We start from the raw sequence: 57,427 nt of genomic DNA on the forward strand, positions 1-57,427 counted from the left end.
AAGGCACAAGAGGAGCTGAAAGATGAAATCGATTATTAAATTAATTATATGTATGTGTGTGATCCTGTATGGTGTACGGGCATTTTCCGCAGGTAATCCGAAGGTCTACCGGGGAGAGCGCGGTGATGCGTTGCTAATTGACGCCGGTGCAGAAAAAACATTCATGATCGCAGGAGGTGCGCTCGCGCGCGGTTCGGCCACGGCGGGAGATTGTTTTGCCAGAGCAATCTTGAAGTTAAATAAGCCGCCAAATTATTTTGAGGGTGAACTAGAGCCCGTTGAAAACGAAATAATTAATGTTGATATAAAAGATATTATTGGTAGAGGTGTCGGTGTTTATGTGTCGAAAAACAGATTGAAAGTGGGTAATGTTGAAGTTGATGGTATATGCGCAGACGGTATCGATTTTTCTGGTTATTATCGAGAAATCCCTGAGCGGGACGCGAAATACAAGTCGATTTTCCTATATTTCATGCGACTGTCAGAGCAAAATGCGATTCACCTGCGGGAGGCGGGAAACGTGGCGGCGGCAGTAAATGAGTTAAAACCTTTTGTTGATAGTTGCAGAGAAAAATGGTGCTTAATAAAAAAATAGAAATGTGATAGCTATCGCTATGTCCAATAGGCGAGCCAACCATCTTTGGAAATAAATGACGACCAGATTACTGCGCGATGCAATAATGCGTTGGCTATACAGTGCAAGTCTTGGCTGCAGAAGGCACGGTTGGATATTATTGTTAGGCCGTACGCATATACGATCGTGACTGAGGCTGGCAGTGACCACGAACCCTATCTTGGAATGGTCGTCGCCGTCGTAGATGAGGACACGGGCACGGTTCTTGGTAAGATGAATGAAAAACACTTGATGACTGTCGACGCAATTGAGCCTCGCGAAATAGATATTGATACTGCCAACTACAAAGTTAGCGATAACGAATTAGCTTTCGGTATAAGAGTTACCCGACGCAATCAGTCAGGTGTAAATCCATATTCCGAGCAAATTATGAATTTGTATATTTTGACAGTGAACGATCTAAAGGCAATTGCGCGTAGATTGTTGACGGCTTCTTATGGCGGGGAGGGAGATCGTAAGTGTGTATTTACTGGTGTTGCCACCAAAGTATTTATCGATGTGATTGGTTCAAAATCAAACGGATATTCTGAGTTGGTCGCGAGGACAAAGACGACACCTATTAGGTATGTGTCGGCTGGTGAGGTTTGTCACAAGATCGAGAAGAATCCGGTCATGCAGAGTTATGTTTTGAAATTTGACGGCCAGTCTTATCGCATCCCGAAGCCGTTGCAGGCTTCACTGGATTAGTTGAACGGGGCATTGTTGGTCGTCCTTTCTCTGCGGATTTCCAGCCATCCACGCACGAGCCCGAATTGGTAACACAGACGCGGCTCCGCCGATTCGGAGCAATCCAATCGAAGAAAATCGAATATCAGTGATTGAACGATGAAACAACGTTTTGAAATCAGAGACGGCGATATAACTACCGCCAATGGCCGCGTATTCGCAGCATCCCGCGTCGACATGCTGGACGGGCGCGCAATTGCATATGAGGGTGATATCGTTTCGTGTCCCGCCTGCGGCACCCAAGGCCGAATCGTTTGCGACGGGAACGGACCTCGCGAAACGGGGCAGGGCAACAAACGAACTGCTTTAAGCGATGACTTATGTGTTTGCCAATGCGAGCCCTTTCCCCGACTGATCGCTTCGCAACGGCGCAGTTTTTGCCGGTGACCTACCAGCCCGACGCCGAGCGGCGAAAGTGGCAGTCGACGCCACCTTATCAGAGCACCTAACCACCCCCCTTTTTCCTCGTCGTCCCCGGCGCACACCACACGTCGAGATTCTCTTCCGGCCGGTCGACCTGGCATCCCCAATCCAGCGGCTGATCCTGATCGAAACGCTTGCCCAGCTCCCACGCGATTTCGGCGCGCGCCGTCTGCACGCCCATATAGAACGCATGGCCGCCATCGTGTTCGAGCTTCAGATGCGGATACAGCGCGAACGGATCGCCATCGACGAGATGCATCTCGCGGTTGTACACATGAATGCCGTCCGTCGTCACTTGCACGCGGAAATTCGGATCGCGCACCTGCGCGGCGAATGCCGCGATTTCATCGGCATCGTATGGAAAAGGCCGCTTCGCATGCAGCGCAGAGAGAGAAGGGTCGATGCCTTTGGGCAGCACCTGCGCGTCGTGCGCGGCATGCATCACGCGCCGCGCGACATCGGCCTCGCGCACCGCGCGCCGCGCGTGCAGGCTGACGGAAGTTGTCAGCACGGCGGACACGTTCAGCTCGGCCGCGATGCCCAGCAGCACCGCGTTGATCCCGCTCGTGTCGGCCTCGGTCAGCTCGGTGAGATTGCCGACGCCGAGCATGATCGCGATATCCGGATACCGCTCGCGCAGCGCGACGTATCGCGCAATCGACGCAGCGAAACCAAATGGAATCGGATCGAGGATCGGATCGGCGAGAAAGGGCCGGCCGCGTTCGAGCATCGTGTCGATGGCCTGATGCAGCGACGCCGTATCGCGCGGCTCGCGTCCGACGACGATCGGCGTCGCGCTCACTTCGTCGGCTATCCATAGCGTGTCGGCGTTCAGGCTCATCAGGTAGTCGGCGCCCGCGCGGCCGCCGCGCAACAGCTCGTCGGCGACCATCGAATCGACGCTCACGCGATAGCCGCCTGCCTTCAGCATGCGCACGGCGTCTTCGAGATGCGGAAACGGCGTGTCGGGCAGACAGCCCACGTCGATCACATCCGCGCCTTGCTCCGCATACAGCTTCGCGCGCGCCGCGATGCCGTCGAGATCGAGCCGCGGCGCATCGACGATCTCCGCGAAGATCTCCGTCGAGTAGCGCGACAGGTCGAAACTGCGCGCGGCCTGCCCGAAGTGCTGCGGCAAGTCCTTGGCTTCTTCCGGTCCGCGTTCGACGGGCACGCCGAAGTGCTCGCTCAACGCGGCGAGATCGCCACGGCAACGGCCCGGCACGATTATGCGATCGGCGTTCAGCGGCAATGCGACGCGCCGGCGGATCATGTCGGCTGTCATCAGCGCGGCAACCTGCAAGCCGATCTCGCGCACTTCCCACGTGAACGGCGCGTTCGCCATGCCTTCCAGCACCTGCACGACGCTTTTTTCGGCGAGCCTGCCTGTCAGGAAGACGATGTGTTCCATGCGAGCCCGAGATTGGATAGCCGTTCGCTCAATGCCGCGCGCAATTCGTCGAGCGAGCGCGCGACGGTCGTGTGCTCGACGCGCGCAAGCCGTTCGACGTTTTCCAGTTCGAGCGCTCGCGGCCGCACTTCGACCCACTCGTGCGGGCTTTGCGTGATGACGCTCGGCTCGGTGTCGCATGCGAAAACGATGCCCGGCACGCACTGCTTGCCCGCTTGCGCGTAGAGATTGGTCGGCAACGTGTCGGAGATGCCGAGCGCGCATTTGGCGACCGTGTTGCTGGTCGCGGGCGCGATCACGACGGTGTGATAGAAGCCCTCGTACAGCATGCCGACGGGCACGCTGCTCGCGCTGTTGTCGCGCATCACGCGAAAGTGCTCGCGCAGCTTCGGCACGGGCCAGCCGTAGAGCGGCAGCACTTCTTCGCCGGCCGCCGACAGAAACAGATCGACGCCCGGCAGCGCGAGCGCCACGTCGATCGATTCTTCGAGCATATGGCCCGAGCCCGTGATGCACCACGCAAAGCGCGCGTCGGGGCGGAATTCGCCGGGGCGGCGGGCGGGCGACGGTGCATTCATGCGTAATTTACATGCCACTCATACATGCCGCTCATGCGCCGGGCGCAACATCCGTCGGAGACGGCGAGCCGTCGTGCGAAAGCCGGATATGCAACCTGTGCATCTTCCGGTACAACGTGTTGCGGCTGATGCCGAGCGTCTTCGCGACGTTGCTCACGTTCCAGCGATGCTCATCGAGCATCGCAAGCACCGTTTCGCGCTCCTTGATCTGGATTGCGTTGAGCGCGGACAGATCGGTGTCGTCGTCGAACGGCGGCGCGGGCGCGCGTGCAGGTCCACCGAGCGCGGGAGCCCCTGCGCGCGGATACGCGGCGTTGTTGCCGCCGCTGTTACCACTGTTGTTACCGCCGTTGCCGTTGATCTCGCCGACGATCTCCGCCGGCAGATGCGCGCATCGGATCTCCGGCCCGTCGCACAGCGCGATCGCCATTTGCAGCACGTGCCGCAATTGCCGGATGTTGCCGGGCCACGCGTAATTGAGCAGCACGTGGCGCGCTTCGGCGCTGAGTTCGGGCGGATCGTCGGATTCGCTTTCCAGCAGATGATGAACGAGCGGCAGCAAATCGGCGCGCTCGCACAGCGGCGGCAGATTGATTTCGATGCCATTCAGGCGGTAATACAGGTCTTCGCGGAAGAGCCCGCGCTGCACGAGATCGAGCAGATTGCGGTGGCTCGCGCTGATCAGCTGGAAGTCGACCTTGATCGTCGTTTCCGCGCCGAGCGGCGTCACCTCGTGCTCTTCCAGCACGCGCAGCAGACGCGCCTGCAAGGCCATCGGCATGTCGCCGATCTCGTCGAGGAACAGCGTGCCGTTGTTCGCCTGCACGATCTTGCCGCGCCGTCCTTCACGCTGCGCGCCCGTGAACGCGCCCGCGCGATAGCCGAACAGCTCGCTTTCGATCAGTGTTTCCGGCAGCGACGCGCAGTTCACCGCGACGAAGCTGCCCGCCGCGTTCGGGCTGATGCTATGCAGCGCATTCGCGAACACTTCCTTGCCCGTGCCCGTCTGCCCTCTGAGGATGATCGGGATTTTCCGCTGGATCACGCGCGCGGCCAGCTGGCTCTGCGCAGCCATGCGCGGATCGCCGAATTCCAGATGCGACAGCTTGTCGAGTCCCGCTGCGGCGGGTTTCGCGTCGCGTGCGTCGCGCGTGCTCTTCGTGCGCGCACTGCGGTTGATCGACACGTCGCTCCATGGCCCGCGCGCGAGGCTCGTCGTTGTATGATTCGCGCCCGCGAACGTGGTGGCGTCGCGCGGTGTCTGCGCGATCAGGAAGAAGCGGTTGTTCGCATGCGCGCTGTACACGGTAATCGGATGGAACGAGCCGCGTATGCTGCGCGCGATCATGTCTTCGAGCGTCGCGCTGAACGCTTCTTCGATGCGCTTGCCGCACAGCTGATCGGGCGAGCGCAGATCGAGCTGGAACAGCGCGCTGCGATTGGCCGCGAGCACGACGCCTTCGTCGTCGACGGCGAGCTTGCCCGCGTGCAGCGTGCCGACGAACTCGGGACGGCTATGAAAGTGGACCGTGTTCGCGCGGCGGTAGCGCGAGTCGATCAGCCGGTTCTCGATCATCTGCCGCGACATGCCGACGAGAACGAGCGAATGCTGTTGCAGCATCTTCGAGCGGCTCGTCACGTCGAGCACGCCGACTATCGAGCCGCGTTCGTCGAAGATGGGCGCAGCCGAGCAGGTGAGCGACGTGTAGCGCGGATAGAAATGTTCGTGCTGGTAGACGGCGAGGCATTCGCGCTCGGTGAGGCACGTGCCCATGCCGTTCGTGCCCGCCTCGCGCTCGCTCCAGACGGCGCCCGCGCGCAGTCCGTCGGCGGCGACCGTCTCGCCGAACGGCACCGACGAAACCTGATGGACGATCACGCCGTTCGCATCGACGAGGATCACGGCCAGTTCCGGGTCGGCGAGCTGCTGATAGAGCGTCGTCATTTCCAGCTTCGAGCAGGCGATCAGATCGCCCGCTGCTTCGCGGGCCATGCTCAGTTCGTGCTCGGTGAGCACGGGCGGCATCACGAAACGTCCGGGGTCCAGGCCGAATTCGACGAGGCAGCGCGTCCACGACTGCGCCACAGACGGGCTCATCGAACACGTGGCAGGCTTGTTGTTGACGATGTTCAGTACATCCCGGACGTGCGAATCTATGTCAACGAGCGATGACATCAGGGGCGTCTCCGATGCGTCCGGCTCGATATCCGCTTCGACATGTCGAGGCGCGACGGCCGGCGCTGTATGTAAGTGTTTCCCCGTGTACTTCCGATGTGCCGCGCGTCTGTCGCGCGCTTGGATGAACCGCTTGATATGTCGCTTGAATGCGTTCAACAGCACTCAGCAATCACTCTACAACCCGTGTCGCGATACATCAATAAATAGTCGTACCAGTATGCGCCAGTGCGCGTGCTTTTTGCTTGGGATGACCGGCCGGGTTTTCCTGCATCGAAGGTCGATCGGACCCGGCAACGCGCCGCGGCGCTGCGCGCGGCTTCATCAACGACGATGCGCCCACGGTGGAGCACCTACATGGACCGTTTCAATCCAGCCAGCAGTCCCCTGCATTTCACTGTCGTGCTGCCGTCGAGCGCGCGCCCGATGCCCGCACCCGCCGATCGCACGGAGCCGGCCGCCGCGCTGCGCACCGCGCTCGACATCGTGTATATCGAGGGATTCGTCGCGCAGACGGTGATCGGCATCGACACGGACGAACTGCACGAGCCGCAGCCCATACAGCTGGATCTGTCGATCGGCGTGCCGTCGCTGCGCGCGTGCGAGACGGATCAGATCGGCGATACGATCAATTACGCTGCCGTGCGCGCGGAGCTGCACACGCTTCTTGCAACGCACAAAGTCCAGTTGCTCGAAGCGCTGGCCGAGCGGATCGCGCAATTGCTGATCGCCAGATTCGGCGCGCACTGGGTGCGTGTGAAGCTGTGCAAGCCCGCGAAGTTCGACGACGTCGCCGCCGTTGGCGTAATCATCGAACGGCGGCGCGGCGACGGCCACGCATAGCATGCACGCACTGCGCCCGCCGCGGTGTCGTCGGCGGCGGCGGGTTGTCGCCTGCGCAACTGCACGACTGCACGACTGCGCTTCGCCCGTCTCGATGGGCCGATGCGCATCACTGCGCGGGTCTCACCGCGCGTGCATCACTTCGCCGCGGAAGGCGAGGCCTTCGCGAGTCCGCATGCCTGATAGGCCTCTTCCTGCAACGCGCGATACTTTTTGGTCTGCGCGCGCGCACGGTCGACGCGGAACTCGTTGCCGCCTTCGCCGCCGAGCGACGCGTACTTCGAGAACGTCATCTGCTCGACGTATTCGTCATAGGGGAGCGCGGCCGCGATCTTGTCGATCGCGCACGAGCACTTGTAGACGTTGGCGAAGTCGTGGCCGTTGTCGTCCATGCAGCCGAGCACATATTCGACGCGGCCTTGCGTCGGGTAGTCGTAGCCTTTGGCAGGCGCGCCGCTGCCGGCGGAACCGGCCGCCGACGCGAGTGGCGCGATGAGCGAAACACACGCGAGCGCCGCGACCGCGATGCCCGCGCGACAACATGAGGTCATGTCGAAGCCTCTGCTTGAGCGTTCTGCATACATCGATATTAGCGCGCGGCGCGAGGCGCCGCAGAACGTTTCCGCCCTGCGGCGCCTCGCGCGCGCAACACGCCTGTCCCTGCCGGTGTGCGCATCGGCGCCTTAGTTCGGCGCGAACGGGTGCGCGGCGCTCGACTTCTTCGATACGACTTCGGCGGCGTTCGGTTCGCCTGCTACCGCGCGCTGGAGCGCTTCGCGCGTGGCCTTGTAGTTGAACTCCTGGATCTTCTTGTCGTCTTCGGCTTCCCAGTGGATGAAGACGCCGACGCAGATGAACAGGTCATCGGCTTCTTCCTTCGGGATCGTGCCGTCCTCGACGCTATCGGCGACGGCCAGCGCGACGGCGTGCTGCGCCGGGCCGAACATCTGCACGGCCTGCTTGGCGCCCTTGATCGTCACCTTGTTGAACATCACCGTGTTCGGCTTTGCCATCAGGTTCGGCGCGACGACCGCGAGCAGCGAAGTGAAGCCGTCCTTGTTGTTGGTGAGCGCGTGGCAGAAAGCGGATTCGGCGGCAGAGCCTCTCGGCCCGATCAGCAAATCGATGTGGGCCACTTCGTTGCCTTCGCCGATAAGCGACTCGCCTACCATGACGCGGTTGATCTTGGCCATGCTGTTCCTCCAGTGAATTGGGATCTGTCTACGTGGGACGAACTCGCGACGCGTGGAGCCCGCCGCGAGTTGTATGAGGGGGACGCACCGCGTTCTCGTCTAACAGGAAACATGCCAATCGGTGTTTGCTTGCGTTTGGCGCCGTTCGTTTTGGGCTAGCTGCGCCCGCTTGCGAAGCGCAGCGGATCGAGCAACGCGGCGATAAACAGCGTGGCGACAGTCAGATCGGCGCTCGTGCCTGGATTGACGCGTTGCGCCTTAAGTTCGGCATCCCATGCATCGAGTTGCGCGACGCTCTGCGCGTCGTCCGTCGTGCGCCATCGAGCGTGACGCAGGCGTGCCTCATGCGTGACACTTTGCGCCACCGCCGCGCCATGCTTGCGCACTATGTGCGAGTCCGGCCACGCGCCGAGGATCGTGAGGAAGACATCGAGCGTGAGCGCGGCGGGCATCGCGCGATGCGACTTCGCGATCGCGTCGAGGCCCGTGCCGAACACGTCGGCGAAGCCGTTCGCGTATTGACGCGCGATGCTGTCGCGCTCGGCGGCGAGCGCCATCGCCGCGCGCAGATCGACGGTCGGCGGCGCGTGCACTGATTGTTCGGGCGCGTCGCCCAGGCCGCCGGGATTCGCAAGCGCGATCGCGCGATAGGCGGCGCGCGCATCGTCCACCGTGAGCGCCGCGAGCACGCGTTCGACGCAGCGGTGCCATCCGGATGCCTGCAAAGCGACATCCTTCGTGATGCTGGCGAGTTCCAGCGCGGCAGCAAGCGGCGCGATCAGCAGCACGATGCCGAGGTTCGTATTGCAGCCGGCAACCTGCTGCGTGCGCGTCACTGCATCGAGAATGCGCGCGCCAACGCTCGCGCCTCGCGCAAAAAGCGCGGGAGCGGCAGCCTCGGCGCTATCGATGAACTGCGCGGCTTCCATCCCATGCCCCGCGCTGGCGATGCTGACGTTGCCCGGCTTCGCCGTTTCGACGTCGAGACGGCACGCGCGCAGAAACGCGTCGGGCGCGCGCGCGAGCGGATCGTCAGCGGCCTGCATGGAGCGGCAATGCAGCAAGCGCCCCCGCGCGGCTGCCCGCGAGCTTGCGGTCCAGCAGATCGTCGACGAGCGCCGCCGCAATATCGATCGGTGTCACCGATTGCAGCCCGCGCCATGCGGCGACGCCGTTCACTTCGAGCACGAGCGGCACGCCGGTTTCATCGGGCATCGAAGGATCGGGGATCAGATCGACGCCCGCGTAGTCGAGGCCGAGCGCCGCCGTCGCGCGCTCGGCGAGGGCCGCGAGCGTCGGATCGAGTGCGCTGGGTTCGCATTGCGCGCCGCGTGCGACGTTGTGTATCCAGCCGCGGCCGCCGACGCGCCGCATCGCCGCAACCGCGCGGCCGCCGATCACCAGCACGCGCCAGTCGAAGCCCGCGCGGCTTGCGCTACGGGCGCGCCTTGTGCCAGTGCTGCGGCTTGCGCCTGCTGTGCCGACAAACCTCTGCAGATACGCGACCTGCTGATAGCCGCGCAGCGGCGGCAGCGGCTTCAACGTGCCGTCGCGCGCCGCGCTCGCGCCGAGCCGCTGCAGCCCTTTGCCCTGCGAGCCGAACAGCGGCTTGAGCACGACCTGGCGGCGCGCGGCCGTCTCGCGCATCAGCACGCGCTGCGCGAAGGCCGCCGATTCCGTTACCCACGCGGCGGGCGTCGGCACGCCCGCGCGATGCAGCAGAAAACTCGTCATCGATTTGTCGACGCTGCGCTCGATCGCGCGCGCGTCGTTGTAGACGGGGATGCCGCATTCGCGCAGCGCATGCAGGATGCCGAGACGCAGCGTCACCTGTTCGAACGTGCCGCCCGCAATGCCGCGCACGAAGACAGCATCCGGCAGCTCGCGCGCGAAGCCGGGAATTGCAAGGCCATACGGCGACCATGTCGTGTCGATGCGGCACGTGGCGAGATCGACGCAGCGCGCCTCCACGCCGCGCGCGCGAAACGCCTTCTTGAGGCGTCCCGTGTGCCAGCCGGTTTCGTCCGTCATGATCGCGACGCGCAGGCCACCCGCCCGCAGTTCGGCCGATCGCAGATCGCTCATGGCGCCCCCGGCGTGGTGACGCCCGGCGTGCCGGGCCCGGCAGCGTTTTCATCGGAAGGATCGTCGGCGCAAGCGAACGCGTCGCCTTGCCAGAGCGCTTGCAGCAACGCTGCGTCGAGCCGGCCGCCGCGATACGTGGTGCCGCTTTCGAGACTGCTCGTCCACACTTCGGCGGGTGCGAACAGCGACGGATCGATCTGATAGAAGTCGTGGTTGAACGACGCGAAGATGTCGGCGAAGGGCCGCCCATAGTCGCGCGAATTCGACGACGGCAACTCGGCCGCGAGCCGCCGCGCGACGGCATCGCGGGTCACCGTCAGATGCACGCGTCCGCCGTACAGGATCGCGTCGTTCGTGCGGCCCATCGCGGCGAGGCCGTCGGGCGCGGGCGGCGGCAGCGGCGCCGTGCCGCTCGCTTCGACGATCTCGCCGAGCGGCACGCCGAGCACGTGCGTCTTATGCAGCGCGACTTCGACGACGCGCGCGACGACCTGCACCGTCCCGGCGACAGAGTGTGTCGGCGTGACGATTACGGTCAGATGGTCGGGCGCGAGACCGCAATCGTTGACGATTTTCTCCAGCACCGCTTGCGGCGGCGGCTGGCCGACTTCCATCACGAGCACACCCGCATCGTGGCGATCGCGATAGCCGAGCTCGTCGAAGAGCGTCTCCTTGCCCGCCAGCGCGCGCGCCGGACCGGAGCCGAGCGAGAAGAACTTCTTGCCGTTGTTCTGCTCCCTGGTCGCGGACAGGCTCCAGCCCGCGTACTGGCTGCCGAGGCAGGCGAGCATGGGCGACGACGTGTGCACTTCGATCGTCGCGGGCCAGAGCGGCTCGAGTTCGGTGCTCACGCGCGTCTCGATGCGGCCGAGGCCGCCCATGCAGATGCGCGCGATCAGCACGCCCGCTTCGACGCAGCCAGGCGACGTTACACCCGCATCGACGATGGTCGGCCCGAACGCATGACGCGACGACGCAATGCGAAGCCGCGCGGCGTCAGCCAGAAGCTGCGCAACGAGCGGCGCGGCGAACGCGTTGACGCTGGGCGCATCGCTGGCAACAGGAGGCGTGTTGCCGTGGGGTTCAGCCATGTGAGTCGACGGATTCATGGGCAGGCTCGAGGCAGGTTTCGATGTGTTGCAGCAGACGTTGCGTGTGACGTTGGAGCTCGCGTTGCAGCGAGGCGCGCGAATCGCCCGTGACGAGCACGGTGCAGACGGGCTGCCCCGCTTCGATCCGCGTGCCCGCGTTCGGGATGTCGTGGCAGACGGGATCGACGTACAAGGTGTCGCTGAAGCGGCGCGTGACCGTGAACGCTTCGGGCGCGAACACGACCTGTTGTGCGACGCGGCATGACGGCGCACTTATCGGCGCATTCATCGGCGCACTCGTCGGCCCATTCATGCGAGAGCCGGGCAGGCGATCATGCAGGCAGGCGTCGATGTGCGCGGCAAGCAGACCGCGCGGCCACGCGTCGCGCGCTGCGCGTTCGTACAACGCCATCGTCGACGAAGGCCGCGCGTTGACTTCGAGCACGCTGATGTCATCGCCGTCGAGCAGGAAATCGAGGCTATGAAGTCCGCGCAGATTCGCGCGCGATGCGATCGAGCGCACGGCGAAGGCGATCTGTTCCGTCACGCGTGCGGGCAGATCGATCGGCCCGAGCGAACCCGCGTGCACATAGGGCAACGCGCCGCTCGCGACGCAAAGCTGTTCCGCGTAGCCGACGATCGACGCGTCGCGCTGCGCGGCGATAAAGAGCGCCGACATCGAAAGCCCTGCGCTCTGTCGCTGGAAGTAGCCGGAAGAGTTGGCTTGCGCATCGGCGTTTGCATCTGCACTTGCCGCAGCGCGAATGTGCGTGCCACCGCAGCCGTCGGCCTGCTTGCGCAGCCAGCCTTCGGGCCGCTCGGGCCGCTCGAATGCCACGTCGGGATGCGCGATGCCCAGCTCGTCGAGCAGCGCGAAGAAGCGGCGCGGCTCGCGAACGGCAGCGGCCGCGCGGGCATCGTTGCCGATCAGCCGGGGCAGTCGGGTCAGTCCCAGCGCGTGTTGCAGGAAGTCGATATGCGGTTCGAGCCCGCTGCCCGTCACAAAGCCGAGCAGACGCGGCAAGCGCGCGACACGCTCCAGCGCGGCCTGCAATTTGCCGCGATCGATCGACAGGCCTTGTCCGCCGATATCGATCCACAGTTTCGAGTAAAGGCGCGTATCGCGGTCGCCGAACAGATCGAGCGCGACCACCTGATAACCCGCATGCGCCGCCGACTGCGCGAGCATGCGCGCCGACAGCCCCGCCACGGCGACGAACGGCGCGCCTTCACCCGGCCGCGCGCGCGGCTCGGCGAAGTGGCCGGCAGTCGTATACATCATGGACATCGCCTCGCCCCTCTGCGCGCTAGCTGCGCTCGGCGACGACGGCGCGCGCTTCGTCGAACGCTTCCGTGAAGCCCAGATAGGCCGGCTTGCCGGCCGTGCGCATCCGCGTGAACAGCCGATGCTCGACCTGGTACTTCACGTTGCCGATCGCAAGCGCGCCGATGCCGATCGCGTCTGGCCGCGCGGCACCCGCGAGCGGCTTGCCGTCGTCCATCACGTTCACGCCCGCGATGCCTTCGGGCGGCACCGCGTTGACGTCGGCGGCGACGAGGAGGCGCTGAGCGTGCGCGAGATCGGCGGCGCTTACGACCTGCACGCCCGCCGTCGCCGTCGCGAAGACGATATCGGCGCGCGTGAGCGCGGCATGCAGCGTATCGGGCGTGCTCGTGCCGACGCCCGTCGTCTTGATGCCGAAGCGTTCGTCGACGTCATGGCTCGCGCGTTCGGCGCGCGCCGCATCGGAATGGCTCGCGATCGTGACATGCGCGCCGAGCGTCGCCGCGATGGCCGCCGTGATCCGTCCGACGGCGCCCGTGCCGCCGAGTATCAGCACCTGCTTGTCCTTCAGTTCTTCGCCGTACTGCGCTTTCAGATGACATTCGACCAGTGCGACGAGCGCCGCCGATGTCGTATACGCGCCGCTCGGATCGGCGAACACGGAGACTTCGAACGGCGGCACCATCGCTTCGCGCGCGCGGTCGAGCATGTCGGCGGCGAGCATCACGTCGCGTCCGCCGATGAAGATGCCCGTGCGCGACACGCCTTTCGGGCCGCGCGAGAAGATCGCATCCTGTGTCAGCTGCACGACGTTGCGCACGTCGACCTCGCAGTACGGCACGAGAATCTGATAACCGGCATCGGCGGCCATGTTGACGTCGAACGGACTCATCTGTGGCGTCGGCGTGAACATGTGCAGGATGTAGGGCCTTTCAGTGGTGGTTGTGGACATGGCGTGGGCTCATTGGGGGTAGTCGGTAGCGGGGCGTGCGCGACCCGTCGGGACACGCAGATTCGATCCGGCGGCGCGGGCGGCGATTCGGGCTGAACGGGCTGATCCCCGTTGATTGGCGCTCATCGGGTGGCTCATCGGGCGACTCATCGGACGTCGAGGCCGAAGTGCGGCTGCTGGACGGCATAGAAGCGCGCGCCGTAATTGCGACCGCGCGTGACCGAGCACACGATGCCCGAAAACACGCGCGTCGCCGCGCGCGCGGCGGCGAGCGCCTCGTCGGCGCGCTGCGGGCTTTGCACGAACGCGAAGCCCGTCGGCCCCCACGAGCTTTGTCCGATGCCCGCCGTCTGGTTCGCGCCGATCGCCTGCAACGCGGCCGCGACGGCGGGACTCGAATACACGCCGCCTTGCACGGGCGCGAAGTACTCGCCGATCGACTGCTGGATCGCGCTGACGCCCGCTGCGAACGAATCGAAATCGCCTTGCGCCATGCCGGGCAGCACGCGCATCAGCAACTGGTGGCACACGTGCGCGGCGAGCTCCTGCGGGAAGGGCGGCAACGCAGCGAGGCCGCGCCGCTCGTCTTCGCCGTGCAGGCCTTCGCGCGTGGTGTCGTCGATCAATACGATGCGCCAGTCGTCGGGAAAGGGCTGGCGCGCGAGCAGCGGCGGCAGCATCGCGGCGCGGGACGCGGACGGTCCCGGATCTGCGCCGCTGCGCGATGCCGCGCGGCCTGGACCGCCATCGACGATCAGCCCGCCGTGATCGAAGCCGAGCACGCCGATGCCGGAACGCGCGCCGCGGCCGAGCCGCTGCGCGAGTTCCGCGCTCGTCGCGTCGATGCCCGCGAGACGCGCATACGCCGTCGCGACCGCGAGCGCGAGTTGCGTGCCCGAGCCGACGCCGCAATGGGCGCGCGCGGCCTGTTCCACTGCGATGGAAACGGGCGGCCCGCCGTATGCGTCGTGCAGCAGCGCCAGGTAGCGCTCGATGCGCTCGCGCTGCGCGGGCGTGGGCTCGCCTTCGATGAGCCGGTCGTCGTCGGCGTGCCGCGCGGTGACACGCGTGCAGCAGCCTTCGATCACGACGCCGACGCTGCCGAACGCGCGTCCGAGCGATGCGCCCGGATCGAGAAAGCCCAGGTGCAGGCGGCCGGGCGCTTCGACGGTGATCGCAGAGAGGGCCGGCAAGGCCGACGTGCGTTCGGATGACATCCGCATGCGAAAGTCCTTGTCGAATGGGGTGTGCGTGGGACGGCCAGACGAGCCGGGGCGTTCCATCGTCAGGCAAGAGCCGTACCACTGACGATTGGGCGCGGATCGGCGTGGGCCTCGACGCCTTTCAGCGGGGCGGGGCGGCCGTATCGCGCGTCACATCGCAACGGCATCGCGCGCGGCCAGCGACGTGCTCGCAGCGACATCGCGTGTCGAATGCGGTACAGCGCTGACACAGCCGCGATACACGCTCGATACAGCAAGCCGCGACACAGCCGCCATACACGCGCGACACAGCAAGCAGTGAAGAGCAAGCCGCGACGCAGACGCAGCGCCGCGGCGCTGCGCCGATCGCGGCACGGCCTGTCACACGCGGCTCGCCGCAAAACGGCAGCGTCGCGCTTCACGCGCGTGGCCGCAGGACCGCGCGCGCTGTTCTCGCCGCGTCGACTCTTTAACGCTTCAGCTCTTCGGCGCGTCGTACTTGATATAGCGGAAACGCTGATCGTCCGACGGCGTGCCTTCGAGCGGACCGCCTTCCTTGCCCGGCTGCCACTGGATCACTTCCTCGATCTTGCGGGCGAGCGCGAAGTCCTTGTCCGTGATGCCCTTCGCCGTGTGCGTCTTCAGCTTCACGATGACGAACGCATACGACACCGTCAGATCCGGGTGATGCCACGCGGCCTCGGCGAGGTGGCCGACCGCGTTGACCACCATCAGCGTGCCTTTCCAGCTTTCCGTGCGGTACTTGCGCCGCAGCCAGCCGTCTTCCAGATACCAGTGCTGCAACGGGCCTTCGAGCCTCTTCTGGATGTCCTCGTCGGAATACACCTGTTCGCTTTGCGTCATGGCGGACCTCCGCTCGTGTCATGTGATGGATCTCGCATATGGAAGCTTAGTGCCGATGGCGATTCGGTGCCGGCCTGCGTTTCGAAGCAAAGCCGATTGCAATCCGCTGACATGCGCCCCCGCCGTGCCATGGATTGTTTGCGTATCTGACACAGTATGTCTCGCCGTCGCTTGCGAAGCGGAACACGTTGACGCCACAACCCCACGTAGCGGCGCGCGATTGGCGTGCGATTGCGACCGGCATGGAATATGCGATCCGCCGTCATACGCATGAGCCGGGCAATGGACCTGGCCCAGCACAAGGCGTTACCTGCATCCAGAGGCGCGGCTGGAGCGACCCGGTAGCGTGTCATCGGTAACTGGACGGTTTAACCAGTACATCATTCTGGAGGAGACATGAACGTACGCACCCTGGTTCTAGGACTGGCGGTGTTGGTTGCGACGGCGCTGAACTCGTTCCTGGCTTATGCCGATCCGCAACTGGACTCGCTGCTCAAGAACCCCTCGAATTGGGCGTCGCAGGCAGGTGACTATGCGAATCACCGGTACAGCCCGCTCAAGCAGATCAACGAAAGCAATGTCGGCAAACTCCAGGTCGCCTGGACGATGTCGACGGGTGTGCTGCGCGGTCACGAAGGCTCGCCTCTCGTGATCGGCGACACGATGTATATCCACTCACCGTTCCCCAACAAGGTCATCGCGATCAGCCTGAAGGATCAGACCTTCCTGTGGCAGTACGAGCCGAAGCAGGACTCGGCCGTGATCTCCGTGATGTGCTGCGATACCGTCAACCGCGGGCTCGCGTACGGCGACGGCAAGATCTTCCTGCAACAGGCGGATACGACGCTCGTCGCGCTGAACGCGAAGACGGGCGAAGTCGTCTGGAAAGCGCAGAACGGCAATCCGAAGGCGGGTGAAACCAACACCAACGCGCCGCATGTATTCGGCGACAAGGTGTTGACGGGCATCTCCGGCGGCGAGTTCGGCGTGCGGGGGCGTCTGATCGCCTATGACATCAAGACGGGCAAGCAGGCGTGGATGGCCTACAGCACGGGCCCCGACAACGAGATGCTGCTCGATCCGCAGCAGACGATGACCTGGGCCGACGGCAAGCTGCAGCCGGTGGGCGCGGACTCGTCGATCAAGAGCTGGAAGGGCGATCAGTGGAAGCTCGGCGGCGGCACCACGTGGGGCTGGTACGCGTGGGACCCGAAGCTGAATCTGATCTACTACGGCACGGGCAATCCGGGCACGTGGAATCCGACGCAGCGTCCCGGCGACAACAAGTGGTCGATGTCGATCTTCGCGCGTGACCTGAATACGGGCAAGGCGAAGTGGGTTTATCAGATGACGCCGCACGACGAGTGGGACTATGACGGCGTCAACGAAATGATCCTCGCGGACATCCCCGTGAACGGCAAGAAGACGCCTGCGATCGTGCACTTCGACCGCAACGGCTTCGGCTACACGCTCAATCGCGAGACAGGCGAGCTTCTGGTTGCGCAGAAGTACGACCCGGCCGTGAACTGGGCGGATAGCGTCGACGTGAAGAGCGGTCTGCCCATCCGCAACGCAACTTACTCGACGCAGAAGGCGGGCCCCGATCACAACGTGAAGGGCATCTGCCCGGCAGCATTGGGTTCGAAGGACGAGCAGCCGGCGGCGTTCGATCCGACGTCGAGTCTGTTCCTCGTGCCGACGAATCACGTGTGCATGGACTATGAGCCGTTCGACGTCGATTACGTGTCGGGACAACCCTATGTCGGCGCAACGCTGTCGATGTATCCCGGTCCTAACGAAAACGGCGCGATGGGCAATTTCATCGCGTGGGATGCGTCGAAGGGCAAGATCGTCTGGTCGAAGCCGGAACGGTTCTCGGTGTGGTCGGGCGCGCTGGCGACGGCGGGCGGCATCGCTTTCTACGGCACGCTGGAAGGCTACATCAAGGCAGTTCGGATCAAGGACGGCAAGGAGCTGTGGAAGTTCAAGACGCCGTCGGGGATCATCGGCAACGTGTTCACGTACCAGTATCAGGGCAAGCAGTTCATCGGCGTGTACTCGGGCATCGGCGGCTGGGCGGGCATCGGCATGGCAGCCGGCCTGCAGAAGTCGACGGAAGGCCTGGGCGCTGTCGGTGGCTACCGCGAACTGGCCAAGTACACGGCGCTCGGCGGCACGCTGTTCGTGTTCGCCATTCCGGGCGAAAAGGGTTGATCAGAGGGTTGATCAGAGTTGACCCGAAGGTGGTTTCGCAGCAGCAGTGACGTAGCCGAAGACGCCCGCATGCGGTCTTCGGCTTCGATGAAGACTCGAGGCGGCGCCGGCGACGCGTCGAACGCAGACGCGTCGCCGGCAGTCACCTTGCAGTCGCAGAGCAGGTTCAATCGAAAACACGCAACGACGTTGCGTGAGACCAAAGTAAGGGAGACGAACGCATGAAAGGCCGTGTTGTGCTGTCGCTTGCAGGTACGTTGCTGGGATTGGGCGCATTACCTGTCGTTATGACCAATAGCTGGGGGCAGTCGTCGGGCGCGCCTCAGGTCCAGCAGGTCGCCTACAAGGTCGTCGATGGCGACAAGGTCGACAACAATACCCTGTTGGGCTGGAAAACATGGCGTGCGCTTGCCTGTGAGCGCTGTCATGGCGCGAAGCAGGAGGGCCTCGTGGGCCCGTCGCTGATCGACGCGTTCAAGACGCTCGACAAGAACGAATTTCACCGTACCGTATTCGGCGGACGTGTCGACAAGGGCATGCCCGACTTCAGTTCGAGCTCGATGATGCAGAAGAACTGGGAAAACCTCTACGCGTACCTGAAGGGCCGCTCCGACGGCAAGATCAAACCGGGCGATCTGCAGGCGATCGATGCAAAATGAGCTTCATGGCGTCACGTGATGCTACGTGACGCGCTTGCGTGAGTGACCGTATGCCGTGCATCGCATGACGCAAACCCGGGAGACCTCCATGTCCGATCGCAGACGTTTAGCCGTCCATGTTGCCTGTGCCATGCTGACGCTATGCTGGGCCTGTGTCGGCGGGCCAGCCGCTCGCGCGCAGGGTGCGCCCGCGCCGGACCTGCCGAACAACGACGGCGCCGACAAGGTGTTGCGCGTGTGCGCCGATCCGAACAACATGCCGCTCTCGAACGAGAAGGGCGAGGGCTACGAGAACAAGATCGCGGCCGCGATGGCCAAAGACTTCGGCTACAAGCTCGAATACACGTATTTTCCGCAGCGCATGGGCTTCGTGCGGCATACGCTGCGCGAGAAGCTGCCCAACACCGAGCAGTTCAGATGCGACCTCGTGATCGGCGTGCCGCACGGCTACGACATGACGGCGACCACGCGGCCCTGGCTGCACTCGACGTATGCGATGGTGTTCCAGAAGCGCCCCGAGTTCGCGAACATCAACACGCCAACCGATCTGCTGAAGCTGCCGCCCGATCAGCTGAAGAAGTTGAAGCTCGGCATCTTCTCGCAGACGCCTGCTGTCGACTGGCTGCTGTCGAACAATCTGATCGACCAGGCTGTGTCGTATCGCGCGCAAAGCGGCGACCCGAACGCGTTTCCCGGCGAGATGATCCAGCGCGATCTGGTGCAGGGCAACGTCGACGTGGTGTTCGTCTGGGGGCCGATTGCGGGCTATTTCGCGAAGCAGGCGAGCGATCGCGTGAAGCTCGTGCCGTTCCCGCCGCAGCCGGGCATCCGCTTCGACTATGAAATTTCGATGGGCGTGCGCAACGGCGAGAAGGCATGGCACGACAAGATCGACCAGTGGATCGCCACGCATCAGAGCAACATCGACAAGATTCTGACCAGCTACGACGTGCCGCTGCTGCCGCTGGCGAGCGCGCCCGTCGCAACGGACTCGCCGAAATGACGCGCAAGCCGGCACGATGCGCACGCGCTCTCGCGCGTGCGCTTGCCGTGCGCGGCGCCGTTGCGACGGCGGCGATGGCGGCGGTTGCGGCGCCGCTGGGTGTGCCGGTTGCCGTGTCGATGGCTGTGTCGATGGCCGTGCCGCAGGCTGTGTTCGCCGCCGATACGACACCCATCGCGCCCGCCGAAAAGCTGCTGTTTCTCACGCCGCATCTGAACGGCGTCGCGTCGCAGACGGAGCTCGACTATTCGCTCGTCGTATCGGCGCCGCCCGAGAAGTCGACGGACCGGGTTCGCGTACTCGTCGCGAGCGACGACAACGCGAAGAGCGACGCGATTGTCACCGATGCGAACGGCAAGGCGGCGTTGCCCGGCAATCTGCCGTGCAACCCGATCATTCTGTATTTTCTCGAACGCGACATTGCGGAGATGGAGCAGTCGACGGGCGGACAGCGCCGCTACTTCCAGCAGCGCGTGCGGCTCGCGCTCGCGGCGGGGCCGCCCATCACGGATGCGACGGCGCAGGTGGAAGGCAAGCCGGTGAAGGCGCGCAAGATCGTGATTCAACCGTATCTGAACGATCCGAACGCGGAGCGTTTTCCGAAGTACACGAGCAAGCGCTACACGTTCATCCTCGCCGATGGCGTGCCTGGCGGCGTGTCGTTGCTGCTCACCGAAGTACCCGGCGACAACGGCGATTTCACGCATCCCGTCAAGACGGAATCGGTGAGCTTCGAAACGTCGGTGCGCAAGCTGTCGCCGCCCGCGCACGGCGCGCCTTCGACGCCGAAGCCACCCCCCAACGCGCCGCGTGCGAGCCGCTGATTTTCGCTGAATATTGGATGCACGCTGCGTGACATGACGGGCAGCGTGCTCGCTGCCCGTCGAAACGCGTTTGGGAAAAAAACGCATCATGAATCTGATCCGCTCGCTGACGCTCAGGCAACTGCAGATCTTTGTGATCGCAAGCCGTCTGCCGAGCTTCGCGCGCGCGGCGGAAGAGTTGCATCTGACGCAGCCCGCTGTGTCGATGCAGATCCGGCAACTGGAAGAGGCGATCGGCATGCCGCTCTTCGAGCGGATCGCGCGGCGGCTGACGCTGACGGAAGCGGGCGAGCGTCTGTCGCATCACGCGAGCCGCATTCTCGGCGAGATCAAGGACGCCGAAGACACGATGTCCTCGCTCGCGCAAGCCGATAGCGGCACGATCGCGGTGAGCATCGTGAGCTCCGCGACCTACTTCGCGCCGAAGCTGCTGGCGCTGTATTCGAAGCAGTTTCCGAAGGTCGACGTGCATTTTTCAGTCGGCAATCGCGAGACGCTGCTGAGGCTGTTGCAGGACAACGCAACCGATCTCGCGATCATGGGCCGCCCGCCGCCGGAACTGGGCACGACAGCCGAGCCGCTTGCCTATCATCCGCATGTGATCATCGCGCCCGTTACGCATCCGTTGCGTCACGCGCGCCGCTTCGACCTTCAGGAGCTGGCGGGCGATACGTTTTTGTTGCGCGAGCCGGGTTCGGGCACGCGCGCCGTTGCCGAACATACGTTCCGGCAGCATCTGTTCACACCGACGCGCTGCGTGACGCTCGGCAGCAACGAAACGATCAAGCAGGCCGTGATGGCGGGCATGGGCGTAAGCCTCATCTCGCTGCATACGCTCGCGCTCGAACTGCGCACCGGCGAGATCGCGCTGCTCGACGTGAACGGCACGCCCGTCGAGCGCACGTGGCAGATCGTGCATCTGAGTTCGAAGCAACTGTCGCCGACGTGCGTGATGTTTCGGCGCTTTCTGCTCGAACATGCGGAGCCGTTTCTCGAGCAGGAGTACGCGAAGTTGATGCAGCCGCTGTCGTCGGCGACTGCGCAGCGTGCGCGCAGCGCGAAGCGGGTGGAAAAAGTGGAGCGGGGATGAGCGGGCGGGCGCGGTGTCGCATCAAGCGCGGCAAGCACACGGCGACGGGACACACGGCGACACACACGTAGTGCGGCGTGGCACAGGAGCCTAACGGCGGCCGCTCGCGTTCCACTGCATCCTGATCGGCTTCGCTTGCTCCTCCAAGCTTGCGCCTCAAGCTTGCGCCGACGCGGTCGAGGCCGAGATCGACGCCGGGATCGAAATCCTCTTCACACTGTTTCGACGCGCGCTCCACCCACCATTCACCCGCTCGCCGTGCCTACCGTACCTCCAGCCTCGCTCTCCCGCTTAGGCCGCCGAACGGCACGCAATTTCCCGCTGGCGCCCCCGCCGCAGAAGAACCGGTCGGCGCCATCGGACTCCAGCCCCGACACCATCACACCTTCCGGCATCTCGACCATTTCGAGCACTTCGCCCGTACGCGGATCGACGTGCCGCAAATCGCTCTCGTCGCCCTCCCACGTGCCGTGCCACAGTTCTCCATCGACCCACGTCACGCCCGTGACGAAGCGGTTCGATTCGATGGTGCGAAGAATCGCCCCCGTCTGCGGATCGACCTGATGGATCTTCCGCTCGCGATACTGCCCGACCCACAGCGATCCCTCCGCCCACGCGAGCCCCGAGTTGCTGCCGGCGGGCGCGGGGATCGTCGCGAGCACGTGGCCCGTCTGCGGATCGACCTTCTGGATGCGGTCGTCGGCGATCTGAAACAGGTGCTGGCCGTCGAACGCCGTGCCCGCGTCCGCATCGACGCCGATCGAGCGCGTCGTCAGTCCGCTTGCGGGGTCCAGCGCTTGCAGCGCGTCGCCGGTGGCGAACCAGACGTTGTGACCGTCATACGTGACGCCATGCACGCTGCCGATGCCCGGAAAAGGTCCATATTCACGCACGATTTCAGCGGCTGTTCGATTCATGCTGCCATCCTGGTCGGTGAAGAAGTGGTCTATGAAGAGCGGTTGGTGAAATGGTCGATGAAGAGTCGAGCCTCTGATGCTAGTCGATGGGGAGCGGCGTGGGGAGTAACAATGCCGTCGCGAATCCGGGCATCGGCGGCGTCATCCAGCGGCGCGCGCGTCCGCGTCCGAACGACTGCACCTTGCCGGCTGCCGCAAGCGAATCGAGCGCGCGCTGCACCGTGCGCTGGCTCGCGCCGAGCGCAAGCGCGAGCGCCGAGCTCGACCACGATTCGCCATCGGCGAGAAAGGCGAGCATCGACGCGTGTTCTTCTTCGACAGGCCGCGCGAGCACGACGACTTCGGACGCGCGCCGCGGCACGAGCGCAAAGCCGCGCCGCGTCGCGGTGACGTCGGCGAGCGCGCCGAGCATCGTCCGCAGCCGTCCCATCTCGACGCGCAGGCGCGCGCGATGCGACTCGTCGGCGTGCTTCATCCGGAATGCGCGCGCGATGAGCGTGTCGCGCGGCACGTCGGCGGGCCATGCTTCGGCGAGCACGCGAGCGAGATTGAACAGCACGGGACGCGTCGCGAGCGCGACGACGCTGCCCGCATCGCGCACGACGTTCCTGCATGCATCGACGACGAGCGCCTTCGACGCCATCAGCGCCTCCACTTCATCGAGCAGCAGGAGCCGCTCTTCGCCACGCGCGATCAGCCGCGCAGCCGGCGAGTCCAGCAGACGCACTGCGCTTTCGACTTCGGCCGTGAGCCCCGGAATGCCCGCGTGACGCGCGGCGCGCCCGGCGCGGACGAGCGCGGCACGCGCTGTCTTCGTGCGCAACCGGCGCATCGCGATGCCCGCCACGATCAGCTCATGCGCGGCGCTCGATGCGGGCGGAAAGGGCGCGGGATCGAATCCGTCGAGCAGACGCTCGGCCTCGTCGAGACGGCCGATCAGCAGCAAACGTCTGACTTCGAGATACCGCGCATGCGCGGCGTTGAGATGGTCGCCGTGCGCTTCGAGCGTCGCACGCGCGGCGTCGAGCGACTTTGCGGGCCAGCCGAGGTCGCGCGAAGCAAGCGCGATTTCGGCTTCGGCAACGATGCATCGCGCGCGGGCGACGGCCTCTTTGGGACCGAAGGCGCGCGCCGCGCTTCGCACCAGCGCCTTCGCACGAACGAGATCGCCGAGCTGCGCCATCGCGATGCCGCGCAGCGCGAGCGCGGGCGCGTCGTCGCGCAACGCGACGCGGTTCAGCGCGCCGAGGGGATCACCTGCCGCGAGCGCGCGCGCCGCAGCGGCGATGAGTGAGTCCATCCGAATCCCGTCACATTTGTCACTCCCATCCATCCGATGGGCCGTCCTAATCTAGCACACGTCGATTCACGAACACGCGGCATCGGCGAAGCATCGATCGGCGCACGACATTCAACGGAGGAACCCACGATGACCACTCATGCAACAGGAACACGTCAACAATGGCTGGCTGCACGGCTCGAACTGCTCGAGGCGGAAAAGGCGCTGACGCGGCGCAGCGACGAGCTTGCGCGGCAACGTCAGGCGCTGCCTTGGGTCCGCGTCGACAAGGCGTACACGTTCGACACGGATGACGGGCGCGCCACGCTCGCGGACCTGTTCAAGGGACGCTCGCAACTGCTCGTCTATCACTTCATGTTCGGACCGGACTATACGGCGGGCTGCCCGTCGTGCTCGTCGATCGCGGACGGCTTCAACGGCTTCGCCGTGCATCTGGCGAACCACGATGTGATGCTGACGGCCGTTTCCCGTGCGCCGCTCGCCAAACTGCACGCGTACCGGAGGCGGATGGGCTGGACGTTTCCGTGGGCATCGGCGAACGGCAGCGACTTCAACTTCGACTTCAACGTGTCGTTCACCAAGGAGCAGCAGCGTGCCGGCGACGTCGAGTACAACTTCGAGCGCGGCGGACATGCAATGGACGTCGAGCCTGCGCCGGAACCCGTCGTCCAGTTCGCGGCCACGTGCGGCACCGACGCGCCGACTTACTCGCGCGACCGGCCGGGCATGAGCACGTTCGTCATCGAGGACGGGGTCGTGTATCACACGTATTCGACCTATGCGCGCGGTCTCGACGGTTTGTGGGGCGTGTACCAGTGGCTTGATCGCGCGCCGAGAGGGCGTAACGAGCAGGGCATCTGGTGGCGTCGTCACGACGAATACGCGCAGCGCTGAGGCCGATCGTGGATACCATCGGCACTGCCATCGGGCGCAACGTTTCGCGGCGTGCGGTTTCGTCGCGGGATTCGCGATGGGATTCACGGCGATCCTCGCGGCGGACCTTTTTCGCCATCGTTGCATTCGTCTTCGCCGTCTGTGCGGCATCGACGATCGTCTGGTGCACGTCGATGCCGGCGATGGGTGACATGCCGATGCCCGGCGGCTGGTCCCTGTCGATGACATGGGTCCCGATGTGCGGACAGAAATGGCCGCGCGCCGCGGCGTCGTTCGTCGGCATGTGGCTCGTGATGATGATCGCGATGATGCTGCCGTCTCTCGCGCCTGTACTGTGGCGCTATCACGAGGCGGCCCGCGCAACGAGCGGAACCGGAGACAGACGGCTCGCGCCGTTGACGGCGCTCGTGAGCGTCGGCTACTTCTTCGTATGGACCGTGGCGGGCGTGGCCGTGTTCGCGCTGGGCGCAGCAACGATGGCGCTCGCGCTGCACTTTCCGGCGCTCGCACACGCGATTCCCTTCGCGGCGGGCATAGCCGTTCTCATCGCAGGCGTGGTGCAGTTCAGGGCGTGGAAAGCGCGTTATCTTGCTTGCTGCCGCTGTACATTCATGAACCAGTGCGCGCCGCCAGCACGCGCCCGCTCGGCCTGGCTGCATGGCGTTCGCCTGGGCGTGCACTGCTGCTATTGCTGCGCCGGCCTGACGGCTGTGCTGTTGATCAACGGCATCATGGATCTGTACGCAATGGCCTTCGTGACGGCGGCCATCACCGCCGAACGTCTCGCGCCCGCAGGCGAGCGGGTTGCGCGTGCGACGGGCGTGGTCGTCATCGCGATGGGTATGACGATGATCGCGCGTGCGATCGCGTTCGGTTGATGCGGCTTATCGCACGCATTAAAGAAGGCCGGCACACGCACAACGCGTTGCCGGCCTTCGGCAGTCAGATCGATTTCACTTCTCCCCCATCCATACGCAGCGTCGTGCCCGTCATCCAACGCGCGCCTGGCGAAACGATAAACGCCATCAGCTCGGCGATTTCGTCCGGCGTGCCATACCGCGCGATGCCCGCTTCCATTGGAAACTTCGCCGTTGCTTCTTCGACAGTCATTTCGTGCAGCGGCGCCCAATGTTCGAGATACGAGCGGCGGCGTCCCGTCATCACGGGCCCGGGCAGCACGCTGTTGACCTGCACGCCGTCCGCGATGCCGCGATCCGAAAACGCCTTGGCGAGCGCGACGATCGCCGCGTTGATCGTGCCGACGGCTGCATACGGCGCCTTCGGAAAAAGCGCCGAATTGCCGGACATCATCACGACGGACCCCGACGTTTCCTTCAGCGACGGCCACGCCGCGACGGTCAGACGCCGCGCGCCATGCAGCTTCAACGCGAGGCCGCGATCCCATTCGGCATCCGTCATGTCGAACACGTCGATCTGCGGCACGGCGCCCGCGATATTGAGCAACGCATCGATCCTTCCGAACGACGCGAGCGTTGCGTCGACAACCTGTCGAGCCGCTTCCGATAACGACAGATCGATGTCGATGGCGAGTGCTTTTGCGCCCGCCTGTCTGACCGCGCCCGCCGTCTGCTCCAGATTCTCGCGGTTGCGCGCAACGAGCACGATCGCGTCGAAATCGCGCGCGAGCCTGATGGCCGTCGAACGGCCGATGCCCTGGCTCGCACCCGTGACGATCGCTACTTTGCTGGACATGTCGGTCTCCCGGTTTCGTCGATCGTCACGCATCAATGGACCACGACCATCTTGCCGCCGGCTTCGTTCGCTTCCATCACGCGGTGCGCTTCGCGAATCTCATCGAAGCCGAACACGCGCGAGGGCTTCGCGCTGAGGCGGCCCGCCGCGACATCGGCTGCGATCGCTTGCAGCGGTACGTCGGAGAGCGGAAAGCCCGGCGTGCCGAACACGAAGCTGCCGAAAAACGTCAGGTACACGCCGCTCGACATCTGCAACAGCGGATTGAAATCGGCGATTGGCGCGAGGCCGCCCAGCCAGCCCGCGAGACACGCACGGCCGCCTCGCCGCAACATCGCAAGCGAATCGAGAATCGTGCTGTTGCCGACGAGATCGAGTACGGCGTCGATCTGCTTTGCTTCGGCGATGCGCTTCGACAGATCGGGGCCTTCGAGTTCGACGCGCGCCGCGCCCAGCTTTTCGAGCATCGCGAAGCGCGCCGGATTGCGCGTCGTCGCGATTACTTTTGCGCCCGCGTTCACGGCCAGATTGACGGCCGCCTGTCCAAACGACGACGTCGCGCCGCGTATGACCAGCGTCTGTCCCTCGCTGATGTCGAGGTTGCGGAACAGGCACGTCCATGCTGTCGCATACGTTTCCGGAATCGCCGCAAGCTCAGCCCACGGCAGATCGGATTCGATCAGCGCGACGTTGGAAACGGGCGCGCGCGTGTATTCCGCGTAGCTTCCATTGATCGTGCGGCCGAGACCGCCCATCAACGCAGCCACCTTCGCGCCGACAGGAAACTCGCCGCCCGGACACGACTTGACGATGCCCACGCATTCGATGCCGCTGACCTTCGCGGCTTCGGCCCACTCGCCGCGCCGCATGTGCATTTCGGCATGGTTGATGCCGAACGCCTTGATTTCGATGACGACGTGGCCTTCCAGCGGTTCCGGTTCCGGCAGTTCCGTATAGACGAGGCTATCGAGGCCGCCGAATTTTTCGAGCACGATTGCACGCATGAAGATTCTCCCAGGGTAGATGCGGCGTCAGTCGACGCAATGTGATGAAGCGGACTGCGTATCCGCGAATCAGCGAATCAGAAATCCGGAAATGGCCGCGGCGATTTCTTCCGCATGCGTTTCGAGCGCGAAGTGGCCGGTATCGAAGAAGCGCACGTCCGCGTTGGGGATGTCGCGCTTGAACGCTTCGGCGCCGGGGGGCAGGAAGAACGGATCGTTCTTGCCCCACACGGCGAGGAACGGCGGCTGATGCGTGCGGAAGTACTGCTGGAACGCCGGATACAGCGCGACGTTGCTTCGATAGTCGCCGAACAGATCGAGCTGGACTTCATGCGCGCCGGGACGGCTCATGTAGTAGTCGTCGAGCGAGTAGCCATCGGGTGAAACCGCGGCTGTGTCGGGCACGCCATGCGTGTATTGCCAGATGGTCGTCTCTTTGGTCAGCAGCGCGCGCAGCGCGTCGCGGTTCGCTTGCGACGGGTCCTGCCAGTACGCGCGAATCGGATTCCAGCCTTCGCTCAGTCCTTCGACATACGCGTTGCCGTTTTGCGAAACGATTGCCGTGATCCGCTCGGGGTGCTTGAGCGCAAGACGGAAACCCGTCGGTGCGCCGTAATCGAAGACGTACACCGCATAGCGATCGAAGCCGATCACTTCGGTGAAGCGATCGATCACGTTGGCGATGTTGTCGAACGTGTACGCGAAAGCGCTGCGCTCGGGCATGTCCGACTGGCCGAAGCCCGGCAGATCGGGCGCGACGATATGGAAGCGCTCCGCGAGTAGAGGAATCAGGTCGCGAAACATGTGGCTCGAACTCGGAAAGCCGTGCAGCAGCAACAGCTTCGGCGCGCCGGGGCGGCCGGCTTCCCGATAGAACACGTTGAAGCCGTCAACGTCGGCATGGCGATGGGCAATCGTGGACATGGCGTTCTCTCCGTAAGGGTTGGGGTTTCTACCGGCTCAAGGATCGGGCCTTTTGCCTCGTTCAGCGTAACCTTCAAATCGATGCTATACAGGTTACGCATTGATGATGTAACTTGTCAAGAAGATTTTTAGCGGTTACGATGGAGTCATCGTCAACACACGTTAGACACGCAAATGGACTACCGCGTCATACCGGCGATGTTCGTGGCCGATGCGCCCGGCCTTGATTTCCTGAATTCGGTTGCGACACCCGTCGACGAGCCCGTCGACTGGGTCAGTGACGGCGAAGGTCTGCTCGGCTGGCTCGAACAGGCGGGCATGGTGCCCGCTGACGTGCTGGCGGGCCTGCGCGCGCAGTCCACGTCGGCGGAACTCGACGAGATCGCCGCCAGGGCGCGCAGTCTGCGCGAATGGTTCAGGGGATATGTGCATAAGAGGAAAGGGCGCGCGCTCGCCGTCAAGGACTTGCGCGAGCTGGAGCCGCTCAACCAGCTGCTCGCACGCGACGAACAATATGGCCAACTCGCCGCGAGCGGGTCGGATGAAGCAACGGCGCTGACGTTTCGCATGACGCGCAAATGGCAATCGGCGGAGTCGTTACTGATGCCGATAGCTGAAGCGCTCGCGAGGCTCGTCTGCGAGGAAGACTTCACGCACGTGAAAGCGTGTGAAGGGCCCAAATGCACGCTGCTTTTCGCCGATCACACGCGAGGCCACGCGCGCCGCTGGTGCAGCATGGCGGTGTGCGGCAATCGCGCGAAGGTGGCGGCGCATCGCGCGCGATTGAAGGAAGCGAAGGGTTAAATCCCGCGGGTCAAGGCCCGGATGGAAGGCTTCACGTTTATCTGGAGGACATGGCATGGACCACATCAAAGCGATTGCATTCGATCTCTACGGCACGCTGTTCGACGTTCACTCCGTTTCCAGCCGATGCGACGAGCAGTTCCCCGGGCGCGGGCAGGAGATCAGCAACGTATGGCGGCAGAAGCAGCTCGAATACACGTGGCTGCGCAGCCTGATGAACCGGTATATCCCGTTCGAGCACGTGACGGAAGAAGCATTGCGCTATACGGGCCGCCATCTCGGACTCGCGCTGGATGACAACACGTGCCGCTCGCTGTCCGATGCGTATCTGCATCTGCAACCGTTCGCGGAAGTGCCCGATGCGTTGCGCGAACTGCGACAGCGCGGCCTGAAGCTGGCGATCCTGTCGAACGGCTCTCCGCATTCGATCGGCGCGGTGGTCGGCCATGCGGGATTGCGCAACAGCTTCGATCATCTGCTGAGCGTTGATCCCGTGCGCGTGTACAAGCCGGACAATCGCGCGTATGAACTGGCGGAGCACGCATTCGGGCTGAACCGGACGGAGATCCTGTTCGTGTCGTCGAATGCGTGGGATGCGACGGGCGCGCGTTATTTCGGCTTTCCGACGGCGTGGATCAACCGGGGCGGCAAGGTCTTCGACGAAATGGGCCAGAGGCCGGACTGGGAAGTGAACGGGCTCGATGCACTGGTGAAGCTATTGGGCGCCGCGAAATAACGCGGCGCGCCGGGCGTTTCATCCACCGCTTTCCCATTCAAGGCTCGAACGTAGTCTTCTCGTCGAGCGTTGCGTTTCACTGCTTGCCCGACGCGAGTTGTTCGTTACGGTCGGTGAGAAAGCGGATCAGCCCATCGATGCCGCCGCCTTGCTGGATCGTCTCGCCGAACTGCTGACGGTAGGTCTGCACCAGCCACGCGCCGAGCACGTTCAGGTCGTACACGCGCCAGCCTTGCGGCGTCTTGCGCAGACGGTAATCGATCTCGACGGGCTGCGCATTGGTGATCGCGATCGTGCGCACGACGGTGTCGGTATCGGTCGGCGAAAAACGCATCGGCGGATATTCGATCTGCTGGTCCGGACGAAGCTGCGCAAGCGCGCCCGAATACAGGTGGATCAGCAGCGTCTGGAACTGCTGAACGAGTTGCTTCTGCTGTTCGGGCGTCGCCGTTCGCCAGTAGCGGCCCACTGCGAGCCGCGTCGTATGCTCGAAGTCGATATACGGCAGGATGTCGCGGTTCACGATGTCCATGATGCGCGGGATGTCGGTCGGCTCGATCGCGCGCTTGCGCACTTCGTCGAGCACTTGCTGCGTGACCGTCTTGATCAGCGCTTGCGGATCGGAACTGTCGACGGTCTGCGCCGATGCGCCCGTGCAAAACGCAAAGACGGCAAAGAGAAAGGCGATGAGAAATCGGAATCTCATGAGTCTCATATCGGCGAACTCGTCATGTGATTGCGTAGGTCGCGCTCGGCGCGGCGCGCGCGAGATCGTGCGGCGCAGCCTATTGTAGGGGCGGCGGATGTTTTTGGCAGACAAGCTGCCGGCAGTGCGGCACGGAGCGGCACGCGATGTGCGCATGCGCCGATGATATTGCGCCCGTCAGTCGCCATCATTGCCCGTTAGTTTTTTACAGCACCCGACGGGTAGCGCGCGAGATGATCGGTCGCGGATTCGGACAGCCACACTTCGCCCGCGCGGCCCATCATCTGTCGCACGTTCGCGTGGTCGCGCGGCAGTGGCAGCACGTCGAAGCGCTCGGTATGCGGATCGAAGCGCACGAGTGCATTCGCGCTCCATTCGCTGAGCCAGACGATATCGTGGTCGTCGACGAAGATCGCATACGCATGCGGGTTGTCGCCGGGCAGACGCCATTCGCGCCAGCGCTGCGTCGACGGATCGAACATGCCGACGCGTCCCGCGTTCCACTCGCTGATCCACACGCGCCCTCGCGAATCGGACCAGACGCGGCGTGCGCCCTGATCGGGCGTCGGCGGCTCGATGACTTGCGCGGCGCCCGTTGCCGGATCGATGTGGCCGAGGTAACTGCCTGCAAGTGACGCGAAATACAGCGCGCCGTCGGGTGTCACGCAGATGCCGTACGGGCCCGCACCATGCGGCGCATCGAACACGCGCATCGTGCCGCGCTTCGGATCGAACTCGCCGTAGATGCCGCTTTGCCCCGTAAACCACAGATGTCCCTGCTTGTCGAACACGGCCGTGTTGAGGTTGGCGTGCGGCCGGTCCTTCGGCAACGGAAAGCGCGTGACGGCGAGTGTCGTCGAATCGACACGGACGATCGCGTTCTGGCCGCCATCCGTGATCCACGCTGCCTGGTCGGGCCCGATGATCACGCCATGCGGCGCCGATCCCTTTCCGAGCGCAATGCTGTCGATCTTGCCGCTGCGCGGATCGAGCCGTCCCGCCGAGCCTCGCGCCTGCGCGGTGAACCACACGGTGCCATCGGGCGACGGCGCGACATCGTGTGGCGCGCTGCCCGACGGCACGGCGAAGCTATCGAACGACGCAGACCGCGTCTGTGCCGCGCCCACGAGCGCGACGCACGCGAGCGCCAACGCAGTAACGACGCGTGCGTTGCCAGCTTGAAGAATCCTACGCAGCGTTGCCGCGATCCGATCTCTCGCGACGATCTTCAGCATGTCCGCCTCCTTCGCTTCGACACGAATCACTCGCATCATCGCGACGCGTTTGCAGGCAGCGCGACGCGTTGCAAAACCGTCATCGGGCCGAGCCGCTCGATCACATCCATCTGCGCCGCGTCGCGCACGAACAGCGATCCTGCGAATCCCAACGCGTTCACGGGCACGCCTTCGACGCGCTCATCCGATCTCGGCACGAGCAGCATCCACTCGCGCGTGACGAGCAGGTTATATGGCGTCGCGTGACAGCGTTCCCCATCGATGTCGACCGCGCCGACGCGAGCAGCTTCGAGCAGCGTGTGATAGCAGGAAAGCGCGAGCCTGGCCGCATCGGCGGATGCCATCGCATCGGGTTCGAAGCGCTTGAACGCATGCCGGAACGGCAGGCCCGGCACGCGTGCCGCCAAGCCTTCGATGACAGCCGTCGCGAGCATCGGCTCGATGGGCACGGGCGGACCGGCATCGCCGAGCGGCAGCGGCACGATCTGCAGATGCTTGTGCGGCTGGCTTGCGCCCGCTGCGGCGCCGGCGTTGTAAAAGCCGATGCCGTCGAACCCCGCCATGCACGCCGCTAGCGCTTCGAAGTCGGCGAGATCGAGCAGCGCATCCTGGCGCTCGAACGCGCGCGTGACGATCAGCAGATGATGATCGATGACGTTGAACTTGTTCAGCAACGCGAGATGCGTGTCGGAGATATCGGCGACGAACAGATCAGGTTCGTACGGAAGGAACGGGTTCACGGCAGGGCGCGCCGCCGTCTGAACCTTTGCTGCCTGCGCGCGCTGCTGCTCCTTGCGCGACAGGCTCGACACCTGCCGCACGAGAAAGCAGATGCCGCCGCTTTCGATCATCGCCTGTTGCGTGTCGATCGGGTGCAGCGCGCCGCAGCGCAGCGCATGTTCCGTCTGTCGAAGAACGGCTGGCCAGAGCGTGCCCGGCGCGAGGCGTCGTCGTTGTTCCATGTCTGGTCGGCTGGCGAGGCGGCGCGAGCGATCCGTGTACGACGTCTGCGCGACGTCTGCAAGCGCGCTGCCGCTACAGTTTGTATCCGATGGTGCGCAAGAGGTCCTTGCGCCATTGAACATCGTCCGCGCTCTCGACGCCGACGGGCGAAAAGCCGTCGATCACGCCGACGATGCCGCGCCCCTGATCCGTTTCGGCGATCAGCACCTCGACGGGATTCGCCGTCGCGCAAAATATGCGGCAGACCTCGGGCACCGCTTTGATCGTGTTCAACACGTTGACGGGGAAAAAGCCGTCGCCGAGAAACACGAAGAAGCTGTGGCCCGCGCCGACGTTCGTCGCGTTCTGGCAGGCCATTTCGACGAGACTTTCGTCGGTGCCCGAGCGTCGGACGAGCCGCTTGCCGGATGCCTCGCAAAACGCGAGGCCAAACTTGATGCCGGGCACGGTGCCGACGAGGGCCTCGTGAATATCCTCGACGGATTTGATGAAGTGGCTTTGCCCGAGAATGAAGTTGGTCGCTTCGGGCTTGACGACCTTGACGGCGGACAATTGCATGGCGGACCTCGCTCCATTGCGGCAGAACGACGTGAGAACGCGTCACAGACGGAAGAACGTGGCTGACGTGCAGCGTATGCCGTCCGTCCTGGACCCGCCTTCTAGACTAGTACCAACCGCGCATCAGCGAAAGCGCCGCGCAAAACGCATAGTTTTGGCATATTTTTGCGTGACGCAAGCGGAAACATCGCGATACAAACAAGGACGGATGCTTACCAGTCCCACACCGTGCGCAGCGATTCGGCGTGGGACAATCGGGGCCATGAAAAAGACCAGAATTTCGATCATCGTCGCCGCACTGGTCATGGCCAGTCCGCTGGCGCATGCGAGCCTCGCCTCGGGCGCTCACCAGTTCAAGGAAGACGCCAAGACGGCGGGCCGGGACACGGGCCACGCGGTGGGCCATGCCGCGCACGCCGTCGGCAACGGCGCAAAATCGGCGGGACATGCGATCGGCCACGGCGCGAAGTCGGCGGGACATGCCGTCGCCGATGCGACAAAGCACGGCTATCACGCGACGAAAAAATTCGTGACAGGGCACGGCTGACATTCGTCGCGCAACCCTCGCTGACCAATCCGTCGGCGATTGCGCGGTACCGTCCGCGCGTCGTGACATTGGCGGACAGGCACGCGCTGGTGGGCGGTAACAGGCGTACGATGAACGGCATCATCCCGTTGCGGATCACCGAAAGTTTGACGGAGAGCCGACATGAGACGCCTTTATTTTCTCGTACCTGACGCGCCGACAGCGAAGGCGATCGTAGACGACCTGCTGCGGGCGCGCATCACGTGGCGCCACATCCACGTACTGGCGAATCACAGCGTCACGCTCGAACAACTGCCTCAGGCATCGCTGCTGCAAAGCAGCGACGTCGTGCATGCACTCGAGCGCGGCGTGGCGCTTGGCGGGGCAACGGGCGCATTGCTCGGGCTCGTCGCGCTCGTGTTTCCGCCTGCGGAACTGGCGATTGCGGGCGGGGCCGTCGTCGGATTGACGCTGGCGGGCGCGGGCTTCGGTGCGTGGACGGCGGCGATGATCGGCGTCGATGAGCCCAACACGCGGCTCGAACGCTTTCGCAACGCGATACGCGACGGCCAGATACTGATCATGGCCGACGTCCCCGGCTCGCGCGAGCATGAGATCGAGCAGATGGTCGCGCAGCATTTTCCGAAGGCCGATCTCGAAGGGGCCGAGCCCACGACGCCGATTTTTCCGTGAGCACGCATTGCTCGCATCGGCCATTCGGCGGGATCACTGTTTGTCCGGAAACGACCCGTTCCCGGACACATGGAATCGCAATGACGTGAAACCCGTCACGCTTTCCTGACGAATTCCGACTTCAGGCTCATCGCGCCAAAGCCGTCGATCTTGCAGTCGATATCGTGATCGCTATCCACGAGGCGAATGTTCTTTACCTTGGTGCCCATCTTGATCACGCCGCCCGATCCCTTCAGTTTCAGATCCTTGATGACCGTGACGGTGTCGCCGTCCTGCAGGACGTTGCCGGCTGAATCGCGATAGACCCGGGCCGTCGCTTCGGCCGGTCCCGCTGCTTGCGCTGTCCACTCATGCGCGCACTCGGGGCAAATGAAGACGCCCGCATCTTCATACGTGAACTCGGAATGGCATTTCGGGCAAGGGGGCAATGCGGTCATAGTGAATCCCTGGTGCGCGACGGCGCGAATAATGAAAGTGCGAGAGTATAGCGATGTCATGTGGCAGGCCCGTCGACCTGGGGCGTGTGCAGCCAATATTCGAAGCGCGCCGGACCGTTTCGCAACGACCTGTGACCAGCCGCGCCAGCGCGAGCGCAATTCGACATCGCAGCGCAAATCGTCGAAAATCTAGCTCCTTTCGCGAGCCATGAGCAAACCAGCTTCGCATCAGACCTGCTGACGAACATCGATGAGAAAAACTCTAGACGGCTTTGCCGTTACAAGCATGGTGATTCTGTGCCTCATATGGGGCCTGCAGCAGGTCGCGATGAAATCGATAGCGAGCGATGTCTCGCCGCTGCTTCAGGTGTCGATGCGCTCGGGCGTGGCTGCCGTGCTGGTCTGGGTGTTCGGCAGGATGATCGTCCGCGACAACTGGCTGCCGGGCGTTGCGTTGAGACCAGGGGCACTGGTCGGCATCCTGTTCGCCGCCGAATTTCTGTTCGTGGCCGAAGGCTTGCGATGGACGACGGCCTCTCATATGGCCGTATTCCTTTATACCGCGCCGATGTTCGCCGCAGTCGGCCTGCAAATGGCGCTGCCGTCCGAGCGCCTGACGCGCATGCAATGGATGGGCATCGCGATCGCGTTCGTCGGCATCGTCGTCACGTTCGTCGGTCCGGGTGCGAAGGGCGGCGGCGATCCGTCGTCGCCGAACTGGATTCTCGGCGATCTGATGGGCATTTGCGGTGGCGCGGCGTGGGGCATGACGACGGTCGCAGTGCGCGCGACGCGTCTGAGCGAAGCGCCCGCGACGCAGACGCTCTTCTATCAGCTGGCATGGGCCTTTGTCGTGTTGCTGCCGTTCGCGGCTATCACCGGCCAGTTCCATTTTCACGGCACGCCGCTCGTCTGGACGAGTCTCGGGTTTCAGGCGATCGTCGTCTGCGTCATCAGCTATGCGGTCTGGTTCTGGCTGTTGCGCATCTATCTCGCGTCGCGCCTGGGCGTGCTGTCGTTCATGTCGCCGATATTCGGCGTCGCGATGGGCGGCCTGCTGCTGCACGAGCGGCTCGATCCGGGCTTTCTCGCGGGCAGCGTGCTCGTGCTCGCGGGCATGATGGTCGTCAATGGCCGCGAGTGGCTGAACAACGTCTTCACACGACAAAGACGCCGCGGAAAAATCGGCTCGGCGTGATCGCCGGCCTTCATCGGCCATCGCGTTCCTGATTGTCATCGGCGAGCGCCTGGGGTCGCCGGGATTCGTCCGATTCGTCCGGATTCGACCGTTCAATTGCGGGCGCACGCTTCTCCACCTACTATCCCTGTCGGACCAGCCGGCTGCGTCGCGATGCGGCGCGTCCGAAGGTATGGCCGACGCGAGCCTGGCCGCGCTGGAGTGACTGTTCTTCGACTGGAGCAAATTCGATGCGAAAGATGAGAGCGGTACAGGTCGGCGGCCCCGGCGGGGCGCTGGAGATCGTGGAACGCGACGTGCCCGCGCCCGGCCCCGGTCATGTATTGATCAAGGTGCAGGCGTGCGGCATCTGCCACAGCGATTCGATGACGAAAGACGGATTGTGGCCGGGCTTGCAGTATCCGCGCGTGCCGGGACATGAAGTGGCGGGCGTGATCGATACGCTCGGCGCGGGCGTCGAAGGGTGGAAGGCGGGCGAGCGCGTGGGTGTCGGCTGGCATGGCGGCCACTGCGGGCATTGCGCGAATTGCCGGCGTGGCCACTTCGTCGTGTGCGAGAACGCGCAGGTGCCGGGCATCAGCTATGACGGCGGATACGCCGAATACCTGGTGGCGCCCGTCGAAGCGCTTGCGCGCATGCCGTCGGAACTCGACGACGTGGACGCAGCGCCGTTGCTCTGCGCGGGCATCACCACGTTCAATGCATTGCGAAACAGCGGGGCACGCGCGGGGGATGTCGTCGCGATTCTCGGCATCGGCGGCCTCGGGCATCTGGGCGTGCAATTCGCGCAGCGGATGGGTTTTCGCACCGTCGCGATCGCGCGCGGCGAGGACAAGGCGCCGCTCGCGAAACAGCTCGGCGCGCACCATTACATCGACAGCCGCACGCAGAACGTCGCCGACGCGCTGCGCGCGCTGGGCGGCGCGAAAGTGGTGCTCGCGACGGTGACGAACGGCGACGCGATGACGGCCACGCTCGGCGGACTCGCGCTCGACGGCAAGCTGATCATCGTGGGCGTCGCGGAGAAGCCGATCGAGGTTCCGAGCGTGCAGTTCATCATGGGCCGCAACGCGGTGCAGGGCTGGCCGTCCGGCACATCGGCCGATTCGGAGGACACGCTCGCGTTCAGTGCGCTGTCCGGCGTCAAGCCGATGATCGAGACCTATCCGCTCGAACGCGCCGCCGAAGCCTACGATCGCATGATGAGCGGCGCCGCGCGCTTTCGCGTCGTGCTGACGATGAGCTAGCGCGGTCCGCGCTGCTGATCGGCCGCATTAGCGAGGGCCGCGCTGCCGGGAGCCGGCGCCCGTGGCCGCCATTGCACATCAGTCAATGGCGGCCATGACGGGCGCTCGCCCTTGATGCGCGGGGCTTTCACGGTCAACGTCCGCAGCTGGCGCCCGATTTGCATCGCCGAAATCATTCCCGGCTGGCGGCGGCCATCCCGCCAGCGTGTAAACTGCTGCCTTTTTACGATTCTGGTTGTATGGTTCAAGCCCCTCAGCGCGCAGCGGTCAGCGGCCCGTCGCTCGTCCGGCTGCTGGCCCGCCTGACGGCCGTCGACGTTCCCGCGTCCAGCCAGTCGCTGTCGGACCAGTTGAGCCAATGGCTCGGCTGGACCGACGCGATCGCGCTATCGACGGCGCTGAACGGCAATCCGCCTGCCGTCGCGGGCGGCACGCGGCAGCACGACGGCGCCGGGAGCGAATGCGCGCAGGTGCGCGCGTCGCTTGCGAGAGCCATCGCCGGCGACAATGTGTCCGCCTCGGCTCGCCGGCGCGGATCAGCGCCGAAATCCACGCAGAGCGAGCCGACCGAACCGGCCCCCGATTACGCGGATTTCCGGCAGCGCTATCTCGCGATGCAGCAGTCGATGGAAACCGCGATCGGCAATCTGCGCGGCCGGCTGCGGAGCATGCTGGCGGCGAAGACGCCCGAGATGACGCGGCTCGCGGTCGTCGACGCGATCATGGAGCGCGCGCTGGGCGCGCGCGAGCACAACCTGCTGGCTGCCGTGCCGGGCATGCTTGGCGCGCATTTCGAGCGCTTGCGTCAGGCCGAGCAGGACGCGCTGGCGCAACTGGCGCACGCGCATGCCCCGGATGGCGTTGCAACTGCCGTCAAGCCCGGCGCGTGGCTCGACGTGTTCCGCAAGGACATGCAGGGCGTATTGCTCGCCGAACTGGAAATTCGTTTTCAACCGGTCGAAGGGTTGCTCGCGGCCCTTCGCATCAGCTAACTGGGACAACATGTCCAGATATCGCATTGATTTTGTCGTTGTGTTTTTGGTGGGTCTCGTTGCCGTGGGTTGGGTCGGCGCGGGCTATATAGGCTCGAATCTGCTGGCGCTGACGGTTACGCTGGTGATTGCCGCCTGCTACGTGGCGGGCGCGCTGGAGTTGCACCGCTATCAGCAGGCGACCTCGACGCTGACGGCCGCCATCGCCGGTCTGTCCGGGACGCCGCCGCGTCTGTCCGCCTGGCTCGACGGGCTGCATACCGGCCTGCGCAGCGCGGTGCGTCTGCGTATCGAGGGCGAGCGCGTCGCGCTGCCGGGACCGGCGCTCACGCCGTATCTGGTCGGCCTGCTGGTGTTGCTGGGGATGCTGGGCACGCTGCTCGGCATGGTCACGACGCTGCGCGGCACGGGCGCGGCGCTCGATAGCGCGACCGACATCCAGGCGATCCGCGAATCGCTCGCGGCGCCCGTCAGAGGGCTCGGCTTCGCGTTCGGCACGTCGATTGCAGGCGTCGCGACGTCCGCGATGCTCGGCCTGCTGTCCGCGTTGTGCCGCCGCGAGCGGGCTCAGGCCGCGCAATCACTCGACGCGAAGATCGCGACCACGTTGCGCGTCTATTCGCAAAGCCAGCAGCGCGAGGACACGTTCAGGCTCATGCAGCGGCAAGCCGAGATGATGCCCACGCTGGTCGATCGTCTGCAGACGATGATGACGGCCATCGAGCACCAGAGCCTCGCGCTGAACGAGCGCCTTGCCGCCAGCCAGCACGCGTTCCACAGCAAGACGGAAACGGCGTATGCGCGCCTTGCGTCGTCGGTGGCGCAGTCGTTGAAGGAGAGCGCGGCCGAAAGCGCCCGCGCCGCCGGCGCCGCGCTGCAACCGGCGATGGAGGCCACGATGACCGGTCACGCGCGCGAGATGGCCGCGTTGCGCGAGACCGTCACGCATGCGGTGCAGCAACAGCTCGACGGGCTGTCGAGCGGCTTCCAGTCGACGACGACCACCGTCGCGGATCTGTGGAACAAGGCGCTTGTGGGACATCAGCGGTCGAGCGAATCGCTGGTGCAGGATTTGCGCGCGTCGCTCGATCAGTTCACGCAGACGTTCGAGCAACGCTCGGCGGGTCTGCTCGACGGCGTGTCGACGCGTCTCGAAGCGACGGCGGGCGGCGTCTCGCAAGCGTGGAACGAGGCGCTGACGCGGCAGGAGCGCGCAAGCGAGACCATCGCGGAGCGCAACCAGCAGGCGCTCGCGACGGCGGCGTCGACGTTCGAGCAGCACGCGGCGGCGTTGCTGCGCGCCGTCGATCAGTCGCACGCCGATTTGCAGACGCAATGGGCCGCGCGCGACGAAGCGCGTCTGGCAGCGTGGCGCGAGTCGCTCGGCGCAGTGGCCGCGACGCTGAGCAAGCAATGGGAGGAAGCGGGCGCGCGCGCCGCGGCCCGCCAGCAGGACATTTGCGATGCGCTCGCGCGCACGGCGGGCGACATTTCCGCCCAGACGCAGGCGCACGCGAGCGGCACGATTGCGGAGATCTCGCGGCTCGTGCAGGCCGCGTCGGAAGCGCCACGGGCCGCAGCCGAAGTCATCGCGGAACTGCGTCAGAAGCTCACGGACAGCATGGCGCGCGACAACGCGATGCTCGAAGAGCGCAGCCGCCTGCTCGAAACGCTCGACACCCTGCTCGACGCCGTGAACCATGCGTCGACCGAACAGCGCACGGCCGTCGATGCGCTCGTCGCGACGTCAGCGGATATGCTTGCGCGCGTCGGCACGCAGTTCACCGACAAGGTCGAGGCCGAAACCCGCAAGCTGAACGACGCGGCCGCGCAGGTCACGGGCAGCGCCGTCGAAGTGGCGAGCCTCGGCGAGGCGTTCGGCGTGGCCGTGAAGCTCTTCGGCGAATCGAACGACAAGCTGACGGCCCACCTGCAGCGTATCGAAGCCGCGCTCGACAAGTCGCTGATGCGCAGCGACGAGCAGCTTGCCTATTACGTCGCGCAGGCGAAGGAAGTGATCGACCTGAGCATGCTGTCGCAGAAGCAGATCGTCGAAGACCTTCAGCAGCTTGCCGCGCAGCGGGCGTCGGCGGGAGCCGAATCGGCATGAACGACGAAATCGACGGCGGCATGGAGCCGACGACGCCCATCTGGGCGGCTTTCGGCGATCTGATGTCGGTGCTGCTGGGCGCGTTCGTACTGATTCTGGTGGGCGTCATCGGCATGCAGCTCGAACTGACGACGAGGCTTCACGACGAGGTCAGGCAGCGTCAGATGGAAGCGCAGCGCCGCAAGACGCTCGAGCAGGCGCTCGCCGGGCCGCTGGCGGCGGGGCGGGTGACGCTCGTCAACGGACGCATCGGTATCAGCGGCAACGTGCTGTTCGCGCTGAACTCCGATCAGTTGCAGCCGCAGGGCCGCGAACTGTTGAAGAGCCTGTCGGGGCCGTTGTCGACGTATCTGAAGTCGCGCGACGAGATCCTGATGGTGAGCGGCTTTGCCGACGACCAGCAGGTGCGCGCGGGCAATCGCCGTTTCGCCGACAACTGGGAGCTCTCGGCGCAGCGCGCGCTGACGGTGACGCGCGCGTTCATCGACGCGGGCATCCCCGCTTCGTCGGTGTTCGCTGCGGCGTTCGGCTCCGAGCAGCCGGTCAGCTCGAATGCCGATGACATGGGACGCGCCAGGAACCGGCGCGTCGAAATCGCTGCGGTGCCGAGGCCGGCATCGTCGAGCGGCGGACGGGCGCCGTGAGTGACGACGACATGCCACGTGGCGCGGACGGCGAGATGCAAAGGGACACGCAAGGCCAGCAAGGCCAGCAAGCCTTGCAAGTCTCGCAAGGCGAAACACACGCGCGCGCAACACTCGACGCATGGCGCGCGCAAGGCGCCGATCGGCTCGATCCCATGCGCTTTCATTTCATCGACGCGATGGCGCGGCGCGCAGCCGCTCATCACGGCGAAGCGCGGCGTATTCTCGACGAGCGTCTGTCGGCGCTGCTCGAAACCTATGCCGCCGATCTGAACCGCGAGAACGATAGATGCGCTGACGATACGGTCGACGACAGTCCCGCACGCGCTCGCGGCCCGCTCGGCAAACTCGCCGATTACATCGTGGCGAATCAGTCGTCGGCGGAAGGCAACGCACCGCACCGCGTCACGTCAAACCCACAGCACGAAACACTCGATTACTTCAGACAAACCTGGTCGAAGCTCAGCGCCGACAAGCAGTTGCGCCAGTCGCTCGAACAGGTGCCAGGCAATGCGGGGCCGCTCAATTCGAGCAGCCTCGTGCATCGGTCGCTCTCGCTGATGCGCGAATTGTCGCCGGGGTATCTGCAGCAGTTCCTGTCGTACGTCGACGCGTTGTCGTGGATGGAGCAGATGACGGGCGGCATCGCATCGCCAGCCAGGGATGCGCCTCGCGCCTCAAGCGCGAAGAAGGGCGCGCGAAGCCGATCGCGCTGACGCGCCGCTGATGCGCCGCCCGTGCGCTGAAACGTGCGGGTGCGCTGCCTGCTAAGCCGCGTCGCTCTGCTTCTTGTACTGCGAAGCGAGTTTGTCCTGCTGGTTCGGCGGCACGGGGTCGTAGTGGCTCAATTCGATGCTGTAGTTGCCGTGCCCGCCTGCAATCGCATTGAGACGCGACTGATAATCCGCCAGCTCCGACAGGGGCACCTTGCCCGCCACCACGACCGCATGGCCCGCGAGGTTGCGCGTGCCCTGGACCTGTGCGCGCCGCGCCGACAGATCGCCGATGATGTCGCCCATCGTCGCTTCGGGCGTCATCACTTCGATGTCGACGATGGGTTCGAGCAGGATCGGCTGGGCCTTGAGCACGGCATCGATGAACGCCTTGCGGCCTGCCGTCACGAACGCGACTTCCTTCGAATCGACGGGATGGCTCTTGCCGTCGAACACGGTGATGCGCACGTCCTGCATCGGAAAGCCCGCGAGCGGTCCGCTCTCGATCACCTGCAAGATGCCTTTCTCGACGGCGGGGATGAACTGGCCCGGAATCGCGCCGCCCTTGACGGCATCGACGAACTCGTAGCCCGCGCCGCGCGGCAGGGGCTCGACGCGCAGCATCACTTCGCCGAACTGTCCCGCGCCGCCCGTCTGCTTCTTGTGCCGGTGATGGCCCTCGGCCTTGCCGCCGATAGTCTCGCGATACGCGATCTTCGGCGGCCGCGTGATGACGGCGAGCTTGTACTGATCGGCGAGCCGTTCGAGCATGTGCCGCAGATGCAGTTCGCCGAGCCCGCGCACGACCGTTTCGTTGGTGCCGACGGGATGGTCGATCTTCAGGCACGGATCTTCCGCCGCGAGCTTTTGCAGCAGCTCCCACAGACGCTGCTCGTTGCCGCGCCGCTCGGGCTCGATCGCGAGACCGTAGATCGGCGTCGGGAACGCGAGCGGCGCGAGATGGATGTTGCCGTCTTCAGGCGCATCGTGAAGCACGGCATCGTAGCCGATCTCGTCGACCTTCGCGGTCGCGCAGATGTCGCCGGGGCCCGCCTCCGTGACGTCCACGTGGTCCTTGCCTTGCAGCATCATCAGATGCGCGACCTTGAACGGCTGCCGCGCATCGCCGATATAAAGCTGGCTATCGCGCCGCACCGTGCCCTGATGAATGCGGAACACGGCCATCTTGCCGATGTACGGATCGATCACGATCTTGAACACATGCGCGAGCACGTGCTTGTCGGCGGACGGCTCGGCCTGTACGGTCTCGCGCCGGCCATCGACATCGCGATAGAAAAGGGGCGGGTTGCCTTCGAGCGGATTCGGCAGCAGCCGCACGAATACGTCGAGCAGTTCCTGAATGCCCGCGCCCGTCGCCGACGACGTAAAGCAGACGGGCACCAGATGGCCTTCACGCAGCGCGCGCTCGAACGGCTCGTGCAACTGCTCGGGCTCGATCGCTTCGCCCTGTTCCAAGTAAAGCTCCATCAGCTTTGCGTCGAGTTCGATCACCTGATCGACGAGCGCGTCGTGCGCGGATTCGACCGACAGAAAATCGGCTTCTCCGGACGGATTGAAAAAGCAGTCGACTACCGCTTGCGCGCCTTGCGCGGGCAGATTGATGGGCAGGCAGGTCTTGCCGAACGTCTCCTGAATGTCTTCGAGCAGTTCGGGCAGATTGACCTTCTCGCCGTCGATGCCGTTCACCACGATGATCCTGCACAGCTTGCGCGCTTCCGCCCACGCCATCATGCGGCGCGTGGTCATCTCGATGCCCGTGCGCGCGTTGATCACGATCGCAGCCGTTTCGACGGCGGGCAGTGCGCTGATCGAGAGACCGGAGAAATCGGGGTAGCCAGGGGTGTCGGCGAGGTAGATGCGGGTGTTCTGGTAATGCAGGTGGGTGATCGCGGAGGTCAGGGAGTGATGGTATTTGCGCTCCAGCGGATCGAAGTCGCAGACGGTCGAGCCTTTGTCGACGCTGCCTGCCGCATGGATCGCGCCGCCCTGATGCAGCAGCGCCTCGATCAGCGAGGTCTTGCCGCATCCGGCATGGCCGACCAACGCAATGGTGCGGATGGCTTCGGGTGGATATTCCATGTCCGTCCTCCCTGCGACTGTTGTCCGGCCATTATTCGTGAAAACGGCGCGGGCCGCCACCTGCGGCGACGATTCGCGAGTGGGCAGATGTGCTGCGGCGCGGCATAAAACGATCTCGCCGGATTCTGTTAAGGTGGGTTGATCTCCACCAACTTCCCTGATCGAAAGGCCAATGACTCAACCACTCAGAATCGATTTCGTCTCCGATATCGCCTGCCCCTGGTGCGCTATCGGCCTGTCTTCATTGCAGCTTGCGCTATCGCGTCTCGGTGACACGGTCGATGCGCAGATCGTCATGCATCCGTTCGAGTTGAATCCGGAGATGAGCCCGCAAGGCGAGCGCATCGTCGATTATCTCGGCAAGAAATATGGACGCACACCGGAACAGATCGCCGAAACGCAAGAAACGATCCGCGAGCGCGGCGCAAACGTCGGCTTCGTGTTCGGGCCGCGCGAGCACGTGTACAACACGTTCGATGCGCATCGGCTGCTGCAATGGGCCGGCCTCGAAGGCAAGCAATTGCCGCTCAAGCTCGCGCTGCTGCATGCCTATCATTCGGAGGGCAAGGACCCGAGCAATCATGATGTGCTCGTCGAAGCCGCGCAATCGGTGGGGCTCGATGCAGCGCAGGCACGTGCCGTGCTCGAAAGCACCGATTATGCCGAAGATGTGCGCGCACAGGAAAACGAGGCCCAGTCGTTGGGCATTCAGTCCGTGCCGTCGATCATCTTCAACCAGCGCTATCTGGTGACGGGCGGACAGCCGCCCGAAGCATTCGAGCAGGCCATTCAGCAGATTCTCGCCGAACCGCAAGCGTAGTTTCTCGTCGCGTGAGCCCTTAAGCCTGGCGCTACGACACAAGCGCATCCAGGTGAAGGCCGCAGTTTCATCGCTGTCTGCGCACGCATCGCCGTGCGTAGACAGCAGTGCTGTGTTTTGCTTCGTGCAATCCGCACGCCACTGCATTTCGTAGCCCGCGCGGCGCTATCCCGCCCGCGCTCGCATCCCGCTACGAGATCGCCTCCTTTAGACGCTATCCGTGCTCGTTACACTCGAAGTCGGCGCCGCGCGCGGCGCATGGCGTCGTTCGTTCCCGCGTTTGCGCGCGCGGGCCCGTCGCACGGAGACTTGCATGCTCAAAATCGATGGCATCGGCATGGGCGTCAACTGGATGCAATTCCTCGACGCAACACTCGCGAAGCCCAAGCCGCAACCGCCGCAGACGGTCAATCCGCCGAATACGCAACGTCCTCCCGCCGCGCCGCAGATCACCGTGCAGGTCAACGCGAATACGGACCCGTCGAAGCCGACCAGCGGGGAAATCAACGATGCGACGACGTTGATCCAGAGGCTCGCCGCGCAATACCGTCCGCCGCCGCCCGACATCACCGTCGACGATCCGACCACGAAGGCCGCGCAGTCCGCGATTCAGGATGCGCAGACGAAGTACGACAACGCCGCCACCGACGAGCAGCAGAAGTACACGACCCTCACCGGTCTGCAAGGCGACCCGACGGCCAGCCAGGCGTCGATCAACAAGGGGCAGACCGATTACGACAACGCGCACAAGGCGACCACGACGGCGGGACGCGAACTCGAAGTCACGACGGACGCGGGCTACATGATCGCCTATGCGCAGCAGGCGGACGCGGACAAGAGCGCCGTCGCGCCCGCGAAAAGCAATTACGACGCGGCGACGGCCGCGATGCAGAAAGCGATGCCGGGCTTCGACCCAAAGAATCCGCCGTCGGCGAGCGACTTCAAGACGCCCGAGCAACTGGGCGCTTATGACAAGTGGCAGAAGGCGTCGGCGGCATACAGCCAGGCGCAAGGCCGCGAAAGCGCTGACATCGCGAACTCGAATCTGGCCTACGCGCAATTGCAGTCGCACGCATCCGACAAGGACTACAGCGGCGCGATGGACAGCGGCCTCGCGAACCTGAACAACAAGCTCGCGCCGCTCGGCCTTGAAGTCAACGCGCCGCCGCCCGTCGACGCGAAGACGGCCGACACCAACCTCAGCAACGCAGCCGACGATGCAAACTACGCGAACGCATGCCTCAGCGCGGCAAGCGACGCGTCGCATCTTGCCGACGTGCAGCAGACCTACGATGCCGTATCCGGCAAGTTCGGCCCCACGGTGATGAACACGACGGTTGCGGCGCAACAGACGCTGCTGACGCGCGCGCAGACGAATGCGCAAACGAGCGGCGCCTATCTGCAGATGCTGTACGACCAGCGCGCGGCCGATTCCGCGCAGTCCGACTACGACGCCGCGCAGCAGGCGTCGCGCGCTGCATATGCGGCGAATCCGCATCTGCATAACCTGCAACCCGACGGCGACCCCACGCTCAACGATGCAGGCAACAAGCTGTATCAGGCGCAAACGCAGGCGAGCATTTCGCACGACAGCTTCGTCGCCGCGTATGGCCAGTCGCTCGCCGGGCAATACGGCGACGCCGCGAACGGGATGCAGAACCAGTACGACCATCGGACGATGTGCGTCGCGAACGATCCGTTGCCGCTCGAAATCAAGGGCGTGAAGACGATCGCATCGGCGGTGCAGGTAGCAGACAAACGGCTGACGGACGCCGTCTCCGATCGCGCGACGCAGTTCCAGTTGACGCTCGCGCAGGACGCGCTCGGCAAGGCCAACGACACGCTGCAACTCGCGCAGATCCAGTACGACGGATGGAACCAGACGCACGGCGGCGGCACGCAGCAGACGCCGCTCTCGCCGCTCCTCAACGTGCCGCAGCAAACGGCCGCGCCCGCCAACGTATCGCTCGACGTGCAGGTGCCGTGTCAGATCAACCCGTATTCGAAGCAGCTTGCCGACGCACGCACCGCAGTGACAAACGCGAACAATCGCGTGAACCAGTTGTCGCTGATGTCGGAGGGCACGCATCAGCAGGTGCTGTTCGACAAGTTCCAGGCGGGCCTTGCCGACAATCTGCTGAACCCCGTCACCGATTCCGACAAGGCCGATTACGCGAAGGCGCTCGATCAGTTCTACGCGTCGCATCGCAGCGAGATGTCTCACTCGATGCTCGACCAGATGAGCGCCGCCACCAACAAGGGCGCCGCGTACGACTTCAGCAAGATGAACCCCGATGCGCAGCGCAATCTGATCGGACAGGCGCTCGGCCTGCCGACGATGAAGAGTCCGCCCGCGCATGGCGTGCAGTACGACGGCGATGCGCTCAAGACCATCGACTCCGTCTACAACGAGATTCACAAGTACGGCGGCGACGACGCGCAGGTGAGCGTGCTGCCGATGGTCTACGCACAAAAGGACGCGGGCGTCGTGCAGACGGCGCTCTTCAAGGTCACGCCGAAAGGCGGCGGCGACACGCACTATATCGACGATACGGGCGCGCAATATTCGAGCGTTGACAACTACATCGAGCACAACCATCTGTCGTCGGATGGCACTGTCGATATCGCGACGGGCTACGACCACGGCACGCTTCAGGTGAAGCAGAGCGAAGCGCATCACGACAGTTTCCTGCAAAGCGCGCTGCACACGATCGGCGCGAGCAACGTGAATCTCGGCACGCTGATCGGCGGCGTCGTGCTCGACGTGGCGGGCGGCATACTCGATGCGACGGGCGTCGCTGCGCCGCTCGGCGTTGCGCTCGACGTCGTCGGCACGGACATGATCATCGGCGCGACGGCGGGCGCCGCCGCCAACGCAGGCTACGATCTCGCCGACCGCGCGTATCACGATCAGACGATCAGCCCGCTCGACGCGGGCGCGCGCGCCGACTACATCAATCTCGTGCCGCTCGGCGCGGCGGGCGCGGCGAAGGCAGTGCCCGAACTGGTGGGCACGAAGCTGTTCTCGAAGGCGGTGACGACGGTCGGCCTCGACGCCGACAAGACGGCGAGCGTGCTTACCAAAGGCACGAACGTCACGGCCAGGGTGACGGCATTCGGCGGCGCGATCGAAGCGGGCGGCCAGCTCGCCTACGACAGCTTCACCGGCAAAGGCAACATCTCGCGCGACGTGTCGTCGCTCGTGATGAACGTCGCGCTGCTCAAGGGCCACGACGTGCTGAAGGCGACGTCGACGGGCGCCGTGCGCAAGTTCTCGCAATTCGCCGCGCGCGGCACCGACGGCTCGACGATGTCGCTTGACGGCCAGCAGGTCGGCGTCGCGCGCGTCGCGGCGCGCACCGACGCGCTGACGCTCGATCGCGCGCCGGCGACGCTCGACGGTCATCGGGTGACGGTTGCGCGAGACGGCACGCTGATGGCGGGCAACCGCGTGCTGACCTACGAAGGCTTACCCGTGCGCGTGCTCAATCGCGGCAACGCGGCGGGCAACACGGGTCGCGCGGCGCAGACGGGCAGCGGCGCGGTGCTCGACAGCGACGGCAGCATCTCGATTCTCGATCACAATCCGGGCAATCTGGTACGCCGGCCATCGCTGAAGAGCTACGAAACGAATGAACGCGTCACAGTCGACGAGGACGGTCAGTTGTCGTTGTCGGATCGGCTATCGCTCAGTCATCCTGATGAAGTCGCATCGCCGAAAGACGCGGCGAACAAGGTCGCGCAGATCGCGGGCCGCAACCCGGATCAATCGTCGAACGACGATCCCGCGACGGCGCCCGATGAAACGGCACATCCCGTGACGCCGCAAGCAGGCGCAAGCAAGGACGCAAGCGCGGCCTCGGGCACGCCGGAACCTGTCGCGCGGCCGCGCAACGACAGCGTCGATGCGCAGACGGTGCAGAGCGCCGCCGCGACGGCGCGCAACACGAGCAGCGCATCGGCGGGCGCGGGCGACCGGGTTCGCGAGCGCAGCCGGCAAGACGCGAGCGAAGCCGATGTCGCGATGCGGACGGACCGCCGCAGCCGTGCCGCCAGCGCGGCGGCCTGGCGACGTGTCGATGACCCGCTCACGCGCGGCAACGCCGACGAAGCGCAGACGCCGACGACGTTCCGGCAGCGCGTCGTCTGGTCGGTGCTCAACGAGGGCGACGTGTCCCCCAAGCCTGTTAACAGCAACGGCCTGGGCATTGCGACCGGCCGGCCTCAGATGCCCACGCCAGTGATCGAGCAGACGGAGATGGGCAATCGCACGCTGTATGTCGTGCGTCACACACTGAGCGAACCCGCCGCGCCTTCGATGAAGCCCAACGATCTCGCTCCATCAGCCGATAAAGCGCGCGCCGCGCCGCTGCCGCAAGCTGTCAGCCAGTCCGCGTCGCAGGACGAGCCGATCGTCGTACTCGATGACGGCAAGACAGCCACGCGCGCGCCGCAGTTCACGAACGGACTCAAGCAGCCCGCGATCGTCGCCGCGACTGCGCGTGCGGGAACGCAGCCGGAAGCGGACGGCGCGACTTCCGTCGATACGGCGCTAAGCACGCCTGCCGCTGCGTCGAGTTATGTGCGTCGCGCGAGCGGCCTGTATGTGATCGATGCGAACGTCGGCGCGGATGAGGCCGTGCCCAGTGCGCACGAAACAGAAGCGCCGCCGCGAGCGGGCGTATATGTGGCGCGGCAGCCATCGCATGCGGAAGAGACGAACGAAGCCCCGGGCGCGCGCGAGAGCAAGGCGCGGTCGAATGCCGTCGACGAAGACAGCCTCGTGTTCGCGCATCCGCAGATCGAAGTCGACGCGCCCGCCGATGCGTCCCAGCCCGGTTTCTTCGCGCGTCTGCAGATGCGCTTCGGCGGCGCGCCGTTGCCGAACGAAGTCAGCGCGCTGGCGCAGCAGTCAGGCACGCTCGCGCAACAGTTGCGCATGCTGAACGACAGCGGCTGGCGGGTAAAAGTGGGGCGCGCAGGCCGCGGCAGCCGCGTCGATACGCAGCGGAGGCGCGTCATGCTCGATGGCGGGCTGCGCGACGCGGGCAGCATGACGTATGCGCTCGCGCACGAGGCGAAGCATGCCGTCGAGTCGATCCAGGGACAAACGGACCTCGACTACAGCGCACGCAGCCGCTTTACGCGCAAGGCGCTCGAAGCCGAAGCGCGCGCGCAGATCAATGCATTCGAAGCGCGCTACGAGATCAATCTGCTGGGCGGCGGCGATATCGCGCGAAACGTGCGCCTGCCCCAGATGATCCAGCGCGAAGCCGATGCGTGGACGCCGCAGAACGATTACGCGCGCACGGTTGCGCGTCTTGCGGACGCGTTCGGCGCGTCGCCCGTGTCGGGTGGCGACGGCATCACGTACGCCGAGTTCTACGGCAACGCATACGATCGCGCGGCTCGCTCGACGGACAACGCACGCAACGTTCAGCAGGCAGCGCGCACGATGCCCGCGCCGCATACGCCTGACGCAGGCGATGCGCGCAACGTGCCGCCCGAGGGCCTGCCGTTGCCGACGGACTTTCGCGAGCTGATGGCGTTGCGCGACACGCGAGACGCGAACCTGAATCGCGCAGTCGGCGATGCGCCGCTCAAGGGCGCAGTGAAGTTGCCGGACGAACTCGTCGACGTGCTGGTCACGGGATCGCCGCATGAACTGGCGCTGCACGACGGTCTCTTCGAAGACTGGGTAATGGAAGATCAGCCCGCGATCATCGTGCCCATCGTGCGTCCGAATGCGCACGGCTTCGAGCGCGCGCAGGCCGTCGCCGATATTACGGGCAGCTACGTGCTGACGCCGCGCCCCGAAGCGCCCGCCGAGTGGGCGACGCTCGCGCCGCGCCGCATCGACACGGGGCTCGACGGCCCCGTCGAGTTCGACGCGGACACCAGCGCCTTCCACGTGACGCACGCCGACGGCACGCGTTCGCCGATCGACCCGCATGCGCATCTGGGCATGTTGCTCGGCGCGGGCGGCGAGAAGACGGCGCTGCGACTCGGCGACAAGACGGTCGTCGTGTACCGCGAGATCGGCGATCACGTGATGCAGACGGGCAGCAGCGACCGGTCCTCGGATGCGCCGACGCGCGATTCGCCCGAACGCATGATTGCGCTCACCGATCAGCTGAAGTCGCTCGGCGCGCCGCATCTCGCGAAGATTCACGGCGTCACGCAGATTCACGGCCTGTCCGCGTTGGTGATGGACACGTACCGCGCGTCGGACCGGGCGCTGACCACGGCTGCGCTCAAAGCGCCGCGCGGCGGCTACATCTCCGTGTACGACACGAGCCTTTTCACGCAGCGAAGCATCGACAGCCTGAGCGCGACGCGCAACTGGCTCGTCGAGCGCAACATCGAGATCAAGGATCTGCAATTCCTTGTGCGCGCCGACGGCACGTTCGATCTCGCGGACGCGCAAGCCGTCACGCCCGGAACGCCGCCCACGCCGCAGAGCCTCGCGAGAATCGATCAGCTGGTCGGGCTTGCGCGCGCGCGAGTCGAGCGTCGGCAGCAGGACGAGCAGACGCCTTCCGTGCAAACGAAGCCGCAACGCGGCGCGAGCGGCGACGATATCGAACTCGCGCATCCCGAAGCCGAAGAAGTCATGCAGCCCGACGCGTTCGCGCAGAAGCCGGCGCTGATCACGCGCGTGCGCATGTGCTTCGGCGGCGCGCCGCTTCCGAAGGAGGCGCTCGATCTCGCTGGCCATTCGGATCTGCTGAGCGAGCAGATGCGGCTCTGGAAGCAGGCGGGCTGGAAGGCGGTGCGCGGACGCCCGGGCGAGGGCAGCCGCGTCGATGGCGGGCGCAAGCGCATTGTGATCGACGGCAAGTTCCAGCAGGCGGGCGCGATGGTCTACGCGCTCGCGCATGAAGCGGGCCATGCGACGGATCTCATCGAGGGCAGGACGGGCCTCGATATCGGCAGCGTCGATGCTTATGTCGACAGCGCGCTCGCCGGTGAAGCGCGCGCGCAGTTGAACGCGTTCACTGTGCGCGATCAGATCAAGGCTGCGTCGCCCGGCAACGTCGACATCGGCGCGCAACTGAAACTGCCCGATGCGATCGAGCAGACATACGGCCGTGTGAGCGCGAACGACACGGCATCGATGCAACGGCTCGCGGATGCGTTCGGCAGCGTCAAGCCGTCGTTGCCTGGCCATGCGGACTATCGGCAGCTGTACGAAGCGCAAGCGCGCAGCCTGAACGCGGGCAACGCGCCCGGCAGTGGCGCTTCGGCAGGCAGCAGCGCGGCGCCTCATGCGCAAGCCGGTTCGACGGCTGCGCCTGCCCACTCGACGGCAGCCGCCGTGCCCGCGCAACGCTTGACCGACTTGGCGGGCGCATGGCTCCATACGAATGGACTGCGCAAGCTGACGCGCATCGACGGCTCGCATGTTCCGCAACTCAACGGACTCGAGCACGAAGCGGGGCGCAGCGCGTATGTGCTGATCGCGAGAAAGACCACACGGCCGGCGGACGATGGCGAACACGTTCAGCCCGAGTTTCTCGCCGAAATGAAAACCGATGCGCACGGCAAGCTCGGCGCGCCCACGACGCTGCCCGGCAAAAGGCTCAGCGCATCCACGCTCAAGAAGCTCTTGCGCGCCGGGGGCGCCGGGCGCAACGAACGCGCGCGCTATGACTTTTATGTGTCGCCCGTGTCGGCGCAAACGCTGGCGCGCTTTGGCGGCGCGTCGGAGATTCAGGCGTCGAATACGCGGCAGACGTGGAAAGCCGCACACGGCAACGGTGCGATCGACCAGCAGGTGATCGACGACATCGCCGCGCTCGCCGATGCGCACAAGGCCGCCTTCAAGCGTCCAATGCGCGCCGCCGAAGCCGCGAAGGCGGACACGCAGCAGACCATCTACGCGACCGAAGAGAAAACGGGCAAGGTGCTCGGCTACGCAACGCTCAAATCCGATGCGGAAGTGGCGCAAGGACTCGTCGCCACGGCGGCGTCGCTTGAGCCGAACTGGCGCTATCACGAGAAAACGCCGCTCGGCGATACCGAGATCGCGCCGCACGATCTGAGCGACGCGTTCCGGCGCCGAGCGAAAGGGATTCCGGTGAACCGCGCGGGACGGCGCGGCGTGAAGTTCATCGTCAGCGCGCTGGAACCGTCGCGCGTCGACAGTCTGGGCGGCTTTCCGGGCAAGGATGCTGCAAAGGCCGCCGCCGATGGCAAGACGATTGACACCGACAAGCGGCCGCGCATGAAGCTGGGCGACGTCGGCCAGCGCGGCATGGAAGGCGGCACGAAGCTCGCGGTGAACGCGCCGCTTCATGTCGGCAGAGCGGCGCGCAAGGCCGTCGCGTTGCTGCGCCGTCAGCAGGCGGCGACGCAAGCCGTCAATCAGGCCGTGACCCGTGCCGCCGCCCGTTCCGCGCGGGACGATGCGCTGCTTGCGCCGAATCTGCTGCCCGCGAAAGACAAGCCGCTCGAAGCAACCGATTTCAGCGGACAGAACGCGCTGCATCTGCAACGCGCATTCGACAGCAACGCGCTCGACGCGGATCACCACGTGTACGTGTACGACACCGACGGTCCGCTCGTGAAGGCGCTGACCCGGCCCATCGGCGTGATCGCGAGGCGCGGGGAGTCGCTGCAGTGGTTCAACGAGTTGCGCAAGGCAAACAATCCGGATGCGCGCGGCGTGCCCGTCGACCAGATGCCGATCGGCCGTGGACGCTATGGCGCGAACATTCATTTCCTCGTGACGAACCTGAAGCCCGAGCGGTTCTTCGAGCACGTCGGCGCGACGCAGCTCGAAGCGGCGCGCACGCGCAAGGCGGAGTTCGAGGCGCAGTTGAAGGCGCGCCGGATTAATGGCACGAGCGGCGCGAGTGGTACGAGCGGTGCAAGGGCGCGTTCATTGCAAGCCGTGTCGCAACGCCTGCGGCAGGGCATCGAAGAGGCGAGGAACGAGATCGATCATTTCAACCCGCAACGCCGCGTGAGCGTCGCGTGGAAATCGGGGAAATCGTTCAGAGCGTTCGCGCAATCGGCCGATGCGCTCGACATCCAGCCGTATCAGCCAGGCCTCGCGAGTACCACGGTGGCCGAGTCGAATCTGCGGCACGGCTCGTCCGATGCGAAGAAATGGTTCGCGACGCACGCGCTCGTCAAGGCGTACAACGAGCGACGCTCGCTGCCCGACGAGCGCCGCCTGAAGCTCACGGGCGCCGCGCAGACGGTGATGGTCGACAGCAAGCTGTGGACGTCGCTTGGCAATGCGCTGTACGTCGCGCGCGAAGTGACGACGATGCCGTTTCGCAGCGTGCCGATGCTCGGCGCAAGGCTCGGGCGGCGCTTCAGCGTCGCGCAAGTCGCGAACGGACGCATGATCCAGTTGTTCGTGCGCCTCGCGCCGGAGTTGCAGCGGCGTCTTGCGCCGATGTCGCGTGCGTACTCGCTGCGCGACGATCCGAAGCTGTTTACCGCGCAAGTGAAGCGTTATGGCGGCGTGATGCCGATCGTGTCGCTGGTCGTCGATCCGCATTCGCTCGCGGCGGCGCTCGGCAAGAGCCACGACCGCGAATTCCTGAAGGACGTGAAAGCGCTCGGCGATCAGCAGCATGCGACGTACGACGCCGAACGCAACGTGATCGAGCCCGCGCCCGATTCGGACGGCAAGGCGCTCGCGCTGGACGAGTTGCAGCATTTGCATGGCTGGCTCGACGAGGCGTCGAAAGCGGGCTTTGCGATCCGGCTGGAGACGGCGCCTTCGCGCGCGCTCGTCGCAAAGGGCGACCGGCGCTTCCAGGCGGGCACCGACGACACCTATCACGAATACGTGCGCACTTTCGGTGCGCTCGAACAGTGGGCGATCGATCATCCCGACAGCAACGCGCCGACCGTGATGGTGACGTTCCACGGCTGGGATGCCGTGCCCGAATCGGTGCCGGGCTCGGGCCAGGTCAAGCTGCTGAGGGCGGTGCTCGAACGCGGCGCGCTCGACTGGGTGCACATGGGGTTGTCGTATGGCACGCACGGGGCCGACTTCATCGCCAACCAGGATCTGACGACGTCGCTCGCGCGGACGATCGTCGATTACGCGCGCCGCGCGCCCGACAGGCTCACGCGGCTGCATGGCGCCGATGCGCTCACGCGCGTGTTCGAGCGCGTCGACGAGCAGACGCTTGCCGATCAGCAGGAACTGCTGTTCGCGGAGGTCGCGCGCCTGGGCCGCGCCGAGGGCATGACGCCGGAAGCAATCGATGCGCTGCGCAGCCAGCTATGCGAAGGCAATACGACGGCGCTGCTGAACCGCGCGCGCAAGGCCACGATCGATTTCGCGTCGCCCGACTGGCGAGCGGCCGATCGCGCGAGCATGACGCAGCGCCTCGCGCGCGATTTCGCAAAGGATTGGAACGACGAGGTCGGCGTGCATCTGAATCTCGCGCCCGTGAAGACGAAGCCGGCGCCGGCTTCAGGCGCCGTATCCGATCCCGTCGAATACTGGCGAGACGAAGTCGTCGGCGATCCGGCGTTGCGCAACGACGGCACGAAGCCGATCAGCGCAAGCCGCAAGACGGCGGCGCAACTGACGGCCGAGCCGATCGATCCACAGGACCGTGCAAGCGCGGAGTTGCATGCGCTGCGCGTGCACGGCCGATATGGCGGGCGCAAGGGGCTGATCCAGACGGGCGCGCTGGTCGGCGCGGGCTTGCCTTCGCTGGGCGTGCTCGGCGGCAACGCGCTGCATCTGCTGAAGACGTTCGGCAGCGAAGGGCTGCACCAGACGACGACGTCGCTGCTCGCGGGCGCGCGGGGCGGACGCGTGTTCCAGGCGCTGCATCAGGGGGCCGTCGAAAGCCTGAAGAACGGCGATCCGCGCGTGTTCGACGCCGTCGTCGACCGGCTCGAACGCGGCTTGCGCAGGCAGCTCGGCCCGAACGAGATCAGCAAGCAGCGCGTCGAGCAGCTTGCGCTGCTGGCGAAAGAGGGCAAGGTCAAGGCGGGCCAGCTGCGCGCGATGCAGCGGACGGGCATGCTGACCTTCGAGGAAGCCCATGCGCATACGAAGGCAATCGCGACCGACATGCTCGCGCAGATGCAGGGCGTAGTGGGCGGCACGTCGCTGAAGGGCCTGCATCGCGGCAGCCCGCGCCATCACTTCGGCCTGTTGGGCCGTGGCGCGGCCGTTATCAGCTACGGCGCGACGATGGCGACGAACGTCGCGACCTTCGTCGCACACCCGGCGCTAGCACCGTTGCTGACGTCGATCGGCGCGGGCCTCACGGCGACTTATACGGGCATCGTGTACTTCAACAGCGCGTACCACGTGAATGCGGAGAAGCGCTTCCGCTCGACGCGCTTCGCGCAGGCAGCGGGCGATTACGTCGCGACGGCGGCGGGCTTCGCGAGCGGAATAGCGCAACTGGGCAGCGGACACCCTTGGCTGGGCAGCATCGCGATCACGTCGGCGACGATACTCGGCGCGGGCCGACTGCATACGCAATTCCCCAACGCGACGCCCGGCATGGACCGCTTCCCGACGATGCTGGCGCTCGTGCCCGTCGGCATTTTTACGGGGACGCTGATCCAGAGCTTCTTCAGCGGCGGTTCGAGCAGCAACCAGGATAAGCAGAATCACGCGGGCGCGAATCTCAACGGCAATGCGCCGCAGCCAGGCGTGACGGGTACGCCGGGCGTTGGCGCGAAACAGGCGCCCGTCACGCCGACGCCGCCTGCGCAAACGCAGACACAACTGCCCACGCAGCCGCCCACGCAGACGCCTTCAGCACAGCCGTCCACGGGCCAGCCGAAGAACACGGCGCCGACCCCGAAAGCGTATTTCGTGGTCGAGAACGATTCGCTGTGGGTCATCGCCGGGCGCAACCGGGAGTCGCTGCTCGACGCCGCGCACGTGGCGCGCGACGACCAGCGTCATATGACGCACGGCGAGCAGGACGTCGCCGCGTACAACGAGATCCTGCAACTGAATCCGCAAGTCGCGAAGCATCCGACGCAGATCCGTCCGGGCGAGAAGATCATCGTCGGATAGCGCGGATTTCATTTTCATTGCATACGAAACGGTTTCGCCCCTTCGCTCACGCGAAGGGGCTTTTGTTTTCGTGAGCTGTCGTTTTGTAAGGAGAAGAACAAACGGTCCATAAACAGGTAATAATCAAGAATTGCGAATTCGTGCCGTTAACACAGAGATCAAAGGCAAAAAAGCGAAGGCAGAAAGCGAAGCATGCCTACCGTGAGCCGGAGTTCGACATTCTTGACCACGGCCCCTCCCATGTCAGAGAGACCTTCCCTGTTCGATCCGTTCCTGGCGACGCCAGCGCATGGAAAGTGCGTCATCAGCCCATCGATCCGCGCGTCGTTGCTCTCGACGCTGTTCGATAACGTCTGGCCGCTGTTCCTTTCCGGCATCGCGAGCGTGTTCGTCGCGCTGGTCGCGTTCGTCCGTCTGCGCGAGCCGTGGACGGTGGCGTGGCTCGTCGCCGATATCGGGCTGCTGCTCACGCGCCTCGGCATCGTGCGTCTTTATCTGGTGCGTAGCCGCGCGGGCGTCGTGCATCCGGCGGCGTGGGCGACGCGCTATGCGCCCGTCGGCCTCGTCGCGTGCCTCGTGTTCGGTCTGGGCACGATGGCGTGCGTGATGTCGACGGACAGGCAGCTTGCGTTGCTGGCCATCATGGTGACGGCTGGCATTCTCGGCGGGATCGCTTCACGAAACGCGGCACTGCCGAGGCTCGCCATCGCGCAGATCTGCCTGGGCGCGATTCCGATCGGCGTCGGCGCGCTTTTCGCCGCGAAGAGCGGCCTGTGGATTCTGATCCCGCCGCTCGTTGCGTATATCGGCGCGATGGTGTCGGTGGTCGGTCGGCATTACGAGGGCCTCGTCGCGCTGATGACGGCCGAGCAGCGGCACGCCGAGCTGGCGGCCCGCTTCGATGCCGCCCTGGCGCAC

Annotated in this window: 48 protein-coding genes (2 of these 48 only partly in view); 25 read left to right on the plus strand and 23 right to left on the minus strand. The window is 65.0% G+C overall.

From position 1 onward, the window contains the following. From BMW76_RS25930 to BMW76_RS25940, 4 genes are all read left to right on the plus strand, one after another. Positions 1 to 39: the 3' portion of a VgrG-related protein gene (locus BMW76_RS25930; protein WP_245763393.1), read on the plus strand. Its footprint begins 2,706 nt before the window's first position; 39 of the gene's 2,745 nt are visible here — the last part of the coding sequence; its start codon lies beyond the left edge, outside the window; the stop codon is at positions 37 to 39. After that, positions 23 to 595 carry a hypothetical protein gene (locus tag BMW76_RS40520; protein WP_143062329.1) on the plus strand — a complete coding sequence of 191 codons (573 nt, stop codon included), beginning with the start codon at positions 23 to 25 and terminating at the stop codon, positions 593 to 595. Before BMW76_RS25930 ends, BMW76_RS40520 begins: the two co-directional genes overlap by 17 nt. Positions 596 to 685: 90 nt before the next feature. Beyond that, on the plus strand, positions 686 to 1,321 hold the full coding sequence (locus BMW76_RS25935) for a PA3715 family protein (protein ID WP_090870390.1): 636 nt from the start codon (positions 686 to 688) through the stop codon (positions 1,319 to 1,321). A gap of 138 nt (positions 1,322 to 1,459) precedes the next feature. Further along, the gene (locus tag BMW76_RS25940) at positions 1,460 to 1,747 is read left to right on the plus strand and encodes a PAAR domain-containing protein (RefSeq protein WP_090870392.1); all 288 of its coding nucleotides are present in this window, start codon (positions 1,460 to 1,462) and stop codon (positions 1,745 to 1,747) included. Between the two features lie 58 nt (positions 1,748 to 1,805). Here BMW76_RS25940 and BMW76_RS25945 read toward each other — a convergent pair whose 3' ends face one another. The 3 genes from BMW76_RS25945 to BMW76_RS25955 are packed head-to-tail and all read right to left on the minus strand — an operon-like array spanning position 1,806 to position 5,948. Then, positions 1,806 to 3,194, minus strand: a complete 1,389-nt coding sequence (locus BMW76_RS25945; protein WP_090870394.1) for a DUF6513 domain-containing protein — start codon at positions 3,192 to 3,194, stop codon at positions 1,806 to 1,808. Then, positions 3,173 to 3,772: a flavoprotein gene (locus BMW76_RS25950; protein WP_090870396.1), complete on the minus strand. Its 600-nt coding sequence runs from the start codon at positions 3,770 to 3,772 to the stop codon at positions 3,173 to 3,175. The genes BMW76_RS25945 and BMW76_RS25950 overlap by 22 nt, the downstream gene beginning before the upstream one ends. Positions 3,773 to 3,803: 31 nt before the next feature. Then, positions 3,804 to 5,948 (minus strand): sigma-54-dependent Fis family transcriptional regulator, encoded by a 2,145-nt coding sequence (locus BMW76_RS25955; protein WP_090870504.1) that lies wholly within the window; start codon positions 5,946 to 5,948, stop codon positions 3,804 to 3,806. 357 nt (positions 5,949 to 6,305) lie between these two features. Between BMW76_RS25955 and BMW76_RS25960 the strand changes: the two genes are divergently transcribed. Next, the gene (locus BMW76_RS25960; protein ID WP_090870398.1) at positions 6,306 to 6,791 is read left to right on the plus strand and encodes a dihydroneopterin aldolase; all 486 of its coding nucleotides are present in this window, start codon (positions 6,306 to 6,308) and stop codon (positions 6,789 to 6,791) included. 137 nt (positions 6,792 to 6,928) lie between these two features. Here the strand turns inward: BMW76_RS25960 and BMW76_RS25965 are convergent, their stop codons facing one another. The 9 genes from BMW76_RS25965 to BMW76_RS26005 all read right to left on the minus strand — a co-directional run bounded on the left by BMW76_RS25965 (position 6,929) and on the right by BMW76_RS26005 (position 15,463). Beyond that, entirely contained in the window at positions 6,929 to 7,342 is a 414-nt protein-coding gene (locus BMW76_RS25965; RefSeq protein ID WP_090870506.1) for a hypothetical protein, read from the minus strand. A 132-nt stretch (positions 7,343 to 7,474) separates the two neighbouring features. Then, positions 7,475 to 7,984: a formaldehyde-activating enzyme gene (gene fae, locus BMW76_RS25970; RefSeq protein WP_090870401.1), complete on the minus strand. Its 510-nt coding sequence runs from the start codon at positions 7,982 to 7,984 to the stop codon at positions 7,475 to 7,477. Positions 7,985 to 8,139: 155 nt separating this feature from the next. Further along, positions 8,140 to 9,030 carry a triphosphoribosyl-dephospho-CoA synthase gene (locus BMW76_RS25975; protein WP_090870403.1) on the minus strand — a complete coding sequence of 297 codons (891 nt, stop codon included), beginning with the start codon at positions 9,028 to 9,030 and terminating at the stop codon, positions 8,140 to 8,142. Then, positions 9,017 to 10,069 carry an ATP-grasp domain-containing protein gene (locus BMW76_RS25980; protein WP_090870404.1) on the minus strand — a complete coding sequence of 351 codons (1,053 nt, stop codon included), beginning with the start codon at positions 10,067 to 10,069 and terminating at the stop codon, positions 9,017 to 9,019. The genes BMW76_RS25975 and BMW76_RS25980 overlap by 14 nt, the downstream gene beginning before the upstream one ends. Continuing rightward, positions 10,066 to 11,178 carry a methenyltetrahydromethanopterin cyclohydrolase gene (mch, locus tag BMW76_RS25985; protein ID WP_090870406.1) on the minus strand — a complete coding sequence of 371 codons (1,113 nt, stop codon included), beginning with the start codon at positions 11,176 to 11,178 and terminating at the stop codon, positions 10,066 to 10,068. The genes BMW76_RS25980 and mch overlap by 4 nt, the downstream gene beginning before the upstream one ends. After that, positions 11,153 to 12,442: an ATP-grasp domain-containing protein gene (locus BMW76_RS25990; protein WP_245763394.1), complete on the minus strand. Its 1,290-nt coding sequence runs from the start codon at positions 12,440 to 12,442 to the stop codon at positions 11,153 to 11,155. The genes mch and BMW76_RS25990 overlap by 26 nt, the downstream gene beginning before the upstream one ends. 25 nt (positions 12,443 to 12,467) lie before the next feature. Next, positions 12,468 to 13,397 (minus strand): NAD(P)-dependent methylenetetrahydromethanopterin dehydrogenase, encoded by a 930-nt coding sequence (locus tag BMW76_RS25995; RefSeq protein ID WP_090870408.1) that lies wholly within the window; start codon positions 13,395 to 13,397, stop codon positions 12,468 to 12,470. Between the two features lie 146 nt (positions 13,398 to 13,543). Beyond that, positions 13,544 to 14,620: a beta-ribofuranosylaminobenzene 5'-phosphate synthase family protein gene (locus tag BMW76_RS26000; protein WP_090870410.1), complete on the minus strand. Its 1,077-nt coding sequence runs from the start codon at positions 14,618 to 14,620 to the stop codon at positions 13,544 to 13,546. A 456-nt stretch (positions 14,621 to 15,076) separates the two neighbouring features. Beyond that, positions 15,077 to 15,463 (minus strand): 4a-hydroxytetrahydrobiopterin dehydratase, encoded by a 387-nt coding sequence (locus tag BMW76_RS26005; RefSeq protein WP_090870412.1) that lies wholly within the window; start codon positions 15,461 to 15,463, stop codon positions 15,077 to 15,079. Between the two features lie 396 nt (positions 15,464 to 15,859). Between BMW76_RS26005 and BMW76_RS26010 the strand changes: the two genes are divergently transcribed. The 5 genes from BMW76_RS26010 to BMW76_RS26030 all read left to right on the plus strand — a co-directional run bounded on the left by BMW76_RS26010 (position 15,860) and on the right by BMW76_RS26030 (position 21,253). Then, complete coding sequence (locus BMW76_RS26010) at positions 15,860 to 17,677, plus strand: methanol/ethanol family PQQ-dependent dehydrogenase (RefSeq protein WP_090870414.1); 1,818 nt, start codon at positions 15,860 to 15,862, stop codon at positions 17,675 to 17,677. Between the two features lie 221 nt (positions 17,678 to 17,898). Continuing rightward, positions 17,899 to 18,336: a c-type cytochrome gene (locus BMW76_RS26015; protein WP_090870416.1), complete on the plus strand. Its 438-nt coding sequence runs from the start codon at positions 17,899 to 17,901 to the stop codon at positions 18,334 to 18,336. An 88-nt stretch (positions 18,337 to 18,424) separates the two neighbouring features. Next, positions 18,425 to 19,339 carry a substrate-binding domain-containing protein gene (locus BMW76_RS26020; RefSeq protein WP_090870417.1) on the plus strand — a complete coding sequence of 305 codons (915 nt, stop codon included), beginning with the start codon at positions 18,425 to 18,427 and terminating at the stop codon, positions 19,337 to 19,339. Continuing rightward, positions 19,336 to 20,163 (plus strand): hypothetical protein, encoded by an 828-nt coding sequence (locus BMW76_RS26025; RefSeq protein ID WP_090870419.1) that lies wholly within the window; start codon positions 19,336 to 19,338, stop codon positions 20,161 to 20,163. Before BMW76_RS26020 ends, BMW76_RS26025 begins: the two co-directional genes overlap by 4 nt. 88 nt (positions 20,164 to 20,251) lie before the next feature. Next, complete coding sequence (locus tag BMW76_RS26030; RefSeq protein WP_090870421.1) at positions 20,252 to 21,253, plus strand: LysR family transcriptional regulator; 1,002 nt, start codon at positions 20,252 to 20,254, stop codon at positions 21,251 to 21,253. 245 nt (positions 21,254 to 21,498) lie between these two features. Here BMW76_RS26030 and BMW76_RS26035 read toward each other — a convergent pair whose 3' ends face one another. Beyond that, entirely contained in the window at positions 21,499 to 22,170 is a 672-nt protein-coding gene (locus BMW76_RS26035; protein ID WP_090870423.1) for a Vgb family protein, read from the minus strand. A gap of 79 nt (positions 22,171 to 22,249) precedes the next feature. Beyond that, complete coding sequence (locus BMW76_RS26040) at positions 22,250 to 23,470, minus strand: helix-turn-helix domain-containing protein (protein WP_090870425.1); 1,221 nt, start codon at positions 23,468 to 23,470, stop codon at positions 22,250 to 22,252. 129 nt (positions 23,471 to 23,599) lie between these two features. Between BMW76_RS26040 and BMW76_RS26045 the strand changes: the two genes are divergently transcribed. Continuing rightward, the gene (locus BMW76_RS26045; RefSeq protein WP_090870427.1) at positions 23,600 to 24,364 is read left to right on the plus strand and encodes a DUF899 domain-containing protein; all 765 of its coding nucleotides are present in this window, start codon (positions 23,600 to 23,602) and stop codon (positions 24,362 to 24,364) included. A 173-nt stretch (positions 24,365 to 24,537) separates the two neighbouring features. Then, positions 24,538 to 25,242 carry a DUF2182 domain-containing protein gene (locus BMW76_RS26050; RefSeq protein WP_090870510.1) on the plus strand — a complete coding sequence of 235 codons (705 nt, stop codon included), beginning with the start codon at positions 24,538 to 24,540 and terminating at the stop codon, positions 25,240 to 25,242. 64 nt (positions 25,243 to 25,306) lie between these two features. Here BMW76_RS26050 and BMW76_RS26055 read toward each other — a convergent pair whose 3' ends face one another. From BMW76_RS26055 to BMW76_RS26065, 3 genes are all read right to left on the minus strand, one after another. Further along, on the minus strand, positions 25,307 to 26,077 hold the full coding sequence (locus BMW76_RS26055; RefSeq protein ID WP_090870429.1) for an SDR family oxidoreductase: 771 nt from the start codon (positions 26,075 to 26,077) through the stop codon (positions 25,307 to 25,309). Between the two features lie 32 nt (positions 26,078 to 26,109). Further along, a complete protein-coding gene (locus BMW76_RS26060; RefSeq protein WP_090870431.1) occupies positions 26,110 to 27,081 on the minus strand; it encodes a zinc-binding alcohol dehydrogenase family protein in 972 nt (323 codons plus the stop codon). Positions 27,082 to 27,150: 69 nt separating this feature from the next. Then, positions 27,151 to 28,005 (minus strand): alpha/beta fold hydrolase, encoded by an 855-nt coding sequence (locus BMW76_RS26065; RefSeq protein WP_090870433.1) that lies wholly within the window; start codon positions 28,003 to 28,005, stop codon positions 27,151 to 27,153. Between the two features lie 174 nt (positions 28,006 to 28,179). Here BMW76_RS26065 and BMW76_RS26070 point away from each other — a divergent pair, with 174 nt between their 5' ends. Then, positions 28,180 to 28,809 (plus strand): CGNR zinc finger domain-containing protein, encoded by a 630-nt coding sequence (locus tag BMW76_RS26070; RefSeq protein WP_090870435.1) that lies wholly within the window; start codon positions 28,180 to 28,182, stop codon positions 28,807 to 28,809. A 55-nt stretch (positions 28,810 to 28,864) separates the two neighbouring features. Then, the gene (locus BMW76_RS26075) at positions 28,865 to 29,545 is read left to right on the plus strand and encodes a haloacid dehalogenase type II (protein ID WP_090870437.1); all 681 of its coding nucleotides are present in this window, start codon (positions 28,865 to 28,867) and stop codon (positions 29,543 to 29,545) included. Positions 29,546 to 29,621: 76 nt separating this feature from the next. On the opposite strand, the gene BMW76_RS26080 is transcribed toward BMW76_RS26075, so the two are convergent. The 4 genes from BMW76_RS26080 to BMW76_RS26095 form a co-directional block, all read right to left on the minus strand. Beyond that, complete coding sequence (locus BMW76_RS26080; RefSeq protein ID WP_090870439.1) at positions 29,622 to 30,251, minus strand: MlaC/ttg2D family ABC transporter substrate-binding protein; 630 nt, start codon at positions 30,249 to 30,251, stop codon at positions 29,622 to 29,624. A 197-nt stretch (positions 30,252 to 30,448) separates the two neighbouring features. Next, the gene (locus tag BMW76_RS26085; RefSeq protein WP_090870512.1) at positions 30,449 to 31,486 is read right to left on the minus strand and encodes a Vgb family protein; all 1,038 of its coding nucleotides are present in this window, start codon (positions 31,484 to 31,486) and stop codon (positions 30,449 to 30,451) included. A gap of 35 nt (positions 31,487 to 31,521) precedes the next feature. Further along, a complete protein-coding gene (locus BMW76_RS26090) occupies positions 31,522 to 32,448 on the minus strand; it encodes an ATP adenylyltransferase family protein (RefSeq protein ID WP_090870441.1) in 927 nt (308 codons plus the stop codon). A 73-nt stretch (positions 32,449 to 32,521) separates the two neighbouring features. Then, entirely contained in the window at positions 32,522 to 33,007 is a 486-nt protein-coding gene (locus tag BMW76_RS26095) for an adenosine-specific kinase (RefSeq protein ID WP_090870443.1), read from the minus strand. Between the two features lie 262 nt (positions 33,008 to 33,269). On the opposite strand from BMW76_RS26095, the gene BMW76_RS26100 reads away from it, so the two are divergent. Beyond that, positions 33,270 to 33,554, plus strand: coding sequence for a hypothetical protein (locus tag BMW76_RS26100; RefSeq protein ID WP_090870445.1), 285 nt, complete (start codon positions 33,270 to 33,272; stop codon positions 33,552 to 33,554). A 162-nt stretch (positions 33,555 to 33,716) separates the two neighbouring features. After that, on the plus strand, positions 33,717 to 34,226 hold the full coding sequence (locus BMW76_RS26105; RefSeq protein WP_090870447.1) for a DUF1269 domain-containing protein: 510 nt from the start codon (positions 33,717 to 33,719) through the stop codon (positions 34,224 to 34,226). 95 nt (positions 34,227 to 34,321) lie between these two features. Here BMW76_RS26105 and BMW76_RS26110 read toward each other — a convergent pair whose 3' ends face one another. After that, a complete protein-coding gene (locus BMW76_RS26110; RefSeq protein WP_090870449.1) occupies positions 34,322 to 34,663 on the minus strand; it encodes a zinc ribbon domain-containing protein YjdM in 342 nt (113 codons plus the stop codon). 250 nt (positions 34,664 to 34,913) lie between these two features. On the opposite strand from BMW76_RS26110, the gene BMW76_RS26115 reads away from it, so the two are divergent. The 6 genes from BMW76_RS26115 to BMW76_RS26145 all read left to right on the plus strand — a co-directional run bounded on the left by BMW76_RS26115 (position 34,914) and on the right by BMW76_RS26145 (position 41,570). Next, positions 34,914 to 35,861, plus strand: coding sequence for a DMT family transporter (locus tag BMW76_RS26115; protein ID WP_090870451.1), 948 nt, complete (start codon positions 34,914 to 34,916; stop codon positions 35,859 to 35,861). Between the two features lie 230 nt (positions 35,862 to 36,091). After that, positions 36,092 to 37,108 carry an alcohol dehydrogenase gene (locus BMW76_RS26120; protein WP_090870453.1) on the plus strand — a complete coding sequence of 339 codons (1,017 nt, stop codon included), beginning with the start codon at positions 36,092 to 36,094 and terminating at the stop codon, positions 37,106 to 37,108. A gap of 239 nt (positions 37,109 to 37,347) precedes the next feature. Beyond that, positions 37,348 to 38,100 carry a DUF3348 domain-containing protein gene (locus BMW76_RS26130; protein WP_090870457.1) on the plus strand — a complete coding sequence of 251 codons (753 nt, stop codon included), beginning with the start codon at positions 37,348 to 37,350 and terminating at the stop codon, positions 38,098 to 38,100. A gap of 10 nt (positions 38,101 to 38,110) precedes the next feature. Next, the gene (locus BMW76_RS26135; protein WP_090870459.1) at positions 38,111 to 40,210 is read left to right on the plus strand and encodes a DUF802 domain-containing protein; all 2,100 of its coding nucleotides are present in this window, start codon (positions 38,111 to 38,113) and stop codon (positions 40,208 to 40,210) included. Then, the gene (locus BMW76_RS26140) at positions 40,207 to 40,854 is read left to right on the plus strand and encodes an OmpA family protein (RefSeq protein ID WP_090870461.1); all 648 of its coding nucleotides are present in this window, start codon (positions 40,207 to 40,209) and stop codon (positions 40,852 to 40,854) included. The genes BMW76_RS26135 and BMW76_RS26140 overlap by 4 nt, the downstream gene beginning before the upstream one ends. A 35-nt stretch (positions 40,855 to 40,889) precedes the next feature. Further along, positions 40,890 to 41,570: a DUF2894 domain-containing protein gene (locus tag BMW76_RS26145; protein ID WP_090870514.1), complete on the plus strand. Its 681-nt coding sequence runs from the start codon at positions 40,890 to 40,892 to the stop codon at positions 41,568 to 41,570. A gap of 51 nt (positions 41,571 to 41,621) precedes the next feature. Here the strand turns inward: BMW76_RS26145 and fusA are convergent, their stop codons facing one another. After that, on the minus strand, positions 41,622 to 43,667 hold the full coding sequence (gene fusA, locus BMW76_RS26150; RefSeq protein ID WP_090870463.1) for an elongation factor G: 2,046 nt from the start codon (positions 43,665 to 43,667) through the stop codon (positions 41,622 to 41,624). 172 nt (positions 43,668 to 43,839) lie between these two features. Here fusA and BMW76_RS26155 point away from each other — a divergent pair, with 172 nt between their 5' ends. From BMW76_RS26155 to BMW76_RS26165, 3 genes are all read left to right on the plus strand, one after another. After that, the gene (locus tag BMW76_RS26155) at positions 43,840 to 44,487 is read left to right on the plus strand and encodes a DsbA family oxidoreductase (RefSeq protein ID WP_090870465.1); all 648 of its coding nucleotides are present in this window, start codon (positions 43,840 to 43,842) and stop codon (positions 44,485 to 44,487) included. 313 nt (positions 44,488 to 44,800) lie between these two features. After that, on the plus strand, positions 44,801 to 56,509 hold the full coding sequence (locus tag BMW76_RS26160; protein ID WP_143062331.1) for an LWXIA domain-containing protein: 11,709 nt from the start codon (positions 44,801 to 44,803) through the stop codon (positions 56,507 to 56,509). A 240-nt stretch (positions 56,510 to 56,749) separates the two neighbouring features. Next, positions 56,750 to 57,427 carry the 5' end (the start) of a sensor domain-containing diguanylate cyclase gene (locus BMW76_RS26165; RefSeq protein WP_177200501.1) on the plus strand. Its footprint extends 840 nt past the window's final position, so the window shows 678 of its 1,518 coding nt (coding positions 1-678); it begins with the start codon at positions 56,750 to 56,752; its stop codon lies off the right edge, out of view.

The organism is Paraburkholderia diazotrophica (assembly GCF_900108945.1).
GTDB lineage: Bacteria > Pseudomonadota > Gammaproteobacteria > Burkholderiales > Burkholderiaceae > Paraburkholderia > Paraburkholderia diazotrophica.

What these genes read in the sequence shown, in the direction of transcription:
- BMW76_RS26085 (WP_090870512.1), bottom strand. Translation starts at nt 31,486, where the DNA reads ATGCTGAAGATCGTCGCGAGAGATCGGATCGCGGCAACGCTGCGTAGG.
- BMW76_RS25950 (WP_090870396.1), bottom strand. Translation starts at nt 3,772, where the DNA reads ATGAATGCACCGTCGCCCGCCCGCCGCCCCGGCGAATTCCGCCCCGAC.
- fae (WP_090870401.1), bottom strand. Translation starts at nt 7,984, where the DNA reads ATGGCCAAGATCAACCGCGTCATGGTAGGCGAGTCGCTTATCGGCGAA.
- BMW76_RS26005 (WP_090870412.1), bottom strand. Translation starts at nt 15,463, where the DNA reads ATGACGCAAAGCGAACAGGTGTATTCCGACGAGGACATCCAGAAGAGG.
- BMW76_RS26020 (WP_090870417.1), top strand. Translation starts at nt 18,425, where the DNA reads ATGTCCGATCGCAGACGTTTAGCCGTCCATGTTGCCTGTGCCATGCTG.
- BMW76_RS26010 (WP_090870414.1), top strand. Translation starts at nt 15,860, where the DNA reads ATGAACGTACGCACCCTGGTTCTAGGACTGGCGGTGTTGGTTGCGACG.
- BMW76_RS26040 (WP_090870425.1), bottom strand. Translation starts at nt 23,470, where the DNA reads ATGGACTCACTCATCGCCGCTGCGGCGCGCGCGCTCGCGGCAGGTGAT.
- BMW76_RS26080 (WP_090870439.1), bottom strand. Translation starts at nt 30,251, where the DNA reads ATGAGATTCCGATTTCTCATCGCCTTTCTCTTTGCCGTCTTTGCGTTT.
- BMW76_RS26130 (WP_090870457.1), top strand. Translation starts at nt 37,348, where the DNA reads ATGGTTCAAGCCCCTCAGCGCGCAGCGGTCAGCGGCCCGTCGCTCGTC.
- BMW76_RS26140 (WP_090870461.1), top strand. Translation starts at nt 40,207, where the DNA reads ATGAACGACGAAATCGACGGCGGCATGGAGCCGACGACGCCCATCTGG.
- BMW76_RS25965 (WP_090870506.1), bottom strand. Translation starts at nt 7,342, where the DNA reads ATGACCTCATGTTGTCGCGCGGGCATCGCGGTCGCGGCGCTCGCGTGT.
- BMW76_RS26115 (WP_090870451.1), top strand. Translation starts at nt 34,914, where the DNA reads ATGAGAAAAACTCTAGACGGCTTTGCCGTTACAAGCATGGTGATTCTG.
- BMW76_RS26035 (WP_090870423.1), bottom strand. Translation starts at nt 22,170, where the DNA reads ATGAATCGAACAGCCGCTGAAATCGTGCGTGAATATGGACCTTTTCCG.
- BMW76_RS40520 (WP_143062329.1), top strand. Translation starts at nt 23, where the DNA reads ATGAAATCGATTATTAAATTAATTATATGTATGTGTGTGATCCTGTAT.
- BMW76_RS26060 (WP_090870431.1), bottom strand. Translation starts at nt 27,081, where the DNA reads ATGCGTGCAATCGTGCTCGAAAAATTCGGCGGCCTCGATAGCCTCGTC.
- BMW76_RS26100 (WP_090870445.1), top strand. Translation starts at nt 33,270, where the DNA reads ATGAAAAAGACCAGAATTTCGATCATCGTCGCCGCACTGGTCATGGCC.
- mch (WP_090870406.1), bottom strand. Translation starts at nt 11,178, where the DNA reads ATGAATCCGTCGACTCACATGGCTGAACCCCACGGCAACACGCCTCCT.
- BMW76_RS26155 (WP_090870465.1), top strand. Translation starts at nt 43,840, where the DNA reads ATGACTCAACCACTCAGAATCGATTTCGTCTCCGATATCGCCTGCCCC.
- BMW76_RS26000 (WP_090870410.1), bottom strand. Translation starts at nt 14,620, where the DNA reads ATGCGGATGTCATCCGAACGCACGTCGGCCTTGCCGGCCCTCTCTGCG.
- BMW76_RS26055 (WP_090870429.1), bottom strand. Translation starts at nt 26,077, where the DNA reads ATGTCCAGCAAAGTAGCGATCGTCACGGGTGCGAGCCAGGGCATCGGC.
- BMW76_RS25995 (WP_090870408.1), bottom strand. Translation starts at nt 13,397, where the DNA reads ATGTCCACAACCACCACTGAAAGGCCCTACATCCTGCACATGTTCACG.
- BMW76_RS26160 (WP_143062331.1), top strand. Translation starts at nt 44,801, where the DNA reads ATGCTCAAAATCGATGGCATCGGCATGGGCGTCAACTGGATGCAATTC.
- BMW76_RS26135 (WP_090870459.1), top strand. Translation starts at nt 38,111, where the DNA reads ATGTCCAGATATCGCATTGATTTTGTCGTTGTGTTTTTGGTGGGTCTC.
- BMW76_RS25955 (WP_090870504.1), bottom strand. Translation starts at nt 5,948, where the DNA reads ATGTCATCGCTCGTTGACATAGATTCGCACGTCCGGGATGTACTGAAC.
- BMW76_RS26030 (WP_090870421.1), top strand. Translation starts at nt 20,252, where the DNA reads ATGAATCTGATCCGCTCGCTGACGCTCAGGCAACTGCAGATCTTTGTG.
- BMW76_RS26070 (WP_090870435.1), top strand. Translation starts at nt 28,180, where the DNA reads ATGGACTACCGCGTCATACCGGCGATGTTCGTGGCCGATGCGCCCGGC.
- BMW76_RS26105 (WP_090870447.1), top strand. Translation starts at nt 33,717, where the DNA reads ATGAGACGCCTTTATTTTCTCGTACCTGACGCGCCGACAGCGAAGGCG.
- BMW76_RS26065 (WP_090870433.1), bottom strand. Translation starts at nt 28,005, where the DNA reads ATGTCCACGATTGCCCATCGCCATGCCGACGTTGACGGCTTCAACGTG.
- fusA (WP_090870463.1), bottom strand. Translation starts at nt 43,667, where the DNA reads ATGGAATATCCACCCGAAGCCATCCGCACCATTGCGTTGGTCGGCCAT.
- BMW76_RS26025 (WP_090870419.1), top strand. Translation starts at nt 19,336, where the DNA reads ATGACGCGCAAGCCGGCACGATGCGCACGCGCTCTCGCGCGTGCGCTT.
- BMW76_RS26110 (WP_090870449.1), bottom strand. Translation starts at nt 34,663, where the DNA reads ATGACCGCATTGCCCCCTTGCCCGAAATGCCATTCCGAGTTCACGTAT.
- BMW76_RS26050 (WP_090870510.1), top strand. Translation starts at nt 24,538, where the DNA reads ATGCCGGCGATGGGTGACATGCCGATGCCCGGCGGCTGGTCCCTGTCG.
- BMW76_RS26075 (WP_090870437.1), top strand. Translation starts at nt 28,865, where the DNA reads ATGGACCACATCAAAGCGATTGCATTCGATCTCTACGGCACGCTGTTC.
- BMW76_RS26145 (WP_090870514.1), top strand. Translation starts at nt 40,890, where the DNA reads ATGCAAAGGGACACGCAAGGCCAGCAAGGCCAGCAAGCCTTGCAAGTC.
- BMW76_RS26120 (WP_090870453.1), top strand. Translation starts at nt 36,092, where the DNA reads ATGCGAAAGATGAGAGCGGTACAGGTCGGCGGCCCCGGCGGGGCGCTG.
- BMW76_RS25975 (WP_090870403.1), bottom strand. Translation starts at nt 9,030, where the DNA reads ATGCAGGCCGCTGACGATCCGCTCGCGCGCGCGCCCGACGCGTTTCTG.
- BMW76_RS25945 (WP_090870394.1), bottom strand. Translation starts at nt 3,194, where the DNA reads ATGGAACACATCGTCTTCCTGACAGGCAGGCTCGCCGAAAAAAGCGTC.
- BMW76_RS25990 (WP_245763394.1), bottom strand. Translation starts at nt 12,442, where the DNA reads ATGATGTATACGACTGCCGGCCACTTCGCCGAGCCGCGCGCGCGGCCG.
- BMW76_RS26015 (WP_090870416.1), top strand. Translation starts at nt 17,899, where the DNA reads ATGAAAGGCCGTGTTGTGCTGTCGCTTGCAGGTACGTTGCTGGGATTG.
- BMW76_RS25980 (WP_090870404.1), bottom strand. Translation starts at nt 10,069, where the DNA reads ATGAGCGATCTGCGATCGGCCGAACTGCGGGCGGGTGGCCTGCGCGTC.
- BMW76_RS26045 (WP_090870427.1), top strand. Translation starts at nt 23,600, where the DNA reads ATGACCACTCATGCAACAGGAACACGTCAACAATGGCTGGCTGCACGG.
- BMW76_RS25940 (WP_090870392.1), top strand. Translation starts at nt 1,460, where the DNA reads ATGAAACAACGTTTTGAAATCAGAGACGGCGATATAACTACCGCCAAT.
- BMW76_RS26090 (WP_090870441.1), bottom strand. Translation starts at nt 32,448, where the DNA reads ATGGAACAACGACGACGCCTCGCGCCGGGCACGCTCTGGCCAGCCGTT.
- BMW76_RS25960 (WP_090870398.1), top strand. Translation starts at nt 6,306, where the DNA reads ATGGACCGTTTCAATCCAGCCAGCAGTCCCCTGCATTTCACTGTCGTG.
- BMW76_RS26095 (WP_090870443.1), bottom strand. Translation starts at nt 33,007, where the DNA reads ATGCAATTGTCCGCCGTCAAGGTCGTCAAGCCCGAAGCGACCAACTTC.